49 protein-coding genes and 1 riboswitch (2 of these 50 running past the window's edge) are annotated in these 57,671 nt (G+C 50.2%); of the genes, 43 read left to right on the forward strand and 6 right to left on the reverse strand.

Annotation, left to right across the window (positions count from 1 at the left end; translation table 11 throughout):
- The 16 genes from ACTJJJ_RS21665 to ACTJJJ_RS21740 form a co-directional block, all read left to right on the forward strand.
- On the forward strand, positions 1-595 hold the 3' end of the coding sequence (locus ACTJJJ_RS21665; RefSeq protein ID WP_426295744.1) for a SusC/RagA family TonB-linked outer membrane protein. Its footprint begins 2,786 nt before the window's first position; the window shows 595 of its 3,381 coding nt (coding positions 2,787-3,381); its start codon lies beyond the left edge, outside the window; its stop codon occupies positions 593-595.
- Positions 596-621: 26 nt separating this feature from the next.
- Entirely contained in the window at positions 622-2,202 is a 1,581-nt protein-coding gene (locus ACTJJJ_RS21670) for a SusD/RagB family nutrient-binding outer membrane lipoprotein (RefSeq protein WP_426295745.1), read from the forward strand.
- Between the two features lie 243 nt (positions 2,203-2,445).
- Positions 2,446-3,666 (forward strand): aminotransferase class V-fold PLP-dependent enzyme, encoded by a 1,221-nt coding sequence (locus tag ACTJJJ_RS21675; RefSeq protein WP_440703006.1) that lies wholly within the window; start codon positions 2,446-2,448, stop codon positions 3,664-3,666.
- A gap of 51 nt (positions 3,667-3,717) precedes the next feature.
- The gene (locus ACTJJJ_RS21680) at positions 3,718-4,971 is read left to right on the forward strand and encodes an amidohydrolase/deacetylase family metallohydrolase (protein WP_188935549.1); all 1,254 of its coding nucleotides are present in this window, start codon (positions 3,718-3,720) and stop codon (positions 4,969-4,971) included.
- Positions 4,972-5,048: 77 nt separating this feature from the next.
- A complete protein-coding gene (locus tag ACTJJJ_RS21685; RefSeq protein WP_440703007.1) occupies positions 5,049-6,782 on the forward strand; it encodes a PQQ-dependent sugar dehydrogenase in 1,734 nt (577 codons plus the stop codon).
- Positions 6,783-6,909: 127 nt separating this feature from the next.
- Positions 6,910-7,341, forward strand: a complete 432-nt coding sequence (locus tag ACTJJJ_RS21690) for a c-type cytochrome (RefSeq protein ID WP_188935552.1) — start codon at positions 6,910-6,912, stop codon at positions 7,339-7,341.
- Positions 7,342-7,430: 89 nt separating this feature from the next.
- Positions 7,431-8,927 (forward strand): PQQ-dependent sugar dehydrogenase, encoded by a 1,497-nt coding sequence (locus ACTJJJ_RS21695; RefSeq protein ID WP_440703008.1) that lies wholly within the window; start codon positions 7,431-7,433, stop codon positions 8,925-8,927.
- Between the two features lie 38 nt (positions 8,928-8,965).
- Positions 8,966-9,433, forward strand: coding sequence for a RidA family protein (locus ACTJJJ_RS21700; protein ID WP_188935554.1), 468 nt, complete (start codon positions 8,966-8,968; stop codon positions 9,431-9,433).
- 330 nt (positions 9,434-9,763) lie between these two features.
- A complete protein-coding gene (locus ACTJJJ_RS21705) occupies positions 9,764-10,375 on the forward strand; it encodes an RNA polymerase sigma factor (protein ID WP_440703009.1) in 612 nt (203 codons plus the stop codon).
- 121 nt (positions 10,376-10,496) lie between these two features.
- A complete protein-coding gene (locus tag ACTJJJ_RS21710; RefSeq protein WP_440703010.1) occupies positions 10,497-11,690 on the forward strand; it encodes an acyltransferase family protein in 1,194 nt (397 codons plus the stop codon).
- A 571-nt stretch (positions 11,691-12,261) separates the two neighbouring features.
- Positions 12,262-13,359 carry a FecR family protein gene (locus tag ACTJJJ_RS21715; RefSeq protein ID WP_440703011.1) on the forward strand — a complete coding sequence of 366 codons (1,098 nt, stop codon included), beginning with the start codon at positions 12,262-12,264 and terminating at the stop codon, positions 13,357-13,359.
- A gap of 251 nt (positions 13,360-13,610) precedes the next feature.
- The gene (locus ACTJJJ_RS21720) at positions 13,611-17,009 is read left to right on the forward strand and encodes a SusC/RagA family TonB-linked outer membrane protein (RefSeq protein ID WP_440703012.1); all 3,399 of its coding nucleotides are present in this window, start codon (positions 13,611-13,613) and stop codon (positions 17,007-17,009) included.
- A gap of 21 nt (positions 17,010-17,030) precedes the next feature.
- Positions 17,031-18,608 (forward strand): SusD/RagB family nutrient-binding outer membrane lipoprotein, encoded by a 1,578-nt coding sequence (locus ACTJJJ_RS21725; protein WP_188935564.1) that lies wholly within the window; start codon positions 17,031-17,033, stop codon positions 18,606-18,608.
- Between the two features lie 166 nt (positions 18,609-18,774).
- Positions 18,775-20,046, forward strand: coding sequence for an amidohydrolase/deacetylase family metallohydrolase (locus tag ACTJJJ_RS21730; RefSeq protein WP_188935566.1), 1,272 nt, complete (start codon positions 18,775-18,777; stop codon positions 20,044-20,046).
- Between the two features lie 103 nt (positions 20,047-20,149).
- Positions 20,150-21,082, forward strand: coding sequence for an RraA family protein (locus tag ACTJJJ_RS21735; RefSeq protein ID WP_188935568.1), 933 nt, complete (start codon positions 20,150-20,152; stop codon positions 21,080-21,082).
- 96 nt (positions 21,083-21,178) lie between these two features.
- Positions 21,179-22,285, forward strand: coding sequence for a bile acid:sodium symporter family protein (locus tag ACTJJJ_RS21740; RefSeq protein WP_440703013.1), 1,107 nt, complete (start codon positions 21,179-21,181; stop codon positions 22,283-22,285).
- Positions 22,286-22,529: 244 nt separating this feature from the next.
- Here the strand turns inward: ACTJJJ_RS21740 and ACTJJJ_RS21745 are convergent, their stop codons facing one another.
- Positions 22,530-23,033, reverse strand: coding sequence for a GNAT family N-acetyltransferase (locus ACTJJJ_RS21745; protein ID WP_019940819.1), 504 nt, complete (start codon positions 23,031-23,033; stop codon positions 22,530-22,532).
- A 142-nt stretch (positions 23,034-23,175) separates the two neighbouring features.
- A riboswitch (TPP riboswitch) is annotated at positions 23,176-23,271 on the forward strand.
- A 74-nt stretch (positions 23,272-23,345) separates the two neighbouring features.
- On the opposite strand from ACTJJJ_RS21745, the gene thiS reads away from it, so the two are divergent.
- The 10 genes from thiS to ACTJJJ_RS21795 all read left to right on the forward strand — a co-directional run bounded on the left by thiS (position 23,346) and on the right by ACTJJJ_RS21795 (position 33,309).
- Complete coding sequence (thiS, locus tag ACTJJJ_RS21750) at positions 23,346-23,549, forward strand: sulfur carrier protein ThiS (protein ID WP_440703014.1); 204 nt, start codon at positions 23,346-23,348, stop codon at positions 23,547-23,549.
- Positions 23,550-23,598: 49 nt separating this feature from the next.
- Complete coding sequence (thiC, locus tag ACTJJJ_RS21755) at positions 23,599-25,491, forward strand: phosphomethylpyrimidine synthase ThiC (RefSeq protein WP_440703015.1); 1,893 nt, start codon at positions 23,599-23,601, stop codon at positions 25,489-25,491.
- Positions 25,491-26,897, forward strand: coding sequence for a thiamine phosphate synthase (locus ACTJJJ_RS21760; protein WP_440703016.1), 1,407 nt, complete (start codon positions 25,491-25,493; stop codon positions 26,895-26,897). The genes thiC and ACTJJJ_RS21760 overlap by 1 nt, the downstream gene beginning before the upstream one ends.
- Positions 26,891-27,658, forward strand: coding sequence for a thiazole synthase (locus ACTJJJ_RS21765; protein ID WP_440703017.1), 768 nt, complete (start codon positions 26,891-26,893; stop codon positions 27,656-27,658). Before ACTJJJ_RS21760 ends, ACTJJJ_RS21765 begins: the two co-directional genes overlap by 7 nt.
- A complete protein-coding gene (thiH, locus tag ACTJJJ_RS21770) occupies positions 27,648-28,766 on the forward strand; it encodes a 2-iminoacetate synthase ThiH (protein ID WP_440703018.1) in 1,119 nt (372 codons plus the stop codon). The genes ACTJJJ_RS21765 and thiH overlap by 11 nt, the downstream gene beginning before the upstream one ends.
- 78 nt (positions 28,767-28,844) lie before the next feature.
- Positions 28,845-29,891 (forward strand): molybdopterin-synthase adenylyltransferase MoeB, encoded by a 1,047-nt coding sequence (gene moeB, locus ACTJJJ_RS21775; protein ID WP_440703019.1) that lies wholly within the window; start codon positions 28,845-28,847, stop codon positions 29,889-29,891.
- An 8-nt stretch (positions 29,892-29,899) separates the two neighbouring features.
- Positions 29,900-30,706: an AraC family transcriptional regulator gene (locus ACTJJJ_RS21780; RefSeq protein ID WP_440703020.1), complete on the forward strand. Its 807-nt coding sequence runs from the start codon at positions 29,900-29,902 to the stop codon at positions 30,704-30,706.
- A gap of 73 nt (positions 30,707-30,779) precedes the next feature.
- Positions 30,780-31,721: a nitrilase family protein gene (locus ACTJJJ_RS21785; RefSeq protein ID WP_440703021.1), complete on the forward strand. Its 942-nt coding sequence runs from the start codon at positions 30,780-30,782 to the stop codon at positions 31,719-31,721.
- A gap of 175 nt (positions 31,722-31,896) precedes the next feature.
- A complete protein-coding gene (locus tag ACTJJJ_RS21790) occupies positions 31,897-32,778 on the forward strand; it encodes a sulfite exporter TauE/SafE family protein (RefSeq protein WP_440703022.1) in 882 nt (293 codons plus the stop codon).
- Positions 32,779-32,841: 63 nt separating this feature from the next.
- The gene (locus tag ACTJJJ_RS21795; RefSeq protein WP_426295763.1) at positions 32,842-33,309 is read left to right on the forward strand and encodes an NADH-quinone oxidoreductase subunit A; all 468 of its coding nucleotides are present in this window, start codon (positions 32,842-32,844) and stop codon (positions 33,307-33,309) included.
- 4 nt (positions 33,310-33,313) lie between these two features.
- On the opposite strand, the gene ACTJJJ_RS21800 is transcribed toward ACTJJJ_RS21795, so the two are convergent.
- Positions 33,314-33,721, reverse strand: coding sequence for a PIN domain-containing protein (locus ACTJJJ_RS21800; RefSeq protein ID WP_440703023.1), 408 nt, complete (start codon positions 33,719-33,721; stop codon positions 33,314-33,316).
- The gene (locus ACTJJJ_RS21805; RefSeq protein ID WP_188935595.1) at positions 33,718-33,960 is read right to left on the reverse strand and encodes a hypothetical protein; all 243 of its coding nucleotides are present in this window, start codon (positions 33,958-33,960) and stop codon (positions 33,718-33,720) included. Before ACTJJJ_RS21805 ends, ACTJJJ_RS21800 begins: the two co-directional genes overlap by 4 nt.
- Before the next feature lie 232 nt (positions 33,961-34,192).
- Here ACTJJJ_RS21805 and ACTJJJ_RS21810 point away from each other — a divergent pair, with 232 nt between their 5' ends.
- Complete coding sequence (locus tag ACTJJJ_RS21810) at positions 34,193-34,528, forward strand: helix-turn-helix domain-containing protein (protein ID WP_188935597.1); 336 nt, start codon at positions 34,193-34,195, stop codon at positions 34,526-34,528.
- 1 nt (position 34,529) lies between these two features.
- Here ACTJJJ_RS21810 and ACTJJJ_RS21815 read toward each other — a convergent pair whose 3' ends face one another.
- Positions 34,530-35,273: a hypothetical protein gene (locus ACTJJJ_RS21815; RefSeq protein ID WP_426295764.1), complete on the reverse strand. Its 744-nt coding sequence runs from the start codon at positions 35,271-35,273 to the stop codon at positions 34,530-34,532.
- Between the two features lie 131 nt (positions 35,274-35,404).
- On the opposite strand from ACTJJJ_RS21815, the gene nuoB reads away from it, so the two are divergent.
- The 7 genes from nuoB (at position 35,405) to ACTJJJ_RS21850 (ending at position 47,604) form a co-directional block, all read left to right on the forward strand.
- Positions 35,405-35,935: an NADH-quinone oxidoreductase subunit NuoB gene (gene nuoB, locus ACTJJJ_RS21820; RefSeq protein WP_188935601.1), complete on the forward strand. Its 531-nt coding sequence runs from the start codon at positions 35,405-35,407 to the stop codon at positions 35,933-35,935.
- A 9-nt stretch (positions 35,936-35,944) separates the two neighbouring features.
- The gene (locus ACTJJJ_RS21825; protein WP_440703477.1) at positions 35,945-36,487 is read left to right on the forward strand and encodes an NADH-quinone oxidoreductase subunit C; all 543 of its coding nucleotides are present in this window, start codon (positions 35,945-35,947) and stop codon (positions 36,485-36,487) included.
- A 98-nt stretch (positions 36,488-36,585) separates the two neighbouring features.
- Complete coding sequence (locus tag ACTJJJ_RS21830; RefSeq protein ID WP_440703024.1) at positions 36,586-38,265, forward strand: hypothetical protein; 1,680 nt, start codon at positions 36,586-36,588, stop codon at positions 38,263-38,265.
- 61 nt (positions 38,266-38,326) lie between these two features.
- Complete coding sequence (locus ACTJJJ_RS21835; RefSeq protein ID WP_188935604.1) at positions 38,327-40,147, forward strand: hypothetical protein; 1,821 nt, start codon at positions 38,327-38,329, stop codon at positions 40,145-40,147.
- 208 nt (positions 40,148-40,355) lie between these two features.
- Positions 40,356-43,199, forward strand: coding sequence for a carbamoyl-phosphate synthase large subunit (gene carB / locus ACTJJJ_RS21840; protein WP_188935605.1), 2,844 nt, complete (start codon positions 40,356-40,358; stop codon positions 43,197-43,199).
- Positions 43,200-43,566: 367 nt separating this feature from the next.
- Complete coding sequence (locus ACTJJJ_RS21845) at positions 43,567-45,171, forward strand: hypothetical protein (protein ID WP_440703025.1); 1,605 nt, start codon at positions 43,567-43,569, stop codon at positions 45,169-45,171.
- Positions 45,172-45,261: 90 nt separating this feature from the next.
- Positions 45,262-47,604, forward strand: coding sequence for a T9SS type A sorting domain-containing protein (locus ACTJJJ_RS21850; RefSeq protein ID WP_440703026.1), 2,343 nt, complete (start codon positions 45,262-45,264; stop codon positions 47,602-47,604).
- Between the two features lie 74 nt (positions 47,605-47,678).
- Here the strand turns inward: ACTJJJ_RS21850 and ACTJJJ_RS21855 are convergent, their stop codons facing one another.
- Together ACTJJJ_RS21855 and bshA are read right to left on the reverse strand one after the other, a co-directional pair.
- Complete coding sequence (locus ACTJJJ_RS21855) at positions 47,679-47,936, reverse strand: DUF4834 family protein (protein ID WP_440703027.1); 258 nt, start codon at positions 47,934-47,936, stop codon at positions 47,679-47,681.
- A gap of 124 nt (positions 47,937-48,060) precedes the next feature.
- Positions 48,061-49,203 carry an N-acetyl-alpha-D-glucosaminyl L-malate synthase BshA gene (bshA, locus tag ACTJJJ_RS21860; RefSeq protein ID WP_188935609.1) on the reverse strand — a complete coding sequence of 381 codons (1,143 nt, stop codon included), beginning with the start codon at positions 49,201-49,203 and terminating at the stop codon, positions 48,061-48,063.
- Between the two features lie 180 nt (positions 49,204-49,383).
- On the opposite strand from bshA, the gene ACTJJJ_RS21865 reads away from it, so the two are divergent.
- The 9 genes from ACTJJJ_RS21865 to ACTJJJ_RS21905 form a co-directional block, all read left to right on the forward strand.
- Entirely contained in the window at positions 49,384-50,265 is an 882-nt protein-coding gene (locus tag ACTJJJ_RS21865; RefSeq protein WP_440703028.1) for a geranylgeranylglycerol-phosphate geranylgeranyltransferase, read from the forward strand.
- Positions 50,266-50,355: 90 nt separating this feature from the next.
- Complete coding sequence (locus ACTJJJ_RS21870) at positions 50,356-51,051, forward strand: TapB family protein (RefSeq protein WP_188935613.1); 696 nt, start codon at positions 50,356-50,358, stop codon at positions 51,049-51,051.
- A 133-nt stretch (positions 51,052-51,184) separates the two neighbouring features.
- Positions 51,185-51,754, forward strand: coding sequence for a phosphoribosylglycinamide formyltransferase (gene purN, locus ACTJJJ_RS21875; RefSeq protein ID WP_426295769.1), 570 nt, complete (start codon positions 51,185-51,187; stop codon positions 51,752-51,754).
- Positions 51,755-51,765: 11 nt separating this feature from the next.
- Positions 51,766-52,689, forward strand: a complete 924-nt coding sequence (locus ACTJJJ_RS21880; RefSeq protein ID WP_440703029.1) for a hypothetical protein — start codon at positions 51,766-51,768, stop codon at positions 52,687-52,689.
- A gap of 24 nt (positions 52,690-52,713) precedes the next feature.
- Positions 52,714-53,769 carry a hypothetical protein gene (locus tag ACTJJJ_RS21885; RefSeq protein ID WP_426295771.1) on the forward strand — a complete coding sequence of 352 codons (1,056 nt, stop codon included), beginning with the start codon at positions 52,714-52,716 and terminating at the stop codon, positions 53,767-53,769.
- Positions 53,770-53,972: 203 nt separating this feature from the next.
- The gene (locus tag ACTJJJ_RS21890; protein WP_188935621.1) at positions 53,973-54,614 is read left to right on the forward strand and encodes a porin family protein; all 642 of its coding nucleotides are present in this window, start codon (positions 53,973-53,975) and stop codon (positions 54,612-54,614) included.
- An 86-nt stretch (positions 54,615-54,700) separates the two neighbouring features.
- A complete protein-coding gene (locus ACTJJJ_RS21895) occupies positions 54,701-56,098 on the forward strand; it encodes an ArnT family glycosyltransferase (protein ID WP_188935622.1) in 1,398 nt (465 codons plus the stop codon).
- 102 nt (positions 56,099-56,200) lie between these two features.
- Positions 56,201-56,743 (forward strand): hypothetical protein, encoded by a 543-nt coding sequence (locus ACTJJJ_RS21900; RefSeq protein ID WP_426295772.1) that lies wholly within the window; start codon positions 56,201-56,203, stop codon positions 56,741-56,743.
- Positions 56,744-56,812: 69 nt separating this feature from the next.
- Positions 56,813-57,671, forward strand: partial view of a DEAD/DEAH box helicase gene (locus ACTJJJ_RS21905; protein WP_440703030.1) — the 5' portion only. The gene runs 476 nt beyond the window's last position; 859 of the gene's 1,335 nt are visible here — the first part of the coding sequence; its start codon is at positions 56,813-56,815; the stop codon falls past the right edge of the window.

A 57,671-nucleotide genomic window follows, 5' to 3' on the forward strand; every position in this document is an offset into this window, starting at 1 on the left:
GGTAGCGACTGCGTTTGACAACATTGTCGGCAACTTCAACCCTAAATTCACTATCGGTCTGAACAACTCCTTCTCATACAAAAACTTCGTACTGAGCTTCCTGGTGGATGGCCGGGTGGGTGGTGTAATGACCTCTGGAACCGATGGTAACCTTGCTTACGACGGAACCGCGGATTACACCGAAGCGCACCGCCAGGGTGGCTGGGTTCTACCGGCCGTTACCGAAACCGGCGAGCAGAACAACGTGGCTATCGACGCGCAGACCTTCTGGCAAACCGTTTCACAGGGCCGCTATACCTGGGGTGAGTTCTTTACCTACTCTACCACAAACTTCCGTTTGCGGGAGGCTACATTGGGTTACAACATCCCTACCCCTCCGGGCATGTTCATCAAGTCGCTGCGCCTGTCGCTTACTGCCCGCAACCTGTTCTTTATCTACCGTGGTTATGCCAAGATGGATATTCCGGGCCTTGCAAAACGTAAACTTCCATTCGATCCGGACGTAAACCTGGGTGCAGGTAACTTCCAGGGATCTGAATATGGAGCACTCCCTTCAACACGTACTGTTGGTTTGAATTTGAAAGTTGGATTCTAATTAAACAGCTCCTAAAATACTGTAACATGAAATTAGCATTGAATAAATATATCAGAGCAACCACATTGAGCGTCCTCACCGGCTCGGCACTGGTTGTGGCAGGATGTACAGGTGATTTCGACGAACTGAACACCAGCCGCACCGCGCTTACTGCCATTACAGATGCGGAACTGCCTTACGTATTCTCGCGTGCACAGCAGCAGTCATCGTACTCGGCAGGCACCTACCAGACCGCCCAGAACCTGTTCGCGGATTTGTACGCGCAATATTTCGCTACTACTACCCCGAATTTTCAGTCGGACCGCTACTTCATGCACCCGACCTGGATCGACAACCACTGGAACCCGGTTTACACCCAGGTGGTGCCTCAGCTGCAAATACTGTTCGAAAAACTCGATAAATCCACATCGCAGTATGCATTGGCTAATATCTGGTGGGTGTTCGCCTTCCACAGGGTAACCGATTACTATGGCCCGATTCCCTATTCGGAAGCCGGCAAAGACGTGACGCCGATCAAATATGATTCGCAGGAAGAAATCTACAATGACTTCTTCAAACGCCTCACCGAGGCAACTGCATTACTGAAAGGCAAAACAACCGATAAACCTTTCGGCACCTACGACATCATTTATGGCGGTGATGTGAATAAATGGATCAAGTTTGCCAACACGCTGCGCCTGCGCCTGGCACTTCGCATCTCAAAGGTTAACCCTGGCAAAGCTAAAACGGAAGCCGAAGCCGCGATTGCCGGAGGCCTGCTGACCGACGTTGGCGACAATGCCTACATGGCGAAAAGCCTGCTCGGCGGCGACAACAACGGACTTGCAACCATCTCGGGATGGGGCGAGTTCCGGATGAGCGCAGCGATGGAATCCGTGCTAAAGGGCTATGAAGATCCTCGCATCGGCATTTACTTCCAGCCTGCTTTCCTTACCAAATCGTACGAAGGTATACGTAATGGCCTGGGCCCCACGGAACTGGCGGTGGCTGCGAATAGCAACGACAACAATTCCAATATCGGCGAGCGCTGGATACGTAATACCGGTGGTGGCTCAGCCTGGGACCGCCAATTGGCCGTCAAACAGGATATAATGCATACCGCAGAGGCCTATTTCCTACTCGCGGAAGCCGCATTGAATGGCTGGAATGCAGGCTCCGGAACCGCGCAGTCATTCTACGAAAAAGGCATTCAGGCTTCCATGGAAGGCTGGGGCATTACCGGCGCGGCGGTGACCACTTATATTAATAGTACTAAAACGCCTGTCGCTCCAGGGGACCAGCAGCAATCTGCCGCACTGTCCAATATTCCTGTAAAGTGGGGCGCGACAGAAGCTATCCAGAGAGAGCAGATCGCTACCCAGAAATGGCTCGCGCTCTATCCCGATGGCATCGAGGCATGGGCCGAATTCCGTCGCACGAAACTGCCGAAGCTTTATCCGGTAGTGAACTCGGTAAATACCGACGTTCCTACTACTGCGGTAGTGCGTCGTATCCCGTTCCTGTTGCAGGAGAAGCAAAACAATGGCGCGGCAGTTGAAGCGGCTGTTAAATTGTTAGGCGGTCCTGATAATGCGGCTACGCCGCTCTGGTGGGATAAGAATAAGTAATTTCTGGTGGACAAAGCAGTGCCTTCCGGCAAATAATTCCGGAGGGCACTTTCACGATCCGCTAATCGGAATAAAAAGGCATTGAAACGGGCATTGACCAAAGTATATTTTTTTAAATTCTGATTATTAAAAAAATTATCTTACCAAACGGAGTATTGAGGCCTATAAAATGCATCCTTGCTCTGCATACCGTCTAAACCATTCTGTAAAGCCTTTAACCAATCTATTCAGTCCTTAACCATTATGATAAACCGCAGAGATTTAATCAAGCATCTGTCCACAGTTCCCCTCCTGGGCGGATTTTTGGGCAATGGCACCGCAGAAGCTGCCGACCTGCTCGTCAAGGCGCCAGTCCGTAACCTCGCCAAAGAACTCGGCATCCGTACCTTTATTAATGCAGCGGGTACCTACACAATGATGACCGGGTCCCTCATGCAGGACGATGTGGTGGCTACGATCCAGGGGGCGGCCAAAGAATTTATGATGCTCGATGAAGTCCAGACGAAAGTAGGCGAGAAAATCGCCGCCATTACCCACGCCGAATCGGCGGTGGTGACTGCCGGGTGCTTCTCGGCACTTACGCTCGGGCTTGCGGGCGTGCTCACGGGTATGGACCCAAAAAAAGTGGAAGCATTACCGCATTTGGAAGGTACCGGTATGAAGTCGGAAGTGATCATTCAGAAAGGCCACAACATCGGCTATTCGCATGCATTGACGAACACCGGTTGCAAAATCGTCCAGGTTGAAACTGTGGAAGATTTGCAGAAGGCGATTAATGAGAAGACCGCATTGATGTGGTTCCTGCACATTCAGTCCGACAAAGGGCAGATCAATCACGAAAAATGGATTGAGATTGCAAAGAAAAATGGCATTCCTACTATGATCGATATGGCTGCCGATGTGCCGCCCGTTGAAAACCTATGGCGTTTCAACGACCTGGGCTTCGACCTCGTGTGCGTATCGGGCGGGAAAGCCATGCGCGGGCCACAAAGCGCAGGTATTTTGATGGGCAAAAAGCAATACATCGACGCTGCACGCCTAAGCATGCCTCCGCGCGGATCGACCATCGGGCGTGGTATGAAGGTGAATAAAGAAGAGATCCTCGGCATGTACGTCGCACTCGACAATTTCGTGAAGATGGATCACAAGAAAGAGTGGAAAATATGGGAAGACCGCGTGGCAACCATCGAGAATGCTGTAAAAAGCGTGAAAGGTGTCGTTACCGAAGTCACTCTCCCCGAACTGGGCAATCATACCCCTACATTGAAAGTATCGTGGGACGCGGCGAAGATCAGCCTGCCAGTGAAAACCTTGCAGGAAAGCCTTCGCAAAGGCAACCCGTCGATCGAGGTAATGCCCGGCGAAAACAATTCGCTCACCATTACCACCTGGATGCTTAAAGCGGGCGAGGAGAAAATCGTAGCATCCAGATTGAAAGAAGAGCTGTCGAAAGCAGTTGTTTAAATATGTACAGTACCATTAATATTCCTAAACCCAACCTTTTCAAGAAGTAAAATGCAACACAGGTCTATCCTTTTCACTCTTCTGGCATGTCTGCTTGGCGTAGTTTCCCATGCCCAGACGTACAGCGTTCTGATTAAAGGCGGCACGGTGATCGACCCGAAAAACAATATCAACCAGGTAATGGATGTCGGTATTTTCGAAGGAAAGATCAGGAAAGTGGCAAAGGATATCGATCCGAAGGAGGCCCGCCAGGTAGTGGATGCCAAAGGGATGTATGTAACACCCGGATTGATCGATATCCATGGACACGTGTTTTTCGGTACCGAGCCAAACCATTATCTCAGTAATGGTTTGGTGGCGTTACCACCCGACGGCTTCACCTTCCGCGTAGGCGTAACGACGATCGTCGACGCGGGCGGTGCCGGCTGGGATTCGTTTTCAGAGTTTAAAAACAACGTAATTTTCAATTCCAAAACCCGCGTACTCTCGTTCCTGAACATCGTAGGACAAGGCATGCGCGGCGGCAACTGGGAGCAGGATACGGCCGATATGGACCCAAACCTGGCCGCAGGCGTCGCTATCAAAAATCGCAACGACGTGGTGGGTTTCAAAGTGGCGCATTTCCAGGGTAAGGATTGGAAGCCGGTTGATAACGCAGTGAAAGCTGGAAAGCTGGCAAATATGCCGGTGATGGTCGATTTCGGCGGCAGCACACCGCCCCTCCCGCTCGAAGAACTGTTTATGAAACACCTTCGCCCGGGCGACATATATACACACGCATACACGCTGCTCGAAGGCAATATCAGAGAGACAATCGTGGATGAAGCCACGCAAAAAGTAAAACCGTTCGCACTCGAAGCCCGCAAGAGAGGCATTATTTTCGACGTAGGCTACGGCGGCGCAAGTTTCAACTACTCGCAGGCGATCCCGGCTATGAAAGCCGGTTTTTACCCCAACACCATTAGTACCGATCTCCACACAGGCAGCATGAACGGCTCGATGAAGGACATGCTGAGCATTATGTCGAAGTTCTATAATATGGGGATGGACCTGCCGTCGGTAATCAAAGCCAGCACCTGGGAACCAGCCAAAGTGATCCATCGGGAGCAGCTGGGCCACATTACCGAAGGCGCCATCGCCGACGTAGCCGTGTTCTCGATGCGAAAAGGCAATTTCGGTTTTTATGACAAAACCGGATACAAGGTAGAAGGCAAAGAAAAACTCGAATGCGAACTCACCGTCATGGGCGGAAAAATAGTTTATGACTTGAACGGCATTACGTCGCCGATATATTTGACTAAATAACATAGTCATGGTCTATGGTCGGTGGTCGACCATAGACCATGCATCATCGCATACCTAAACCCCTCTTTAATTGACCTATGTTAAAAAAACGCTTAAAATGGTCTGCCTCACTTCTTGTACTGCTCGGACTGGGGTTTACGCAGCACTCCGACCGGGAGTTGCCGGTTGTCAATACCAAAAATGGTGGTCTGTTCTTGCCGGACGGCTTTGAGGCTACTGTTGTCGTGGACAGCCTTCCGGGTCGTGCGCGCCATATTGCGGTGAATGACAATGGTGATATTTATGTGAAAGCGCGGTTTGCCGATAAGGGAGAGTCGGTAATCGCATTGCGCGACACCAATAAAGATGGGCGGGCCGATATCATCAAGCGTTTCGGCGGTGCCGCGAAAGAACGGGCTTACGGAACGGCCATGCGGATTTACAAGGGTTACCTGTATTTCAGCTCCGAGCTCGTGGTCTACCGCTACAAACTGACGCCCGGCCAACTGGTGCCCGACAGCCCGGAAGAAGTGATCCTCACCGACGACCACCCGCACGGTATGCACGAGCACATCGCCAAGCCGCTCACATTCGATGACAAGGGCTTTATGTATGTGCCTTTCGGTGCCAATTCCAATGCTTGCCAGGAACAAAACCGCACGCCCGGCTCCAAAGGGATGGACCCATGCCGAATCCTCGAGGATCACGGCGGTATCTGGAAATTCGACGCGAACAAGACCGGCCAGTTACAGAAGGACGGCACGAAGTTCGCGACGGGTTTGCGCAGTGTGGTCGCATTGGACTGGAATTTTCAGGACAACAACTTATATGCGGTGCAGCACGGCCGTGACGATCTCCTGCGCCTTTGGCCGCAACTTTACAACGGCTGGCAAAGCGCCATGCTTCCTTCGGAGGAATTTCTGAGGATTAAAGAAGGCACGCACGCCGGCTGGCCCTATTGCTATTGGGATCAGATGCAATCCAAAAAGGTATTGAACCCCGAATATGGCGGTGATGGTAAAATTGTAGGCCAGTGTGATCAATATGAAAAACCGCTGATCGGCTTTCCCGGCCATTGGGCGCCCAATGATATTCTTTTTTACCAGGGCAACCAGTTTCCCGAGCATTACAAAAACGGTTCGTTCATCGCATTCCACGGTTCCACCAACCGCGCACCCTACCCTCAGTCGAGCTATTTTATTGGTTTTGTTCCTTTTAAAAACGGCCAGGTTGCCGGTGAATACGAGATTTTCGCGGACGGTTTCGCGGGCCTCGACCCGATCGTGAACGTGAGCGACGCAGTGTACCGTCCGATGGGCATCGCCATGGGGCCCGACGGCGCTATTTATATCGCCGAAACCGAAAAAGGTAAGATCTGGAAAGTCACCTACAAGGGTAACAAGAAAAAGTTTGCCAAACCGGCGCTGGCGAAAATGGAGCAGCGTAAAACGATGTCACACATCCGCACGCCCGATTTTGTAAACGATAACCTGGATAAGGACAAACCCATTGCAGGCGGCAAGGTTTACAGCGTGTATTGCACGGCCTGCCACCAGCGTAACGGCATGGGCGACTCGCAACGCTTTCCACCACTGGGTGGGGCAGAATGGGTTACCGGCGACAAAGAGCGGCTGATCAAGGTGCTGTTGAATGGTCTGGAAGGCCCTATCGAAGTTAAAGGCCAAGCCTACAACAATGTCATGCCGCAGCACAGCTTTTTAAAAGATGAAGAAGTTTCGGAGGTGTTGACTCACATTCGGAGCAACTTCGGAAACAATGCAAGCCCTGTCACGACGGACGAAGTAGCCAAAGTGCGGGCCGCGATTAAATAGCAAGATATTACGCCATTCATCTTCCAACCCCGTTTAAGCGGATATTACTCTCCGGCAATTGAGTTTTCCTTTGAAGGGGTTGGAGGAAGAATGGCAAGTGTAACTAATTTACCATTTCTGTATATTCATGCCGAAAAATAAAATCATAATCGCAGGCTTCTTTATTCTTTCCGGAATCGGTCTGGCGGGTTTTTCTTCCGAGAAGAACGCTTCCACACACCACAATCAGGAGCCATGGAAGGCACCGGCCTGGGCTGATACCCTGAAAAGCCCTTTTCACGAGGAGCCACTTACGCTGGCCCAGGGCGAAGAACTGTTTACATTATATTGTTCCTCATGCCACGGCGAAGGCGGGTATGGCGATGGTGCCGCAGGCGGTGCATTAGGCCAGAAACCAGCCAATTTCCACGATACGCTGGTGAAGGCACAAAGCGACGGCTCGCTATTCTGGAAAATGTCGAACGGCCGCGGGAATATGCCGCCGTTCCAGGATGTGTTTACAGCCGAACAACGCTGGCAGCTCGTAGCGTACATCAGACATTTGGGCAAAAACGAATAAGATTTTTAAAAGAATACTTCGGCAATCGGCAGTCGGCTTTTCAGTTCAATAGCCGGAATCCGATTGCCACCTAAACCTCTTAAAACATTATGTTACAATACAGCCGCATCATCAAGTCCGGACTTACGTCGGCACTCGCACTGGGCCTGACGTTCCATGTTTTCGGACAGCAACGGGAAGTATCGACTTCCGTCCCCAAAGCACTTCGCGACGATATTACCATCGAAGAGTACATGAAAGTGGAACCGGAAGCGGTTCGCCTGATCCAGCACCCGGTTACCGGAGAAATGTACTATACTACGTTTTTTGGTGATGTGGTTAAAATCGTGGTCGAAAACGGCAAGCCGGTGAGTAAAAAGCTGCTATCCGTCGAAGATCACGGCATTCCCCGCTTGCAAGGCGCTGCTTTTCATGGCAATACCCTCTTTCTGGCAGGAAATGTGAGCGTCAACAACAATAAAGGCAACAAAGGCCGGATGGTCCGCTACGAAATGACGCCCGGCGTGGGAACGCCGGGCGTCGACAAGCCTGAAATGACAGTTGTTTTCAATACCGTTGAATACGGGGCGAACAAAACGACGTTCGATCACGGCTGGAACGCACTGGAAATCAGCCCGGACGGCAAATACATTTACGTAAACACGGGCGCACGCACCGACCACGGCGAGGTCCAGGACAATGGTGGCGAATATCCAAATGCGCGCGACAATGCACTCACAGCGAACATCTTCCGCTTCCCGATCAACTCCAAAGATCTCTTACTTTCAACGGATCTCGCCAAACTCAAAGCCGAGGGCTACATTTTTGCCGAAGGTATCCGTAACGCCTACGACATGGCCTTCGATGCCAAAGGCAATCTCTTCGCAGTTTCCAACTCCGGCGATTATGACCATCCCGAAGACATGTTCTGGGTACGCAAGGGACACCATTACGGCTTCCCCTGGGTAATGGGCGGAATCGACAACCCGCAGCAATTCCCCGACTTCCAGGCCGACCCTGAGAAAGATCCGTTCCTGAGCAAGTTTGCATTCGCATTCCTAATGAAGTATTTTCACAACGACCCGGACTTCCCGAAACGGCCGGCCGGTGTGAAATTCTCTCCTTCTGTTCAAAACCTTGGCCCTGATGCCAACGAGTATCGCGACCGCAAAACCGGCGCGGTAATGGATGGGGATACTACTGGCGTGACTGTGGGTACTTTCAATGCGCATTCGTCCCCATTAGGCATCTTCTTCGATACGCACAATGCATTAGGCAAGGAATTCACCGGCGACGGCTTCGTGATCCGCTACACCGGCGGCCCGCGTAACGGCGTCGTAAACCCGAACCCATTGCGCAGATACGGTAAGGACTTGCTTCACCTGGAAATGACCTACGACAAAAAGGCCGACAACTACAAAACCAAAACCACCAGCATCATCAACAACTTTACCGCCCCTACCGATGCGTTGCTTATCGGCAATACGCTGTACGTCATCGAGTACGGCGGCAAGCAAGGCGGAAACAAAGCAGGTGGCAGTCTCTGGAAGATCACCCTTCCAGCCAATGATAAACTGGCGAAAAAAGCCAAAAAGAAAACTTCGTAATACATCTCGTTCTACATATAACTTTAATCAATCCTGTTATGAAATCTGAAAGAAGGTCTCTTATTAAGAAACTCTTTGCTTCCGTTGCTGGCATCGCCGGCATTGGTGCTGTATCTAAAGTGCACGCGGAAGTAGCTGCACCTGCGCCCCAAAAAGAAGTGGGTGACGTGGAAATGTATCAGGACGTACCTCTTTTCTCGGGCCATACCAAGTTCAACAACCTTGTTTTCGTGGCTGGTAAAGGTGCCCACTTCGAGGGCGACATTACGGCTCACACCAAGCACGTACTCGACGAATTGGAAAAAGAGCTGATCAAAGCAGGTTCTTCGATGGAAAAAGTACTGAAATGCTCCGTTTTCCTCCACGACCTGAACGATTACAAAGCCATGAACGAAGCCTACAAAGGCCGCTTCGGCAGCAAGCCGCCATGCCGCACCACCGTAGCGGTGTATGGCGGTGTACCAGGCGACTCGCTCGTTGAAATCGACTGTATTGCTTACGTTTAGAATTTAGGAGGGAGGAAAGGGAGGAAGGAGGAAAGGGAAAATGGAATTGCATTCAAATTCTCTCTTCTTCCTTCTTCCATTTCAGTACTACCTCTCGAACCTTTTTCAGTGTCTTTTCTCCCCTTCCTCCATCCTCCCCTTCCTCCTTTCCTCCTAATCCAAAGAGTAACCAATCCGGCAAAACGAACCACTTACCTCACTTTTCACAAACTTTAATTCTGGAATAATACAATTATCCAAGATTAAATTCGCTCACTAAAAATAAAGTCGGACTTATATTTTAGATTATCCCGATTAAACAGTTAATTTGTTTAACCTACCCGACAAGATTTGAACAAGAAACAACGCATCGCTGAGGAGAATGAAGTTCTTTTGAATCTCTGGCACCAAAGCCAGGCCGGGGACAGTCTGGCATTTTGCCAATTGGCCGATAAGCAATACCGCACTCTTTTCAACTACGCCTGCAATTTCACCTCCGACCGGGAGTTCATCAAGGACGCCATTCAAGACTTGATGATCCACATTTGGGAAAGGCGTCAGAATATTCAAATCCAGTTCGTTACCATTTATTTCCTGCGTGCGCTGCGCAACCAGTTGATGCAGGAATTCCGGCGCAGCAACGGTTCCCACCCGTTTCTTGACATCGATGAAGCCCACCAACTTTCAGACTACCAAACAGTTGAAACTGAAATTGAACGGAAAGAGCTGCTGAATGAGAATCAGGTCAAAGTGCGGTGTGCTATCGAAGAATTGCCCCGTCGCCAGAAAGAGGCTGTTTTCCTCAAATTCTTTGAAGGAATGGACAACGAGCAGATCGCCGACCTCATGCAGGTAAACCGGCAGTCGGTCGCCAACTTGCTTTTCAAAGCCATCACCTCGCTCAAACGGCACATTCACCCGATCAGCAACCTGCTGCTCCTTTGCTTCGCGATGCAGTTCTAGACTCGCCGCCCCTGAATTCCAGCATATAGATCCGGATAGCTCACTTATCTTTTCATAAAACCGCGGCTGTAAGCAATCGGAAGCTATCTTTATGCATCCTTTCGTCAACAAAAGATAACCGATGCTACAAACTGCCAGTCGAACTCTCTGGATAGATTACCTCCGTTCATTTCTGACAGTTCTGGTGGTTGCTCATCATTCGTCGCTCGCTTATACCACTTTCGCGAGCTTTGATAAGGTTGCCTATATCAATTCCACCCATCCGGTTGTCGATACCCGCCGCTGGGTAGGACTGGATATTTTCGAAAACTTCAACGACGTATTCTTCATGTCGCTGATGTTCCTGATCGCCGGATTGTTCGTTGTCAAAAGTATTGAACGCAAGGGTGTCACCGCATTCCTTCGTGACCGGTTTTACCGCCTTTTCATTCCTTTTCTGGTTGGAGGCACCTTGCTCAACCTGCTCGCGCATTACCCTGCGTACCTGGTCGCACACGGAAGCGGGAGCCTGCCTGCCTACGTGACAGATTTCTTCGTTGTTGAGCAATGGCCGGTTGGCCCGCCCTGGTTCATCTGGGTACTGTTTGTGTTCAATGTGGTGTTCGCATTCATCTATTTAACCAACAAATCACTCCTGGGGAGCAAACCACTCGCTGCTCAATCCGATGGCTCGATCACAAAAACTCATAAACCCGTAAAAACCCTGCTATACTGGTTCCTGTTCACCTTCGCATTGTACGTTCCATTCGCATTCTGGCTCGGGCCGGGAACATGGACTGGCTTCGGGCCATTCGATTTTCAGATCAGCCGGGCAGCATTATATTTTGGCTATTTCATACTTGGTACCTGGCTAGGTAAAGTACGCTTCAACGAATCTCTTTTCGGTACCTCTTCCCTACTCGTACGTCGCTGGCAGCTATGGCTGTCCCTGTGCGCAGGTATATATACGTTGCTTACAATTGTGCCGCCATTCCTGACCAATCTCGTCAAGCAGGGCACATTTTCCGAGATTTCAGGCTACCTGATTTACTTCTCTATTTACATGCTATCCTGCACATTCAGCTGCATTGCTTTCCTTACAACGTTCCGTGCATTAGTTAAAAAGCCGAATGCCGCGTGGGATTCCCTTTCCGATCATGCTTACCTGATCTATTTGCTGCATTATCCGTTTGTGATCTGGGCCCAGTACTTACTACTAGAGCTACCCTTCACAGCATTTTTCAAGTTTCTCATAACATTATCAGTTGCACTTCTCGGAAGCTGGGGGTTGGCTATTCAACTGCGAAAGGCAAAATTTGTTAAACAGTATCTTTAAGTCTGAGCGCGTCCTGAATGTTATCCATGCTCCACATTCGCTCCCTGAGTTACGACGCCCGGAATCTCCTGAACCTGTCCGATCAGCATCTCCTCTCCCTGCGTAATCACTACTGTTAATTTCATATCATCTTTCTTTAATGTCTAATTCGACGCTAAACAAATTTACAAAAATCCCGCACCACATCCGGCCAAAGCTCCCCGGCACTTTCCAACCGAATCCTGCTAGGCTCTATATTTCAAAAGAAATCCGATTTTAATTATAGGAACAGATGCCACGTAGCGCTGCGAAAGCTGGGTAGTGAGCAGCCATTTATCTTCCAAATCGCCTGATTTCTTTTTAAAAATATAAAATGATATTTAAGACATCAGATTTTTGATCGCGTAAAAACCAAGCAATGAATTTCCGGCTGGTACAGATATACCAACGGTCAAAAGGCACGCGGTTTACGCACTTCACCACATTTTATTTGCCCTTTCAAAACTTTTCAAAAATTAATTTCCGAAAGGAGAGTATTGACCCAATGTTCTCGCATCCTTATTAAAATTAGCCATATTATTATTTGCCCGATATGCTCGATTACCGCAATTTTCTTCCGGAGGAACTAGCCGCCGATCCATCTTTCAGACGCTGGGTGTTGTTCGACAGCCCCGCCGATGAAGCCATATGGGCCGAATGGCTGGAACATAATCCGGACAAACAGGATCTCGTTGATCGCGCCAGAAATTTTCTGATGGCGACGGAAGCGGCGTTCGATCAGATTTCGGATGAGGAAGTGGCTAATGAAATCTACCGGCTCTCGCACGCAATCGGCGAAAATAATGCGAAAAAATCTTCGTCATGGCTGCGTTTCAGGCCTAACTGGTACCATATGGCAGCCTCCGTGCTGATCCTGCTGTTTGCCGGGTGGTGGTATAACAAGCAAACGCTTTCACAGAAGCAGTCGGACCAGTATAAGGTGATCCTGAGCCAGATCAGGGAGCCGCTGATCGAAGCGATAAACACGGGGAACGAAGCGAAACTCGTGATTCTGGAAGACGGCAGTTCGGTGCTGTTGCAGCCCGACAGTCGCATTACCTATCCGCGCCGGTTCGAGGGCCGCAAGCGCGAAGTGTTTCTGAAAGGAGAGGCGTTCTTCGAAGTGGCCAAAAATCCCGGCAAACCTTTTTACGTGTATGCACATACGCTGGCTACAAAAGTGTTGGGTACGAGCTTCAAAGTGAGCGCATTCGACGGCCAGGAGGTGAAAGTGGTGGTCAAAACCGGTAAGGTATCTGTTTTCCCGATGACGAAAGAAGCGATCGCCAGCCAGCATGCGGATGATAAACTGGGAGGAATGGTATTGACCCCCAACCAACAGATCACATTCGCACCCAATGAGTTACGTCTTACCAGGAGCCTTGTTCCGGACCCGAAACTGCTGGAATTACCCATTCAGAGACAGTCATTCGAATTTAAGGGGACGCCGATTACGGAAGTGTTTGCGGCATTGGAAAAATCATATGGCGTGAAGATCGTATTCGATGCCGAGGTAATGCAAAACTGCTATCTGACCGCGTCGCTCTCCGATGAGCCGCTATTCGAGAAGATCAACCTGATTTGCAAGACGATCGGCGCGCAGTACGAACAGCTGGATGCCAGCATCATCATCAACAGCAAAGGATGTTAATGAAAATACCTTTCTCTCAATACTTTATGACAAATTCACCCTTGCCTATGAACATAAACCACTACTAATTTCCAGTCCCAAAAAGGTCGATGATGCTGCAACACCACCGACCCGATCAAATCCCCATGCTTGTGTACGCTTAACAGCATCTGAACGAGGCTGCTGTGGGAACCATTATGCCGAATTTTAACCCGACAAAAATCAAAATTATGTCAAAAAGAGTACAATTTCACCATGCTTTACAGAAAATCATGCGCATTACTCTGTATCAAGCCCTGCTCTCCATCGCGTTCAGCACTTTCGTTCATGCGAACGATGTGCGCGGACAACGTGTGTTAGAACAAAAAGTGACTTTGCGTTTAGCCAATTCCGAGATAGACAAGGCATTGGAGAAGATTGAGAATGTAACGAAGGTTAAGTTCATGTACAACCCTCAGATCTTTACTAATCAGAAAGCATCCTATAAATTTCAGGACGAATCATTATCCGAAGTTCTCAGTAAAATTCTGACCCCGCATAAAGTTACTTACGAAGTGGTGCAGGACCGCATCATCCTGCGCCGTGAACAGGCACCCGTTGAAGAAAATGCAATAAAAACGTCGCCCAAACGCAACGTTACGGGAAGCGTTAAGGACGAAACCGGCGCTGGCCTGCCAGGCGTGAGCGTACTCGTAAAAGGCACGCAAAGAGGAACTTCCAGTGACGCAGAAGGCAAATTTTTTCTGGATATTCCGGATGGCGAACTTGCGACTGCCGTTCTGGTTTTCAGTTTCGTAGGTTACACGACACAGGAAGTTGCAGTAGGTAGCCAAACGAGCGTGGATGTGCAGCTGGCGCCTGAGGCAAAGGCTTTGAACGAGGTGGTTGTTACGGCTTTGGGTATTTCCAAAGAGAAAAAGGCGCTGGCCTATGCAGTAACCGAGGTAAAGGGCAGCGAGTTTACACAGGCCCGGGAAAACAACGTGGCGAATGCATTGACAGGTAAAATTGCAGGCGTTAACGCAACCGGTATGTCGACGGGCCCTGGTGGTTCCAGCCGCATTATCATCCGCGGTAACGGATCTTTGAGCGGTAACAACCAGCCTTTGTACGTAATTAACGGTATGCCGATGGACAACAGCGTACCAGGCGGCGGCAATGCTTCGGACGGTAATGGTAACAATACCGACCGAGGTGACGGTATCGGTGGTATCAACCCCGACGACATCGAGTCGATCAGCGTTTTGAAAGGCGGCCCGGCAGCGGCTCTTTATGGTGCACGTGCTTCCAATGGTGTTATTTTGATTACTACCAAAAAAGGACGTGCACAAAAAGGTATCGGCGTGGAGTACAATGGCAACTTCTCGGTGGACAACCTTTCGATCATCCCTGATTGGCAATACGAATACGGGCAGGGTGTGGACGGTGTAAAACCTACTACACAAACGCAGGCAAAAAGCTCGGGACGTTTATCATATGGTGCCAAAATGGACGGCACGCCGGTTGTTCAGTTCGACGGTGTGGAACGCCCTTACTCGCCGCAGAAAAACAACCTGAAAAATTTCTACCGCACCGGAACAAACTACATCAACTCCATCTCGTTCACTGGTGGTAATGAAGTGGTCAACTTCCGTTTCGGCTTGAACAATACGAGTTCAAAAAGCATTGTACCTAATTCTTCTTTCAACAGAAGAATCGCCAACCTGAACCTGAATGCACAGCTAGGCAAAAAACTGAGCATTGAAACTGTTGTTCAATACAATATCGAAAACGGCCACAACCGTCCGAAAGTAGGCTATGCGGACTATAACCCGCACTGGGCAACTTACCTGGTAGCCAATACTGTGGACATCAGAAGTCTTTCTCCTGGTTATGACGCGACTACCGGCAAAGAGATCGAATGGAACCCCGTTCCTGCTGCCCCGAACCCTTATTTCGTGATCAACAAGTTCAAGAATGAGGATACCAAAAACCGTTTCCTCGGACAAGCGAACATCAAGTACGACATTCTCGACAACCTGTTCATTAAAGGTAGCGTGAGCCAGGATTACTACAATTTCAATTACGAATTCGTAGTACCGACTGCCAACGCGTACCAGCCACTGGGAACCTATGAAGCGAAGAAGGTAACATCTTCCGAAACCAACGGAATGCTCACTTTGAACTACTCTAAGGATTTCTCGGAGAATTTCAATTTCTCGGCACTCGTGGGTGGCAATATCCAGAGAAGCATCTACGACCAAACCGCATTCAACGGTGCCGAATTCACAATCCCCGGCTTTTACAGTTTTACCAACCTGGCTACTTCGACGGTTATTCCTACTTATAACAAAAGCGGTATCAACTCACTGTTCGGTTCGGCGGATATTGGTTACAAAGGGTTTGCCTATCTGACCGTTTCAGGTCGTCAGGACTGGTTTTCGGTGTTGAACAGCAAGAGCAACAGCATTTTCTACCCTGCGGTAGGTGGCTCGTTGATTTTGTCGGAGGCATTCAAACTGCCCGATGTGGTCAGCTTCGCTAAACTGCGCGGTTCGTGGGCCCAGGTGGGTGGTGCAACCGTACTTCCTTACCAGATCTACCAGAGCTATGCGATGGCAGTGGGTGGCCACAACGGCCGTCCGGTGCAGCAGCTCTCTTCTTCCGTCGTGCCTAACCCCGATTTGAAACCACTGACTTCGACTACCTACGAAGCAGGTTTGGAAGCGAAATTCATGCATAACCGTCTGGGCATCGACATTACACTGTATAACCGCAAGACTACCAACGACATCGTTCAAAGCAATATCGCGTCGTCGGCAGGGTACACAGCCGCATTGTTGAACGTTGGTGAGCTGAGCAACAAGGGTATCGAGCTTTTGCTGACAGGAACGGCGATCAAGCAAAACAATTTCCTGTGGGACATCAGCTATAACATGGCCTACAACAAGAGTGAGATCGTGCAACTGGCTCCTAACCTGAACCAGCTGAGCATCGGAACCGGTGTGGGTGGTGGTTTGATCAACAACGTGGTTGGCGGTACTTATGGCGAAGTTTGGGGTTACAACAAACTCAAAGATGCGAACGGCAACACGGTGTTCAATACGGCAAGCAACTATGCAGTACGCGGAAACCTCGAGAAGCTGGGTAACGGTACGCCTCCTTGGACAATGGGTATTACCAACAATTTCAAGTACAAAAACTTCTCGCTCAACATCCTGATCGACGGCAAGTTCGGAAGTGTGGTTTACTCCAACCTGTACCAGTATGCATACCGCTTCGGTTTGCCGAAAGAAACACTTCCCGGCCGTGAAACGGGTCTGACTGTAACAGGTGTAACGCCGGAAGGTGCTCCATTCAGCAAAACATGGGAGAAGAAAGACATTGATACTTACTATGACAATGACAAGAACTACACAGGTATGTTCGTGTTCAACAACGATTTCGTGAAACTTCGCCAGGTGATCATTAGCTACAATCTGCCGGTGAACAATTTTTCGCTCCTGGGTACAAAGCTGCAAAGTGCCTCGCTGTCGATCGTTGGACGTAACCTTTTGCTGCTTTACAAAGACAAACGTAACAACTACTTCGATCCGGAGTCGAGCTACACCAATGGCAACGCGCAAGGTCTGGAAGCATTCGGTGTGCCGAGAACGAGAAACATCGGTGTGAACCTGACAGTGAAGTTTTAATCATTCAAAATCTTTGTCACGATGAACAAATTTCTGAAATTAACATATATGGCCGCGATGGCCGCCTTCATCTCTTCCTGCGACAATGGGTTTGAAGAAATGAATGTAAATCCCAATGCGTCCAGGGACGTCGTACCCGGTTTCCTCTTCACCAGGACGCAGCTCACGACGGTAAGCAACAACTTCACGGGAGCGGCTTACCTGACGATCGGTGGTTCTATGCAGCATTTTGCTACCTACAAAGAGGTACCTGCCGCGGGTGACAAGTATTTCAATTTCTCCTATTCGCAGGGAAGCTGGGCATTGTTTGGCGGTGATCCTGCATCCGCCGGGGCTGTGATCGACATTTTGCAGGTAATCGATGCTGTTAAAACTTCTCCCGAGGATATTAATAAGCTTTCGGTAGCACGTATCTGGAAAGCCTACCTTTTCCACCGCCTGACAGATCTGTACGGAGACATTCCATATTCCGAAGCTGGAAAAGCCCTGACTGAGAAAAACTTCACTCCGAAATACGACACCCAGGCATTCATCTATGCCGATCTGTTGAAAGAGCTGGACGAATCCATCGCGGCATTTGATAACAGCAAAGCGACGTTTGCGAATTCAGACCTGATTTACGGATCGCAAGGAACAGCCAATCAAATTGCGAACTGGAAGAAATTCGGATATTCGTTGATGCTCCGCCTTGGAATGCGGCTTACCGAGATTGATCCGGCGATGGCCGAAACCTGGGTAAAAAAGGCCATCGCGGGTGGCGTGATCACTGCTGATGCCGATATCGCAAAAATCGATTACGTGGATGGTTCCATTACTGCCAGCCGCAACTTCATTTCAGCTGGGTTGATGAGTACCGACTACGTTTCCGCGGGCGATGATAACGTCGAAGGTGGAAAATTTGCAAAGACATTTATCGACCATTTGAAAACGACCAGCGATCCCCGTTTGAATGTCATCTCCATCGTATGGACGAAGGCCTCTCCCACGGCGGCGTATGTCGCGGACACGGCAACTGCGCTCCAATCGGGAATGCCCAATGCGGCATTCAACGGAAAACCTGCCAACTTCGACCAATATTCCGAGCCTAATCCGGCAACGATCCTGAAATACAATGCTCCATTGCTGGTACTCACCCCCGCCGAAATGCACCTGCTGCTGGCAGAAGCAAATCTTCGCGGCTGGTATAGCGGCGCAACAGCCGAAGCATCGTACAATGCTGCTGTTACTTCCGGTTTGAAACAATGGTCACTGTTCGGAACGGCGGGTATCATTTCCGATGCCAAAATCGCGGCTTACCTGAAAGCGAACCCATTTAATGCGGCTGGCACAACCGCCCAGAAAATGGAGCAGATCGGCACGCAGAAATGGGTAACCCTATTCCTGGAAGACGAATACGAGATCTTCTCGAACTGGCGCCGGACCGGCTATCCCAAGCTGACTCCGACGAACTACCCGGGTAACCTTACCGGCGGCCAAATCCCGACCCGTTTCGTGATCCCTGATTCGGAAGAGCTATACAACAAAGTGAATTTTTACGAAGCGCGTACACGCCAGGGCGGTACCAACACGCTTTCGAGTAAAGTTTGGTGGGATAAATAAGCGGCCCATGCGCTGTTTGTTTATCAAATAAATGGCCGATACGGATTGCTGACCCAAATCGGCAATCCGTATCGCTGTTTACGACTCAAAAATTTCCGAGCTATGAGTGAGGAGTTTCAAGTGATTTTTTGTCTTAACTATAACAGCTTTTCCTAAACCAAAAACCATGATCAAAAAAGTATTCATTGCCGCCGCACTAATCTGTTGTGCAGGCATGGCAAACGCTCAGAAATATTCAATCGTGATAAAGGGCGGTCACGTCATTGACCCCAAAAACAATATCAACAGCATCATGGACGTCGCGCTGAAAGGCGATACGGTGATGCTCGTCGCCAAAAACATCGACGCCAAGGAAGGCGTGCAGGTGGTGAATGCCAAAGGGCTTTTCGTAACGCCCGGCCTGATCGACATGCACTCGCACAACTTCTTCGGCACGAAAATGGACCAAACTTACAGCAATGGCCCTAATGCCCTCCCACCCGACGGTTTCACGTTCCGTACCGGTGTTACCACGGTGGTCGACGCGGGCTGCGCCGGCTGGAAGTCGTTCCCTGATTTCAAGAAACAAACCATCGACGCCTCCCGCACCCGCGTACTCTCGTTCCTGAACATCGTAGGCGAAGGGATGCGCGGTGGCACATACGAGCAGAACGTAGAGGATATGGACGCCGCGGCTACCGCCAAAGTGGCAAAAGAATATCCGGAATACATTGTGGGCATCAAACTTGCCCACTTCAACGGCTACAACTGGACGCCTACCGACCGTGCCGTGGAGGCCGGCAAGCTTGCCAACATCCCGGTCATGATCGATTTCGGTGGCAGCCAGCCGGTTTTGCCCATTGAAGAGCTTTTCATGAAGCACCTCCGCCCCGGCGACATTTTCACCCACTGCTTCGGGCAACTCGCCAGCCGCGAACCGATCGTGGACGTGAAAGCGGGCAAAGTGAAGCCATTCGTGTATGAAGCACGTAAAAAAGGGATCATTTTCGACGTAGGCTACGGCGGTATCAGCTTTGCATTCTCGCAGGCGATCCCGGCCATCAAAACCGGTTTTTACCCCAACACCATCAGTACCGACATCCACACCGGCAGCATGAACAACGCGATGAAGGATATGCTCAATGTCATGTCCAAATTCCTCGCTATGGGTATGGACCTGCCGGCGGTGATCAAAGCCAGCACCTGGGCGCCTGCGCAAGCCATTCACCGCGAAGAGCTGGGTAACCTTTCGGCAGGCTCTCGTGCGGACGTGTCCGTGTTGCGTGTGCTCGACGGCAAGTTCCAGATGAACGACACCGGCACATTCGGTTTCTTCGATTATACCGGCGCCAAGGTACAGGGCAAGCAGAAACTCGAAGCCGAAGTAACCATCCGCGCAGGACGTGTCGTGTACGACCTGAACGGCCTGACCAACCCGATCGTCGTTTCGAGAAGATAACCTGACAATGGGAGCCCTAGCGATGTCACCGGGCGGGGCTTCCATTGATATTTTGCCTAATTTCACCTACTCAATATATCCCTGCCGTACTTTTTCTTGTCTTATGAAACTACCGATTCTCTCTTTAACGACGATCCTGACCTTAACCTTCGGAGGTCTGCAAACCGCGAAGGCACAGACTATGCCGAAAGAAGAACTGATTTTCCTGACCTCCGAATGGAAAGGCGAACGCTTCCCCGATGGCCGCCCGAAAATCTCCGACGACCTCGTCCGCCGCGCGAAGGAAATCAATATCGAAGAAGCCTGGGTAGTACTCAAAAACGAAGGCTATAACTGCCAGTTCGAAGGCAATTGGAAAATCGTGCACGACGACGTGGTGATCGCCGGCCGCGCATTAACCGCCCAGTTCATGCCATCACGCCCGGATATTGAAAAGAATATCAAAGACCGCGGTGGCAAACAGGGCCGCATCGGCAATACCAATTCCTGGCCGATCGACATGCTCAGCAAAGGCGACGTATATGTAGCCGACGGCATGGGCAAAATCGTGGAAGGAACACTGATCGGCGATAACCTTGCCAACTCCATTTTCGCGAAAACAGGCAATGGCGTAGTATTCGACGCCTCCGTACGCGACCTCGACGGCCTCTCAAAAATCCCGGGTTTCAACGCATTCGTCCGTGATTTCGATCCATCCTACCTCAAAGATGCTGTGGTGACCGGCATCAATACCCCTATCCGCATCGGCCGCGCGGTGGTGCTTCCAGGCGATTTGGTTTTGGCTAAAAAAGAAGGGGTGATCTTCGTGCCTGCGCACATGGTCGAGAAAGTGGTGCAAACTGCCGAGTTCATCGCATTGCGTGACAAATTCGGTATTCAAATGCTGAAAGAAGGCAAATACACCCCCGGCCAGATCGACAGCCAATGGACTGACACGCTGAAAAACGACTTCCTCAAATGGCTTGATAAAAACCCGAACGAAATCCCCATGAAGCGTTCGGAGCTCGACGAATACATGAAAAAAAGAACCTGGTAAACGAGTAATCCGGACTGGTTTTCAGCATTTCCTGTTTGGTAAAACTGACAGGATTTTTCTTTCGCATTTTTAAAATTGCATTTTAAATACATTTATATGAATATTTACAAGCTTCTATCCGGCGTCGCCGCGGTTTGCCTGCTGATAGCGCTCTACCTCGCTTTCACCGGAAGCCTCCCCTCCGCCGGCCCCTTCTTTATTGCATTCTTCCTGTCGCTTGCCATCAGTTTCAGAGGTTATGAAAAATTGAAAGGTTTTACCTATACCACCGTCATTTTCGCGGCGGTAACCACGGCATTGTACTACCCGCAGCACTTCCTCACCGTCGGTGAATTCAAACTTTCGACCCTCATTACCCCATTGATCCAGATCATCATGTTCGGGATGGGGACTTCCATGAGCTTCGGCGATTTTGTAGGGGTAGTTAAAATGCCAAAAGGTGTGCTTATCGGCGTCGTGAGCCACTTTATCATTATGCCGACCATCGGCTATACATTGGCGAACATCAGCGGCTTCCCACCTGAAATCGCGGCGGGTATCATCCTCATCGGCTGCTCACCCAACGGAATGGCTTCCAATGTGATCTCTTACCTCGCGAAAGCGAACCTGGCATTGTCTATTACCATTACTGCCATTTCAACCATGCTCGCGCCGTTGGTAACACCGGTACTCATGAGCTTGCTTGCAGGCGCTTTCGTGCAGATCGACACTTTGCATATGATGTGGGATATTATTAAAATGGTGATCATTCCGATCGGCGCGGGATTGGTCTTCAACAAGCTGTTCAGCGGAAAAGTGAAATGGCTGGACGCTGCTATGCCGCTGGTTTCGATGGGTGGGATCGCGTTCATCATCGTGATCATCACCGCTGCCGGCCGCGACAGCCTTTTGTCGATCGGTCCCGCATTGCTGTTGCTCGTATTGATCCACAACCTCTCGGGTTACACGCTCGGCTACTGGTCGGGCCGCCTGTTCCGCATGAGCGAGCGCGATTGCCGTACGATAGCCATTGAAGTAGGCATGCAAAATGGCGGATTAGCTTCCGGTATCGCGAAGGAAATGGGTAAAATGGCCACCGTGGGCCTCGCCCCGGCCATTTTCGGGCCGTTGATGAACATTACCGGCTCCATACTCGCCTCCTGGTGGCAAGGCAAGCCCACCGGCGATGAAGAAACTTACGTAGAAACGGGCAGAGCCCATTAAAAGAAAACGAGGCGCAGTCTTAAGCTGCGCCTCGTTTCGTATTGTCAGGTGTTGTTCAGTGTGGTCAATAATAGTCAAGTGTTGTCAAGTTTTGTCATGCTGAGCGAACCGGGCCGCCGGGGCGGTCGAAGCACTAGTACAACGTTGCAATTTCACCGTACGGACTGTCTTCGACCGCCCGGTTCGCTAAGACTGACATTTTTCGATTCTCCATTCTCCATTCTCCATTCTCCCTTTCCTCCTTTCAATCCTCTTCCAACAAAAGCTGCATATAAACCAAATCCAGCCACTGGTCAAATTTATAGGCTACCTCTTTGAGATATCCCTTCTCCACAAACCCATATTTCTTGTGAAATTCAATACTAGCACGGTTTGAAGCATCGATACATCCGATCATCGTATGCAGGCCCGATTCCTTCGCACGCTGGATAAGGCTACCGAGCAACTTCCCGCCCACGCCCATTCCGCGCGACTTCTCGTCGAGGTAAATCGAATGCTCTACACTGAATTTGTACCCGATTTTCGGGCGGAAAATATTATAGGACCCATAACCGATTACTTCGCCTTCCAATTCCGCTACGATCACCGGCATTCCGTCATAGAACATCTGTTCAAACCAGGCCTTTTGTTGTTCCAAGGTCCGGGGTTCGTAGTCATAAATAGCCGTGGTGTTCAGAATAGCGTGGTTGATTATTTCCAACAGCGAAGGCAGATCCTTAGGAGCAGCACTTCTGATGATCAAATCCATCAAAATAAAGCAGGTCGTTATACAGGTTTTTATATTAGGGTCAAAAATACCTTAATATTTTAAAAAATTTCACGTCTTATCCACGTTCCGTCTTACGTTTTTTTCTAATTCTTTTGAAAATCATGAATTTCGAATAGCTTTGCTTCAACTTTAGGGGTGTCCCGACATGCGGACTGAGATCATACCCTTTGAACCTGATGCAGCTAGTACTGCCGAAGGGAAAAGCAGCAGTTACCGTGCACGTAGCTCCGTCTATTCTTTCGTCACCGGTCCATTCCTAAGGTTTTTTGTATTTAAAAAACTGAACCAGGAATGGAAATCATCCTAAACGGCCAGGCAAAGCAAATCGCCGACCCTTACACGGTAGGGCAGCTCGTATCCGAACTATTTTCGGCTAACGGCAAGGGCATCGCCGTGGCCATCAACCAATCGGTAGTCCCGAAATCCGACTGGCCCATCCGCCAGCTTTCCCCCAACGACCAGATCACGCTCATTACCGCTACGCAAGGCGGCTAGCATTGCATTGTCCTGTATCCCACCATTTTTAAAACCTGAAAACATGATCATGAAGACAGAAAAAACGCCGGAAACCATCACGCGTGCCCCGTTTCCAAATTCGCAGAAAATATATGTTAAAGGGCAGATCCATGACATTTCAGTAGCAATGCGCGAGATTTCGCTGACTAATACGCGCATTCACGGCGGCGCGCGTCCGGGAAAACCAGGCGCGAGCGAGCCTAATGAACCGGTTACCGTTTACGACACCAGCGGCCCCTATACCGACCCGAATATTGAAATAGACGTCAAGAAAGGCCTTCCCGCATTACGTGCGGAGTGGGTACGCGGTCGCGGGGACGTGGAGGAGCTGGAAACGATTTCTTCTGAATACGGCCGGATGCGCCTCGCCGATGCAAAACTGGATCACTTGCGGTTCGCACATAATGCGAAGCCATTGCGCGCCAAAGCCGGAATGAACGTTTCCCAGCTGCATTATGCCAAAAAAGGCATTATCACACCTGAAATGGAATACATTGCCATCCGCGAAAACCAGCGAATCGACTTGCACTTGGCGTCTTTGAATGGCAAGGCAGGCGCTTTGGCACACCAGCACGCGGGCCACAGCTTCGGGGCAAATACGCCTAAAAGCCACATTACCGCTGAGTTTGTGAGAGAGGAGGTAGCCGCGGGAAGAGCGGTAATCCCCTCGAACATCAACCACCCTGAAAGCGAACCGATGATCATCGGACGAAACTTCCTGGTGAAGATCAATGCCAATATCGGGAACTCGGCCGTATCGTCGAGCATTGAAGAAGAGGTGGAAAAAGCCGTGTGGGCTTGCCGCTGGGGTGCGGATACCATCATGGATCTGTCGACCGGCAAGAACATCCACGAAACGCGCGAGTGGATCATCCGCAACACGCCCGTACCGATCGGTACCGTGCCCATTTACCAGGCTTTGGAAAAAGTAAACGGTAAAGCCGAAGATCTGACCTGGGAGCTTTTCCGCGATACATTAATCGAACAGGCCGAACAGGGTGTGGATTACTTCACAATCCATGCGGGCGTACTGCTGCGCTACATTCCGCTGACCGCCAAACGCATTACCGGAATTGTTTCGCGCGGCGGGTCAATTATGGCAAAATGGTGCCTTGCGCATCATAAAGAGAACTTCCTGTACACGCATTTCGAGGAAATATGCGAGATCATGAAGGCTTACGACGTGGCATTCTCACTCGGCGACGGCCTGCGTCCCGGCAGCATTGCCGACGCCAACGACGCAGCGCAATTCTCGGAACTCGAAACACTGGGCGAACTGACCAAAATCGCCTGGAAACATGACGTGCAAACCATCATCGAAGGCCCCGGACACGTGCCGATGCATTTAATCAAGGAGAATATGGAGAAGCAGTTGCAGCACTGCCACGAAGCGCCATTCTACACGCTTGGACCACTGACGACCGATATTGCACCGGGTTATGACCACATTACCTCGGCGATTGGCGCGGCCATGATTGGCTGGTTCGGTACCGCCATGCTTTGCTACGTAACACCGAAGGAGCATTTGGGATTACCCAATAAAAAAGATGTAAAAGACGGCGTGATCACCTACAAGATTGCCGCCCACGCCGCCGACCTCGCCAAAGGCCACCCCGGCGCGCAGTACCGCGACAATGCATTGAGCAAAGCCCGCTTCGAATTCCGATGGGAAGACCAGTTCAACCTCTCCCTCGACCCGGATACCGCTCGTGAATTCCACGACGAAACGCTTCCTGCCGAAGGAGCCAAAATCGCGCATTTCTGCTCAATGTGCGGCCCTAACTTCTGCTCGATGAAGATCACCCAGGATGTGCGCGACTATGCGGAGGAAAACGGGCTGGGGACGGAAGAAGCGGTCAGCGAAGGAATGCAACAGAAAGCCAGGGAGTTTGCGGAGAGGGGCAGTGAAATTTATTTGTAATGGAAGAATTGATTGTCATAACACATCCGGAAATGCTACCCGGGGAGGCTGGGATGATCAACCAGCTTCTCGCACACGGGCTCACGCGCCTGCATGTGCGTAAACCTGAGTCGACGGCGCCGGAGCTGCGTGCACTGCTCAAACAGATCGATCCGCAGTTCTGCGAACGCATTGCTTTGCATCAGCATCATGCACTGGCAGGCGAGTTTGGAATTACCGGCCTGCATTTTACGGAAACCAACAGGCTGTCGCAGAGCCTGGAAACGCTGGAAGCACTGAAAAGCAGTGGAAACATGCTCAGCACTTCGCTACACGATCCTGCTGATCTGGAACAGCTTTCCCACTGCTTTGACTATGCATTCCTGGGGCCGGTTTTTGATAGTATTTCAAAGAAAAATTATAAGACTGTGTTAACGAATGGTTTCCGATTGGAACGGTTCAATTTCCCCGGGAAGCTGATCGCATTGGGAGGAATAGACGGTACCAAACTTGATCTTGTCGCTTCTCTTGGGTTCGACGGTGTGGCGGTACTGGGTGCAATATGGACGAATACGGCAAATGCACTTGCGGAGTTCCGGGTACTTGCCTCAGCCCTGGCCACAAGGCCCGGGTTAAAACCCGGCGACAGGGGGATCGGTACCGGCCCCGGGTTAAAACCTGGGGTTGGGGGTGAAGACAGTCAGTTGCGCTATGCGGCCGCTGAAGCGGAGTACCCCCAGGCAAAAGCACTCGATTGCCCGCAGTTTCAACCGGCGGATCAGGAGCAAAAGTATAAATCTGGTTTTGTAGATAAATTGCATTTCATTTCCAATGAAACCAGCAACATGTCGCACATCGACAGCATCCGCCTTGCCCTGGAAGCGGGTTGCCGGTGGATTCAGCTGCGGGTGAAGAACCGCCCAGAAGATGAGGTGCTTCCTATCGCCCGGGAAGCTAAGCAGCTATGCGATAGTTATGGCGCCAGACTCATTATTAACGATTTCCCCCGCGTTGCCCTGGCCGTCGAAGCCCATGGCCTGCACCTTGGCCTCACGGACATGCCCGTACCCGAGGCGCGCGCGCTTGCGGGGGAGAAAATAGTGATCGGCGGTACGGCCAATACCTGGGAAGACATCGTGCGGCGGGTGCATGAAGGGGCTGATTACATCGGGCTCGGGCCGTTCCGGTTTACGAATACCAAGCAAAATCTCAGTCCAATTCTCGGCATCGGGGGATATCAAACATTCATACACCGAATGCGGCAGGCCGGTCATTCTACGCCCATTATCGCCATCGGCGGTATTACGCCTGACGACATCGGCAACCTTCGCGAAGCTGGCATTCATGGCGTGGCCATGTCCGCGGCATTGATCGGCGCGGCTGATCCCCAAAACACATATCATCAAATCCAACAAGCGTTATGCTAACCATTGCAGATAAAACATTTCGATCCAGGCTCTTTACCGGCACTGGCAAATTCAGCTCGGCTCAGTTGATGGAAGAGGCATTGCTCGCCTCCGCCTCCGAGCTGGTAACAGTTGCATTACGCCGCGTAGATGTTCACGACGCGGGCGATGATATTCTCAGCCATTTAGCCCACAACCACATCCATTTGCTGCCCAACACATCCGGCGTGCGCACGGCGAAAGAAGCGGTTTTCGCGGCCCAGCTCGCGCGGGAGGCATTGGAAACCAACTGGCTGAAACTGGAAATCCATCCCGACCCGAAGTACCTCCTGCCCGATCCTATCGAGACATTGAAGGCTACCGAGGAACTTGCCAAACTCGGCTTTGTAATATTGCCTTACATACACGCCGATCCGGTTCTTTGCAAACGGCTGGAAGAAGCCGGCGCATCGGCGGTAATGCCGCTGGGCTCACCGATTGGCAGCAATAAGGGATTGAAAACCATCGATTTCCTTGAAATTATCATCGAACAGAGCAAAGTCCCGGTGGTAGTGGATGCTGGTATAGGTGCGCCTTCGGATGCGGCGAAAGCGATGGAAATAGGGGCCGACGCCGTGCTGGTGAATACCGCAATTGCCGTGGCCGGTGATCCGGTGGCGATGGCCGAGGCATTTAAATTGGCCGTGCTGTCGGGAAGGATAGCTTACGAAGCGAGATTAGGTTCTAAAAGTAACCTGGCTGAGGCTAGCAGCCCTTTAACCGCATTTCTGGATGAGCTTTAAAGAAGAATTTGCGCGGCACTCGTGGAATACCGTCAAGGAAGAGATTTATTCCAAAACGGCCGCAGATGTGGAAAGGGCATTAACCGCGCCGAAAAGAACATTAGAAGACTTCAAAGCGCTGATTTCCCCTGCCGCCGCCGCATACCTGGAACCGATGGCGAGGCTGAGCCGCGAATTGACGCGCAAGCGCTTTGGCAATACCATTCAAATGTATGTGCCGCTGTATTTGTCCAATGAATGTACCAATATATGTACCTACTGCGGGTTCAGCCTGGACAACAAGGTACGCCGCCGCACGCTGACCGACCGTGAGATCCTTCGAGAAGTGGAAGTGATTAAAGGCATGGGTTACGAGCATGTACTGCTGGTTACGGGCGAGGCGAATCAAACCGTTCATGTCGAATACTTCAAAAAAGTCCTGCAATCGATCCGCCCGCATTTCGCACAGGTATCGATGGAAGTGCAGCCACTCGACCGTGATGAATATGAAGAACTGATCCCGCTCGGACTGCATTCGGTGCTGGTTTATCAGGAAACCTATCACCAGGAAGATTATCGTAAACATCATCCGAAGGGTAAAAAAGCAAACTTCAACTATCGCCTCGAAACGCCCGACCGGCTCGGACAAGCGGGCATTCACAAGATGGGTTTAGGGGTATTAATAGGTCTGGAAGACTGGCGCACCGACAGTTTTTTCACCGCATTACATTTAAACTACCTTGAGAAAACTTACTGGCAAACCCGTTACAGTCTTTCCTTCCCGAGGCTCAGGCCTTTTTCCGGCGGCCTCGAACCAAAAGTAGAAATGAGCGATCGGGAGCTGGTGCAACTCATTTGTGCTTACCGGATCTTCAACGAGGAAGTCGAACTATCGCTTTCCACGCGCGAATCCGAGAAGTTCAGGAACCATTGCATCCAACTCGGTGTAACATCCATCAGCGCTGGTTCCAAAACTAATCCGGGCGGCTATGCGGTCGAACCCGAATCCCTCGAACAATTCGAGATATCGGACGAAAGAACGCCCGCCGAAATCGCCCGAATGATCCGCAACGCGGGTTATGAGCCGGTTTGGAAGGATTGGGACGCTGGTTTAATTTTGAATGACTGAATGATTGAATAAAGTCTATTCGGTCATCGCGCGGCGACCCGGTCATTCATTCACTCATTGACTCATCCACTTATTAACATGACCCCAATCGAACGCAAACGATACGCCAGGCAGATCATCATGCCGGAAATGGGCCTAACCGGACAGGAAAAGCTCCGTGCCGGTAAAGTGGCCGTCGTGGGTGCAGGCGGGCTGGGCTGTCCGGTCCTGCAATACCTGGTTGCGGCGGGTGTCGGTGAAATTGCCATTATTGATGATGATACCGTGGAACTCACCAACCTGCACCGGCAAATACTGTACTCTGCTGATGATATTGGTAAAAACAAAGCCATTACCGCAGTCGAGAAACTCTCGGTGCTCAATCCATTCGTTCGTCTCACCGCCTACCCCGACCGGCTGACTGCCGAAAACGCTGCAGACCTGCTTAATGGTTACGACCTGATCATAGATGGTTCCGACAATTTCGAAACACGCTATCTCGTTAATGATTTTTGTGTGGAATTGAATAAGCCGTTCGTGTTCGGCTCTATCCTGCGTTTTGAAGGCCAGGTTTCGGTATTCAACTATCAGGGTGGCCCCACCTACCGCTGCCTTTTCCCAGACGCCGAAGAGGGTGACAATTGTGCAGAAGCGGGAGTAATGGGTGTATTGCCGGGCATTATCGGTACTTACATGGCGAATGAGGCGATCAAGATTATTGTCGGGATCGGGGAGCCGTTATCTGGCAAACTACTGGTCATCAATACCCTTTCAAACAATCACACGATTTTCCAGTTTTCGAGGTCGGAAACCGCAATTCCTTCAAAGTCTCCGGGTGCTCGGGCACCACAGCCATCTGTCGGAGACGATACGCGTGAGATTTCTTATGATGAGTTCGAAGCCTTGCAAATAGCTGATCCCGACCAGGTATTACTTGTGGATGTCCGTGAATATTACGAATTTGAAGCGGACAATTTCGGGGGCGAAAATATCCCGCTATCCGAAATCCCCGAAAGTATCGGCCATTTCCCTGCTGGAAAAAAAATCGTTTTCTACTGTAACAGCGGCAAGCGGAGTTTGCAGGCAGCCAAACTGCTTGCACAAAGCGGTTACGAAGGTCAGGGCTTCTGGGCGCAACACTGGTAGTCAATGCAATGCAGATCAAACCGACACCCCTCCTTTCCGGCATTGTGCGGCATTTTCTGGTCATAGAAAGTGACGCGAAATCGGCTATGCGGATATTTTCGGATGGAAACACGGGAGTGGTGTTCAATTATGGCGACGCGCTTTTTTATCAAAATGAAATGCATTCAGCGTCTGCAAGCCTGCCTGCCTGCTTTTTATACGGTCAGCTCGATAGATACCGCAACGTTTGGGCACAGGGAAGCATCCGGTTGCTCATTGCCGTACTTCATCCTTTCGGGGCAGCGGCATTGCTTAAAATGCCAGCATCGGAGTTGCGAAACCAGATAGTCGGATGCGAAGATTGTTTCAAAACCGATGTGGCCTTAGTAAATGATGAAATCGCCACTTCATTTGTCATTCATGATAAAATCCGGGCGGCGGAGCGATTTTTATTGTCCCAATTGGCGGATTTCAATAGCAGTAATGCCCTGGTAACCCATGTCGTTAACATTATCCATACTCAAAATGGCCTGGTTCCGGTCGCACGGCTAGCCGCGTTAACCGGCACGACAGAACGCCAGCTTCAACGCAAATTTGAAGAACATATCGGTATCTCGCCGAAACGGTACGCGGGCATCACGCGCATGCAATATGCGCTGCGAATGCTGCGAAAAAGATCCGGCTATTTGTCCTTAGCCGGGATAGCCTGTGAGTCCGGCTTCTTCGACCAGGCACATCTTATCCGCGAGATGAAGGGGCTGTCGGGGCTCACGCCCGGCCAGTACCTCAGCCCTCCGAATGTCCTCGCCGCCAATTTGATCCGCCTCGCTCATTAGTTTTCGCCGCTTGTCGGGTTTGTACAATACATGTACGATCCGTGCATTTACTTTTGAGTAAAAAAGCGAAGCTATGAAACCGATCAGAATTGCAACAGCCCAGTTTGAAAACAAAAGCGGTGACAAAGCGTACAACCTTAGCGTAATCCGCCAGCTCGCAGGAGATGCGTCCAAAGCAGGTGCAGACGTCATTGCATTCCATGAATGCTCGATCACCGGCTACACATTTGCGCGGCAACTATCACGCGAGCAGCTGCTCGAAGTTGCCGAACCTATTCCCGACGGTCCCAGCATTCGCGCCTTGCAGGACATTGCGGCGGAGCATCATATTGTGGTCCTTGCGGGTTTGTTCGAGAAAGATGCCAACGATAATATGTACAAGGGCTACGTTTGTGTCGACCAAAACGGCCTTGTTGCGAAGTATCGGAAACTGCACCCATTCATTAATCCGCACCTCACCCCTGGCAATGAATATGTAATTTTTGACCTTTTTGGCTGGAAATGCAGCATGCTCATTTGCTACGACAACAACATTATCGAGAACGTCCGAGCTACGAAATTGCTGGGTGCCGACGTCATTTTCATGCCTCATGTGACCATGTGCACCCCCTCCACGCGCCCGGGAGCCGGATTTGTCGACCCTGCCCTTTGGCACAATCGCGAAGCCGATCCGACCTCGCTTCGCCAGGAGTTCGACGGCCTTAAAGGCAGGGCCTGGCTCATGAAATGGCTCCCCGCCCGTGCTTACGACAATGCCATTTACGCCATTTTCTCAAATCCGATAGGAATGGACGACGACCAGCTTAAAAACGGCTGTTCCATGATCCTGGACCCATTCGGAGACATCATCGCCGAATGCCGGAAACTCGACAACGATTTCACCGTCGCCACACTGATACCCGAGAAACTGCAGCAAGCGGGCGGCCATCGTTACATTCAGGCCCGCAGGCCGGAGCTTTACCGGGATATTCTCGGACAGGGGCATGTTTCTGAGCAAAGGGTGGTTTGGCTGTAAAAACTAAATTGGTTGAATCGACCCAGTAAATAATCTTCATCAGAGTGTAAACGAGCCAATTGGCAAGCAACGATTCAGGGTTTTAAGTAAAATTTAATAATCTATCAATTACGTAGATTAAATAGTTTTGCTATTTTTGTAAACTCTATATTCCAAAATTCTAAAATTCACGGTAATGCTTGCCAAAGTGCTCTCGCTTAAACTGCCCTCGTCGCCGACCTGGTATATCGTTCCGGCTGCGGCCATTCTGCTGCTGCTGGGGCTGCTCCTGACCAATGGCGTCATCAGCATCAACACCGAAGAGGTTACCGGCTTCCTGACAGGCGAATTTGCGTTGTACGTGCTGGTGGGCCTGGCGGCGCAGCTCGTGGACGGGGCATTGGGAATGGCTTATGGCGTAACTTCCAACTCGTTTTTGCTGAGCCTCGGCGTCACGCCCGCGGTAAGCAGCGCAAGCGTGCATTTCGCAGAAATGTTCACAACCGGCGCCTCCGCAATCTCGCATTTCCGTTTTAAGAATATCAACAAAAAACTGTTTAAAAGCCTGCTTATACCCGGCGTATTAGGCTCAATTACAGGCGCCTACCTACTGTCTGATGTCATCGACGGCAACGTCATCAAGCCATTTATTGCTTTTTACATGCTCGTACTCGGCGTGATCATCATCCGCAAGGCATTGCAGAAGAATTTTGTTAAAAACAAAACCAAACGTATCAGTATCCTGGCTGCAACAGGCGGTTTCCTCGATTCGATTGGCGGCGGTGGCTGGGGACCGATCGTTACTTCTACCCTGCTCGGCCAAGGCCGCGATCCGCGTTACACGATCGGGTCGGTGAATGCTGCCGAATTCGCCGTGGCTTTCGCCAGCGGTATCACTTTTATGCTTTTTACGGGTGTCGACAGCTGGAAAGTTGTTTTGGGACTGATTGTCGGTGGCGTAATGGCCGCTCCGTTCGGCGCCATGCTCGTGGGCAAGATCAACCGCAAGCCGCTCATGCTGCTCGTGGGTGTACTGGTGATCGGCCTTAGCATCCGCACCATCCTGCTGAGCATTTAATAGCTGCCTTTTCGCGATATCCGGTGCAATTTGCCTAGTTTTGCACAAAACAGGCACATTATTATGCTCACCGATTTTGGTTATATCCTGCTCTTCATCATCGCCGCGCTGATATTGCTCGGCGTTATGCTAACCATCGCGAAGTTTCTTCGCCCGCATAATCCCAATGAAGAAAAATTAGCCACGTACGAATCCGGTGAAGATCCGCTTGGCAACGCGAACATCCAGTTCAACGTGCGGTTTTACGTCGTAGCCCTGATTTTTGTTTTGTTTGAAGTCGAGTTACTGTTCCTTTTCCCCTGGGCGGTCGTTTTCGGAAATAAAGAACTAATCGAACAAACCGACGGTCAATGGGGCTGGTTTGCAATGGCCGAGATGACCGTTTTCATCGGCATCCTCATCCTCGGCCTCGCCTACGCCTGGGCAAAAGGCTATCTCGACTGGGTCCTCCCCAAACCACAAATTCCAGAAGTTAAGTCCCCCGTTCCCGCGGATTTGTATGCGAAAGTGAATGAACGGTATAAGAAGTAGGTAACTAGTCAATCCAGTTTTCCAACCTCAGCTGGACCAGATTCTTAAAATCCCGCGTATTACGGGTGACCAGCGTTAGATTGTGGGCGATTGCTGTAGATCCTATCAGCAAATCAAATTCCCCCGTCGGAAGCCCGGCCTGCCTGAGAGTGACTTTCTGCCGTGCATATTCGTTAGAGCATTGTCCTATCAGCAATATTCGGCCTGCAAATGCAGCCCTTAGCCAATTGAGGTTTTCGCGGTTAGCCTCACGTCGGTTTGACGCACTGTTTTCCACACCGTACATCAACTCCAAAATCGTGATTTCTGATAAAAAACAAGAACTGATCCCGACTGCTTCTATTTTACGTTCGAGATCTTCATGCCCCTTGAACAGGTGAATACAAATATTTGTATCCAGAAGATAGCTCATAATTCTATGTCGCGTTGCTGATCGTGGCGGGCATTATAAATGATGGCTTCCAGTTCCTCAGCTGTTTCTTCCCCTCGCCAGCTACCTGCAAATCTCTTCAACGCGGCATACTGGTCTGTACTTCCTGCCACTTCAGATCCATGACTTTCCTTCACCGGCAGGCCCAGCCTTTCTGCAAGGCCTTTGAGCAAGGCAAAATCATTATCGCTTTGAGTTTCAATGGTGATCGAATGTGCCATAATTTACATTTTCAAGAAAAACTCTAATCAATTGGCCCGGGTTCCAATTTACAGGAAAACCACGAATTGCACAACTTCGTATTTTCCAAACCCCTTAGATATATAACTTTCTGATAAACAACCTCATAAATTATCGAATGGCTTGGTTGTTTTGTTGAATTATATTGACAGTTACTTAAAAAATGCCGACTTTTCGGGTTTGTTACCATTCCGTCATCATCAACAAAACAATATGGAAGCTTTTGCAAAAAACCTGCGTACAAAGCGGGAAAGAAAAGGATTTTCTACGGCCAACATGGCATCGTCGCTCGAAATCAGTGAAGAACAATACGACGAGCTGGAAAACGGACACGCCACTCCCACTGTCAATACCCTCAAACGGCTCTCCGAAATCCTTAGCACTACGGTGCCGGAGCTAATCACCGACCGTCCTGTGCAACAAATCGTTCGCGACATTCCAGTGGCGCATTTTTCGCCTGAATCGCTGAGCGAAATGGATAAGGACACTTACATTAAAATACTCGAAAACCAGTTACGTACGCTGCTGGCCGAAAAGAAAGGCGCGTGACCTAGTGCATTCCGCTCCATTTCTTCATGTGTGGGCGCGGGAAGAACACGAGTCCAAGTTGTACATAAAGCTGGTTTACTTTCAACCGTGACAGATCGTCGACCGTAACGTTGTCGCCTTTCCATTTGCGCCTTCCGAGAATGGGCTGATGATAGGTCAGTTTGCCACTCAGATACACTTTTTCGTGGATTTTAGGCAAGAAATCCATTTTATAATCAACCCCGATACCGCCATGCAGATTAATATTGGCGGTATAGAGTTTCACGGCCTGATAGGCCGATGGGTTGTTAAACAGCTGTTGCGCGGACACGGAAGCATTGCTCTTGATGTTCAGCCTGTACACCATAAAATCGGCGCCGATCGGTATGGTAACGTTCCAGCGCGCGTTGTTCACGAGCTTCGGGCCACCGTCGGTACCGATGCCCAAGCCGTTCAGGTATGCCTTTCGCGTGTCACGGTCTGAGGTGTAATTGGTGCTATTCATGACGATGATCCTGGTTTCCGAGAACCATTTTTCTGATTCTGTGCGACGTGCGAGCACGAGATTGCCCATGAACGAAGTAAACGGCTTTACCTGAAGGCGCGAAAGCTGATCTCGCAAGGTTTTGTTGTTGGGAATCACGCCCAATTCTACGTAAACCGCCATGCCGGTTTTGAAGATCCTGACGGTGGAATCGGACTGGGCCGACGCCGTTCCGATGCAAAAGGCCGAAAACAGGAAACTGATGAGTAGTTTATGTTTCATATAGTTGAAGTGTTGTGTTTGTTTTGTAACGCCGCCTGAAACCGATTCTTGCCAAATATGGTTAGTTTTGCAGGTGGATATAGCATTTTCAAGCAATATCCGTACCAAAATCCGGCATCTTTAAAATATTCATGAGCGAGCGAATAAAAACCGGCGACGGAGGCATTATCCTGACCAATGCGGAGGACCTGATGAATTGGGCCCGTCTGTCGTCTTTATGGCCAATGGGCTTTGGTTTGGCGTGCTGTGCGATTGAGATGATGGCTACCTACGCGGCCAATTACGACCTAGAACGTTTCGGGATTATGCCACGGCCTTCGCCGCGGCAGTCGGACGTGATGATTGTGGCCGGAACCGTTACTTTCAAAATGGCCGACCGCATCCGCCGGCTATACGAGCAAATGCCAGAGCCGCGTTATGTGATCTCGATGGGAAGCTGCTCCAACTGCGGCGGTCCGTACTGGGAACATGGTTACCACGTGGTGAAGGGCGTCGACCGCATTATTCCTGTGGATGTATATGTGCCCGGGTGTCCACCCCGCCCCGAAGCGCTTATCGGCGGCTTTATGAAGTTGCAGGAGAAAATCCGCGGCAAGCAGGAAGCCGCTCCCCAACTGTTTCTTGAAATGGAAGCCGCAGGCCAGCAAGCCGTTTTATCCTAATCCCTTATGATCACTTTTCAGGAAATCACCGATATCGTTACCAGTCAGTTCCCGGAATACGCTATTTCGCCGGACACTAAAAACCTGCAACCCGCATTAATAGTACCTGCGCAGGGTATTGCGGCTGTCTGCCGGTTTTTGCATGAAGACGAAAGATGCTATTTCGATTACCTGGCCTGCATTACGGCAATCGATCATGGCGTCGCTGCCGACACGATGGAGCTGATTTATAACCTCACCTCGATCCCCTACGGATCGGACCTGGCCTTGAAAACGGTCTTTGCAAGAAATACGGCCGAAGGCACTTTACCTTCCGTACCGACAGTGAGTCACATCTGGCGCACAGCCGACTGGCATGAGCGCGAGGCATTCGACCTGATGGGCATCACCTTCGATGGGCATCCCGACCTGCGACGGATCTTACTTCCGGAGGACTGGGAAGGGCATCCGCTTCGAAAGGATTACAATGCACAGGAAAGATACCACGGCATTTACGTCCGCTATGAAGACGGTAAGGTCCTGGAACCATCCTCCGACCCCGACAGAGTGTAACAATATAGTGTCAGTGCATTCGGGCAAATAATGGCACATATTTGGTAGCATGAAAAAGCCTCATTATTTTTCGTTACCAAATTTTAATGATCACCCGCATGCGCTTCATCCTACTGACGGCCCTCTTCCTCGGCTTTTTGCAATCAGCATTCGCACTCACCGATTCCCTCATTATAAAGGGTCGGATCAATAATCTCAACGGCAGGCTTTATCGCCAGGCTCCTTTCATTACTTTTTCACGTAATAACATCCTGCAACCGCAGTCGGAGTTGAGCAAACAGGCCGATTTGCAGGCCGACGGCAGTTTTCGCGTATCGCTTCCGATGCTATTCCCGCAGGAAGAAATCTATGTGGACTACGCCGGAAAGGCATTCACGACCTTTCTCGGGTCACCGGGAACTGTTGAGATAACCTTCAACGGGGATTCAATCGGCAAGGCCAAAAAGCTGTTTTACTTCGCCGGTGCCAATGCCGATGCCAATAATCAATATCCTTTATACCTGGCTGCCGAAAACCAGCGGTTGAATAGCAGCAGGACTTTGGGTACGGAATTTTTCAAGTCATTCTGGGAGAAAAGCCCTTCCGATGCCCGCTTTATCGCGGAAAGCCGCGGTGAATTTCGGCTTGGATCGGTGAAAGCGGCTACACAGAACACGGTGGCATCGCCCGTGTTGTATAACTGGGTCAGGTCAGTGACGGACGAGGAGCAATTACAGATTTTATACGAACACGCAATGGGAAATCAATATCAGATCAGCAAGGTATTGCTCGACAGCCTGAAACGGCTTGACCGGGCTCCGCTGACCGGGCAACGGGTGATATGGGCGAACCGGTTTGGCAACTACGCGGATCAGCTGGTGGAGGGTAAAAAATTCGATAATCCGAGCCGGACGAACTCTCTGCCAGTGAAACTCATGGCGGCGCTGATCCGTGATAATTCGAAAAACCTTTCGGCAGACGATCGCCAGCATTTAAACCAAATCACAGCAAATGGCCTTGCCGAAAAGGGAGAACTCGATTTTATGAACAAACTTTTCGCACGTAACGAATTGGTTTTAAACCTGTTGTTTAACTATGAACGAGAGAGCCGCATTTACGGAGATTTGTTCGACAGTACGGCTACCGAATTCCTCAAAGTCCGTTACCTCGCCAAAAATCTTTATAAATACACCTACCCGCAACAGTTGCTGCTCAATAACCATATTAAATCCCGGACAGGTATTTCGCAGTTCAAACAATCGCTCGACGAAATTGTGCAGCTGGAAGTTAAAGACAGCGCGAATATCAGGAAACTGGTGGATTTCAAAAATGTGCGGACCGCGCCGGCAGAAGCATTGCCCGGCTACTACCTTACCGCTTCAAACGACCGGGGAACTTCCTGGTTCAACGGCATTATGGATGGCCTGAAAGGGAAAACCGTATACATCGTCAAATGGAATATCGAGGATGCCAAAAGCCGTGAAGAACTGGATTTCATACCTGCCTTGCAAGCCAGGGTGCCCGAAGATATTGTGTTTTTGTTCGTGCATTTTTCTACCGACGATTATACCGTTTCCGACGCAATTCTCAGGCAATACATCGTCAGACACAGGTTAAAAGGCATTCATATGTCGATAAACGACAGTCAGGCGATGGACTTGCTGTTCAGGCTCAATCCGCTTGATTTCGCGACATTCTCCATTGTGAGGCCGAACGGCAAGTTTGCCACTAAAAATGCTCCGGCACCAAGCGAAACGGAAAAGACAGCCAAGGCACTGATTGAGGTCAGCCAGCAGTAAGTTATACCTCGCATTGGTGCGTTTGCGTTAAGAAACAGTTGATTTGGAATCCGGATAGTCCATGTGTAGATATTTGCTGTTGTTTCTGATGCTTTCCTTCGCCGCGTCGGCCCAAAACCCCGACAGCTTGGAAATGCACAGCCGCGACAGTATCCGCTACACCAATCTCAAAGCACGGATGTCAAAAACCAAGTTTTCGCGCGCGGTTTACCGGCTCTTGTTCAGGGATGTATACAACCAGGGAAAGGTGACCGAGGTGAAGGAAATCGAGACGAACCCGTTTACGCCTTACGAGGGAATGGTCATCCGGAAGATTTACGTCAGGCAGCTCAATATCCTCGGCGAATCGGTTTACGATACCACCCGGAAAGGAAACCAGCTCGAAAGGTTTTTAAGTAAAAGTGTCCATACCAACACCCGGGAAGGGATTATCCGAAAGTCATTCCTGCTATTTTCGGAGGGCGACGACATCCAGGCGCATGTATTAAAGGATACGGAACGTTTGTTGCGTGCCAACAGAATGTTTGTCGATGCGCGTATCATTGTTATACCGCGAAAGGACGTAACCTGGATGGCCGACATCATGGTGCTGATACAGGACTCCTGGTCGCTCAATTTTTCAGGCAGTTTCAGTTCGTTCAAAAAATTCAGGCTCGGGCTGGAAAACATCAACGTCCGCGGGACTACGCACTCACAGCGAACGGCCATCAAATGGGATTCGACTTTCCAGTTCAGGGCCATTTACACGGTGCCCTACATTGGCAAAACCTTCATTACGGCCCAGGCCAGCTTCATTTTCGAGCGTGATTTGAAAGAACAATCGGTGCGGATGTACCGTCGCTTCATTACCACGGAGACCAAATACGCAGGTGCCCTGGAACTCGGGCATTATAATACGCGGCAGTACAAACGGGAGGTCGAAACCACCGATTCATTGCGACTTTTGCGCACCGACTACAAATACTACGATGTCTGGATCGGGCGGTCGTTCAAGTTCCCCTTTCCCGACAGCAAACTCGCCCAGAATTCGCGGATTGTGACTGCATTCAGGCATAATAAATACAATTACGATGAGCGCCCGGAGGTAGCGCCCAACCTCAACAAGAATTACTGGAATCGCACGGCGACGCTCATCAGCCTCGGGTTTTCAAACAGGAACTATAAGCGGGACGTTTTAATCTACGGCTTCGGGCGGACGGAAGACGTGCCGGTGGGCAGCCTTTTTGCATTAACGATCGGGCGCGAAAGTACCGAGTTCGGAGCGCGCGGCTATGGCGGCATTCAGTTCGCTACGGGCAAGTACCTGCCGCATAATCTGGGATATATGTACACACTGGCCAATTTGGGCACGTATTCCAAAAACGGGACGGCACAACAGGGGGTGATCAGCGCAGAGATCAACTATATCAGCAACCTGATCCCGTTCCGGTACAGCTTCTTCCGGCAGTTTGTCAATATAAGGTTCGCAAAAGGGATCAACCGGGACCCCCTCGATTACCTCAATATCAGTGGCGACCAGGGAATACGGGGCATCAATAACGACCGGCTCATCGGAACAAAAAAGCTGACCATCGGCACCGAAACCGTGTTTTTCTCCGACAAAAGCTTGTTAGGTTTCCGGATTGCCTATTTCGTATTCGCAGACATCGGGTTGGTGAATGGCGTGCCGCACCTTTGGAAGAGCCCGCTTTACCAGGGGTACGGGCTCGGATTACGCCTCCGGAATGAAAACCTGGCTTTCAATACCCTGCAGTTGCGCTTCGGATATTACCTCAATATCCCCGAGCTCTCCTCGCCTACCCGTTTCGCTACTTCGGGCAACGTTCCGCTGCGCCTGCGCGACTTCGACATCTCCGCTCCGGCCATTGCCCCCTTTCAGTAGCGCACAAATTCGTTTTATAAATACCTGATTAATAATTAGATACACACAAATTTCAAAAATTTACACTTATTTCAAGCCACATCCTGTCCTTTTTCGGATATGAGAATTAACTTTGTGGAATTTTTGGACGTACCCCTGCTCGGAATCGTCAGGCAACTGCCAAAAGTTGTTCAAGTATTTCCTTCATTTCTACAAATTACCATTTACTGTGCCCAAAAATACGAGTATCAAATCCGTTCTGATTATCGGTTCAGGCCCCATCGTTATCGGTCAGGCGTGCGAGTTTGACTATTCCGGCTCTCAGGCAGCCCGTTCGCTGCGAGAAGAAGGGATTGAGGTAGTTCTGATCAACTCCAATCCTGCAACAATCATGACTGACCCTATCAGTGCAGATCATGTGTACCTGCTGCCGCTGGAAAAGAAGTACATCGTTGAAATTCTGGAAAAACACAAGGCGTTGGGCAGGCCCATCGACGCGGTGCTTCCCACAATGGGTGGCCAAACGGCGCTGAACCTGGCTATTGACTGTGACAAAGCAGGTATCTGGAAAAAGTATGATATTGACATTATCGGTGTGGACATCAAAGCGATCGAAACGACCGAGGACCGGGAGAAATTCCGCTTGAAAATGCTCGAACTGGGCGTGAATGTATGTAAGGGCCGCACAGCCCGCTCTTTCCTTGAAGGAAAAGAGATCGCTCAGGAAATCGGCTTCCCGCTGGTAATCCGTCCTTCATTTACCCTTGGTGGTACGGGAGGTGGATTTGTGGAAAAAGAAGAAGATTTCGACAAAGCGCTGAACTACGGCTTGCACGCGTCACCTGTACACGAGGTACTGGTGGAGCAAAGTGTAATGGGCTGGAAGGAATACGAGCTCGAACTCCTCCGCGACAGCAAAGGGAACTTCATCATCATCTGCTCGATCGAGAACTTCGACCCGATGGGTGTACATACCGGCGACAGTATCACGGTTGCACCGGCGATGACGCTTCCCGACACATTGTACCAGCAAATGCGCGACCTTTCGATCAAGATGATGAACGGTATCGGCAAGTTTGCGGGTGGCTGTAATGTACAATTCTCGGTAAACCCGGCTGACGACAAGATCATCGCGATCGAGATCAACCCGCGTGTATCGCGTTCTTCGGCATTGGCTTCGAAAGCGACTGGTTACCCTATCGCGAAAATCGCTGCGAAAATGGCGATCGGTTACGACCTCGACGAGCTCATCAACCCGATCACCGGCAGTACTTCCGCATTCTTCGAACCTTCGATCGACTACGTGATCGTGAAAGTTCCGCGCTGGAACTTCGATAAATTCAAAGGTGCCGACCGCTCACTGGGTCTTCAAATGAAATCCGTTGGTGAAGCAATGGGTATCGGACGTAACTTCCAGGAGGCATTGCAAAAGGCTTGTCAGTCACTGGAAATCCGCCGGAACGGACTTGGCGCCGACGGCCGCGAGTTGCGCGACCAGGAGGCTATCAAGCACAGCCTTGCACACCCGAGCTGGGACCGCCTGTTCCATATTTACGATGCATTCAAAATAGGTCTGTCGTTCAAAACGATCCAGAACCTCACCAAAATAGACGCGTGGTTCCTCCGCCAGATAGAAGAGCTGATCGAGCTGGAACACGAAATCGAGAAATTCGACCTCGAAGACCTGCCGAAGGATTTGCTTTTGACAGCGAAACAAAAAGGCTACGCCGACCGCCAGATCGCCCATTTGATCGGCACGAAGGAAAGCAAGGTTTACGACCGCCGGAAAGCACTGGGCATCAAGCGTGTATACAAATGCGTTGATACCTGTGCAGCTGAATTCGAAGCAAAAACACCTTACTACTACTCCACTTTCAATACCTCGCAGGAGTTCCCCGACAACGAGTCGATCGTAAGCGACCGCAAAAAGGTTGTCGTGCTCGGCTCGGGACCAAACCGGATCGGCCAGGGTATCGAATTCGACTACTCTTGCGTACACGGTGTCTTGGCAGCGAAGGAAGCCGGTTACGAAACGATCATGATCAATTGTAACCCTGAAACCGTTTCGACCGACCCGGATATTTCCGACAAACTGTATTTCGAACCGGTTTTCTGGGAGCACGTTTTCGACATAATCGAGCACGAAAAGCCTGAGGGCGTAATCGTTCAGCTTGGTGGTCAGACAGCCTTGAAAATGGCTGAGAAACTGGAAAAATATGGTGTGAAAATCATCGGTACCAGCTACCACTCGCTCGACTGGGCTGAGGACCGCGGGCGGTTCTCGTCATTGCTCGAAGAATTGGGCATCCCATTCCCGAAATTCGGTACTGTAAGAAGCTCCGACGCCGCGGTTGAACTTTCCCGCACGCTCGGCTTCCCGCTGCTGGTTCGTCCAAGCTACGTTTTGGGTGGGCAGAGCATGAAGATCGTGATCAACGAGAAGGAGCTGGAACAACACGTGGTGAAAATCCTTCACGACATTCCAGACAACAATATCCTCCTCGACCACTTCCTCGAAGGTGCATTGGAAGCGGAAGCTGATGCGATCTGCGACGGTGAAGACGCTTACATTATCGGTGTCATGGAGCATATCGAACCAGCGGGTATCCACTCCGGTGACTCGCACGCCGCATTGCCTCCTTTTGACCTCACGGCCGACGAAATTCGCCAGATCGAGGAGCATACCCGCAAAATCGCATTGGCGATGAACGTGAAGGGATTGATCAACGTACAATTCGCGGTGAAAGAGGGCGTCGTGTATGTGATCGAGGCCAACCCGCGTGCATCGCGTACCGTTCCGTTCATTTGCAAGGCCTACCAGGAACCTTATGTGAACTACGCAACCAAGCTGATGCTTGGCGACAAAAAGGTGAAGGATTTCGACTTCAAACCAGTAAAAGAAGGCTGGGCGATCAAGATCCCTGTGTTCTCGTTCAACAAATTCCCGAATGTAAACAAGGAACTCGGCCCTGAAATGAAATCGACCGGTGAAGCGATCTATTTCATCAAGGATCTGGAAGACGAGTTTTTTCAGAAAATTTACGGCGAAAGGAATCTTTACCTGAGCCGGTAAATATAGCTCTTGAAGCAAAGTGCAAAGCCCCGGAATAATCCGGGGCTTTTTGCATTAATCAGGTTTTGTAAACAGGAATAAAATAGTGGTCACATGCCCTCAGATATTCTGCATAATGTACTATTTTCGGGAATTAATTGTAACCACTCCCCTACATGTCTAAGTTTTACGCTTGCATTCTTGCAATGTGGCTTTGTGTTCATTTTACTGCATTTGCACAAACAGCTACCATTAGTCTCAGTTACGATAAAATTCTTCGAACATCTGTATAAACTCCACTTACCGGCTCGGTATCACAACGACCGGGACATTCGGCGCAGACAACAAGTTTTCTGTCCAGATCAGGAAAAGCGAGTATTCGTCGACCGTGACCGACGTCCCGGCAGTGCTGGTCAATGGCAGGCTAGAATTTACCTTGAAAGATTCGGCGAACTTTGCAGGAAGCTATGTGCAGTTCAGGGCCATTGCATCATCTCCGAAAACAGAAAGCGTATGGTCTGGCAGCATACAGATGTACACTAAGGGACGCATTATTCTCAATCCGGAAAATAAAACGGATACCTTAAATGCTTTCGATAACGCATCAATCCTTTTTGGATGGAACAGCGTCGGAGATGCCCGCGTGACATTGAACGACAGCACCAGACTCAACTTATCAAGCTACTCAATACCGTCTTCCGCCCAGCATACGGTTACCATTCCCGACAATTTCCCCGGCTACACCATTGCACATGCTGAAAACAACTGTGGCGCGATGCAGGTGAGCGGAACTTACCGGCCGGTTATCAATGCTACGTCCATCAAGATAGCCGGCGTGACACCAAGTGCGATCTGTGAGGGAAGCGACGTGCGTGTGTCGTTCTCAACGGCAGGGACGCCCTTTACGGCGCAAACCCGCTACCGGCTCCGGTTCACCGAAGTATACTATTCCAGCAATGCCCCGATCACGGTGGAAACGCCCGCAACATTGACCAACGGCGTGCTGGTAGCGACATTTCCGACGCAACTTCAAATTAAAACGAATAAGGAATTCACGGTCCGGATCATTACCGACAACCCTGCCACTCTATCGTCCGGGCCGGCAGTTCAGGTGTCGCTATGGCCCAAAACCGGTGCGACCTTCAATACCTCGAGCCAGACTTTGACCCAGTTCGGGCCTGCCAGTCTGGGCATTAATACCACGGGCCTTCCGCCCATGACCGTCGAGCTTACGGACGGCACAAAAAGTACAAGCGGCTATGGCACTATCGATATCCCGATTTTCCCGATCACTGATCAGGAGTACCGGATTAAATCAGTCACTTCCGGCTGCGGCACCGTGGAAATAACTAACCCTGAAACAGTCCGCATTAAAGTGAAGCCAGGCATCCGTATCTATGAGGGCAATACCGCTCAGACGTTGTGCTCGGGTTCCAACGCCCGTCTGCGTTTCGTTACGAGCGCTGCAATCACCGATGCCACGAAATTTACGGTCCAGGTCTATAATGGTTATACCAGTCAATACGAGACCTACAATGCTACACGCTCGGGCGAATACCTGGAATTTGCCTTGCCAAACCGTACAGGAGGAACATCCTATACTTTCCAGATCTATACTACGAACCCTGCAATGTCGTCGCAAATCGCTTCTGTGAATGTGCAAACGATGCCCAACCTGACCTACGCCTCCCGTCAGAACACGTTCGTATTCAAGCTACCGACGAAAGTTCAAATCGGTTATGAGTTTGAGGGCGGAGGGCCGTTCACGGTGGAAGCTCAGGACGGAACCGTCAAAACGTATGATAGCAATGTGTATGACGTGGAACAACTGTTTGTCCGCGAAAGCATGGATTATAAGATCAAGTCCATTGCAAATGGTTGTTTTAAAAACACCAATCCCCGAAATGTTCGCCTCACTGTCTCACCTTCTTCCGAACCGGGCATTTATCTGGAGCCTTTGAAAACGGCGATTTGCAGTGACGATAGCCTGTAAATTACTTTCGGCACGGTAGGGCAGTTTACCGCGGGAAACAGGTTTTCCATTCAAACTAACGCTCCTTGCTGTAACTTTCAGGCATTGCGTGTGGTAGAAAAAGAGGGTAAATACAAGATCAAACTTTCTATTCAGGCGCTCAGCGCCATCGAAACCGATATTCGTATCGCATCTACAAACCCCGCTCTTTTCAGTAATGAGGAACATATTCGTCTGCAATCTCCCCTTACCCAGTTTTACCTTTATCCACAGGCCAAGGCCGAAGAACCCTGGCGGTATGTTGCCAGCCCGAGCCCAGGGTGGGGACAAATTCTTTCACTTTCGGCCAACTCGCAGTTTCAAAGCATTGTCTACACAGAAAACGGGGTAGAACGGACTGCCACTTTCAACCAGTACAATTCTTCGATACCAACAAACCCAAAAACCGGTGAACTCTCGACTTACATCGTTAAGTCAGCCACCAATGCCTGTGGAACTTATCCTGTTGATCTCGCGACCTACATTCAGGCAATGCCCTACCGCATTCAGTTTTCTCAATACAATACGCCGAATTACTGCGCCGATGCCCCTTTGAGTATCCCTTTTGGAATTGTGGAAGGGAAATCCGACAATGCTACATTTACGCTGCAAATAGCACGTAGCGGCAGTTCTGAATACCAAACTATTATTACCGGCGAAAAGGGCAGTATTATCAAAACCACCGTCCCCAAAGGTATGGAGCCCGGCTACTATAATATCCGCCTGCTGTCTTCCGAAGGTTCTATTTCGGATCCGCTCGGGGTACAGATCTCCACGCCCCCGACCGCCATATTAACCCCTGGAAATTCCCAACCGAATCCTATCCGTATCGATGCAGGATCAGGTATTTCATTGCAAGTCAAAACCACCGGCACCGCACCTATTTCGACGGTTTTCAGCGATAATACCCGGCAAGAATTTTACACCGGGGACCAGAGCTGGTATACTTATCCGCTAAAAAGCCAGGAATACGCTATACGCTCCGTAAGCAATGTGTGTGGCTATGGTACCGGTTCGGGGGCCGTCAATGTCATCGTCAACCCGAAACTGTCGTTGTACTCTCCATCGGGCAGCGTGTGCGAAGGCGGCACAGTTACCGTCAGCTACGAGCTGAACGGAGATGTGGATCTTTCTAATGAATACATCCGGTTTGGCATCTCGGATCAAACCAGCTCAAACGTGATCATGCTCGATTCCACGAGATCGCTCAAAGGAATAAAAAACTTAACCATGCCGAATTCGCTACCCGGCAGCTATTACAGGATCATCTGTACCGTTGAAAAATACAAAATCCAGTCGACGCTTTCCGTTTACGTGACCACCAAACCTAGCGTCACACTCTTAGGTAACACGGTCATCAACGCCGGCGAAAGTACAACGCTGGTAATCAGATCGAACAAGTCAACCCCCGATGTGAACAAATTTGTATTGTCCGACGGAAGCAAAGGTGAAGTTTACTCGTCGGGTACCGCACAGGTAACTGTGTCTCCGCAAAAAACCACGACTTATACCATTTCTTCCGTCACGAACGGTTGCGGGAATGGTACAGCCACTGGCTCGGCGACGGTGGAAGTCAATCCTCCTTCCGAACGCAGCATAACGGTCACAACGATAACTTCCAGCAGCGGTTACGGCCTTTGTACCGGCGATACCATTGCCATAGGCTACAAAACCGCAGGGTCGTTTTCGGTGGGCAACCAATTTACCGTTCAGCTTTCCGACACTACCGGACGGAACTTCCTGGCCATCACCACCATTCCGGGCAGTAATCCTATTAAGGCAGTAATGCCTACCGACCTTGTGGCGGGTATCCTGTACCGAATCCGTGTTGTGGCCTCCGATGCGAATACCGCCGGCAGCGCCTATGCATCGCCCATGAATGTAAGCCAGAAGGCCAGAGCGAAATTTGCCTCCGAGACCGTGATTTTCGATGGGGTTAAAAATCCGAAGGTAACCGTTTTGCTCTCAGGTGGCGGTCCGTGGTATTACCAGTTCGGTACGGATGCCAGCGTCATAAACCGGCAGTCGAGTGTACCGACCGATGTCGTGGAGCTCTTCCAGGCATCCCCAAGCCAATACTACCGCCTGTTCCGTGTCTCCAACAGCTGCGGCAATGGAATTATTGATTCGCCCTCCATCGTGAAGGTAGAGATTGTCACCGCCACCGAACCGCATGTCTCCGTCTATCAGGCGACAGTAGCTCCTAACCCGGCACAGGATGTTCTGGCTATAAGATCGGAGGACGGCACTGAAAAAAGCATCCGCCTCATGAGCCAAAACGGGAATGTGGTGCGCACCATCAAAACCCGCAAGCGCGAGGAGACACTTGATATCCGCGACCTTTCACCCGGCATTTACCTGCTTCATATAGACGCCAAAGGCAAGAAAGCGACATTCAAGGTGATCAAGCAATAAAACGCATTCATACCAAAACAGGAAAGCCCGGATCGCTCCGGGCTTTTTGCATTATATCAATTTCAAAAAATTTTCTACTTCACTTCCTCATAATCGACGTACTCGCCGCCCCGGAACCGCGAAGAGTCATTGGCATTTGATGGCGTACTATCGACCCGAACGCCTCCTGGCTTGGTACGGGCCTTTTCCTGTTGCCGTTGTGCCCGGAATGCCCTTTCCTGTTGCTTGACCAGTTGCCTACCTACTAGCAAGTGAAAAAGGAACCGTCTGAAAAACGGCACAAATGCGATCAGGAGCAGGAATATGAATAATATATTAAATACCAGTTTCATTTTTCAAGAATTTTTTACCTCAATCAATAACGTAAACCTAGCATAAATAGCACACGAATATAAGTAAAACCTCATGAAAGACGAAACTGGGCATTGAGCGGCGCTCTCGCGTTACCGGCGGCTTTTATGCCAGATCGACCGCCTTACTATTCTCTACCACGCGCTCGTAATACGCTTCGTAATGCGGCAGGATCTTCGCTACATCGAATTCGCGGGCCCTAGCCAGCGCGTTCGCTTTGAAAGTCGGCAGGTTAGCATCGTCGAGAATGTAGGCGGCGTGCTTCACCATATCTTCGACATCACCTACATCACTCAGGAAACCGGTTACCCCGTGCACATTCAATTCCGGCAGACCGCCCGCATTAGACGTAATAATAGGTACTTCGCAGGCCAGGGCTTCGAGGGCGGCCAGTCCGAAACTCTCGGATTCGGAAGGCATCAGGAACAGGTCCGCTACGGAAAGCACCTCTTCGATCGCATCGAGTTTACCCAGGAAACGGACGTCCGAAAGCATATCCAGGTCCTTGCAAAGGCGCTCGATCCGCATACGGTCGGGGCCGTCGCCTACGAGGAGCAACTTGCTCGGCAATAGTTTACGGAGCCGTTCGAAGATCATGATCACGTCGTCGATCCTCTTTACTTTCCTGAAATTGGAGGTATGCACGATCAGCTTCTCGTTATTGGGGCAAATGGCGAGTTTGAAATGATCCTTTTTCTGGCGGTTAAAACGGTCGAGATCGATAAAGTTGGGGATCACTTCAATATCTTTGGTGATCTTGAAATGATCGTATGTGTCCTTTTTAAGCGAATCAGAAACCGCAGTAATACCATCCGATTGATTAATGCTGAAAGTCACCACCGGCTCGTAGGAAGGGTCTTTTCCAACCAGGGTAATGTCCGTGCCATGCAATGTCGTAATTACCGGAATGTGAATGCCTTGCGCAGCCAGAATCTGTTTGGCGAGGTATGCAGACGACGCGTGCGGGATCGCATAATGTACGTGAAGTAAATCGAGCCCCGCATTGGCTACTACATGCACCATTTCGCTAGACAGCGCCGACTCATAAGGCGGGTATTGGAACAACGGGTAGGCGGGTATATTTACTTCGTGATAATAGAGGTTCTCATTAAAAAAATCCAGCCGTTGGGGCTGGGAATAGGTAATGAAATGAACCTGGTGGCCGGCTTTCGCAAGCGCTTTTCCAAGCTCGGTAGCTACCACACCGCTTCCTCCGAAGGTAGGATAGCATACGATACCAATTTTCATAATAGGTCAGCAAATGGTTGAATGTCCGGATGAACAACCGTCCGGATAACGGTTTAAAATAGCTAACAACAAATGCAGGTTTTTTATCCCACAAATGGATAAAGAAGTGAAGAATTGTCGTTAATGGGATAAAATGAATAATTTTATTGCCTAAACCTTCTTTTTCCAGCGTCAAACTTCATGAATGTGTCGGCCAGACCCAAGATTACAACGTGGGATTATGTCACCGGGAGTGCACGGCTTGTGCGCATGACCAATCTGGTCATTGTGGCTCTGACGCAATACCTCACGCGCATCCTGCTCATTGGCCCACGGCATGAATGGAAGTCGATTGTCACCGATATCGACATGTTCGTCCTGGCACTCTCGACGGTTTGCATTGCCGCTGCCGGTTACATTATAAACGATTATTTCGATGTCAAGATCGACATCGTCAATAAGCCCGAAAGAGTGGTGGTGGGCCGCTACCTGAAACGCCGCTGGGCCATGGGTGCGCACCAGGTTTTGAACGTGGTCGGAGCCGTGCTCGGGTTAGTCGTCAGTCCGTACATCTTCATTATCAATGTTTTTTCGATCACGCTGCTCTGGTTTTACTCCGAGCGGTACAAGCGGCTGCCGTTCATCGGAAACTTTATTGTTTCGCTGCTGACCGGCCTTACCCTGCTCATACTCACCGTACATTACCCGGCCAACCGGCACCTGGTATTTATTTACGCGGTTTTCTCTTTCTTCATTTCGCTTATCCGCGAAGTAGTGAAGGATATGGAGGACATTCGAGGCGACGAGGCGCACGGCTGCCGCACATTACCAATTATCTGGGGGATCCGGCGCACGAAAACATTCCTATACTCGGTCATCGTCGTTTTTGTACTTACGCTGTTTTTGATGGCCCGGGCATTGCAGAACAACCTGCTTACACTTCTCTTCCTACTGCTCCTGATCCCGATCGCGTTGCTGGTAATGCGTCTCTATCAGGCCGATACCCGCCGCGATTTCAGGGAAATCAGCAGCCTTTGCAAGATCATTATGCTACTTGGCCTGATCACCATGATCTGGGCATGAAGCACCGATTAATTTAACACTTCACGCCGCTTAATTAACCGGTTGAAAAGTTATATTTGGTCACCCCAAAACTAAATCGCTGTTACGAATATGAAAAAGTTTATCCTATGGAGCATCGCTTGTCTGCTGATGCTTAGCCTGGGCGCCAATGCCCAGGAATGTGCCGGCTTTACATTCAAAGAAGGAGGCGGATTTGAAATGAACAACTATGACGGAAAGGGCAAGGCGCTTGGAAAGCTTACCTATAAAATCGCCAAAGTAGCCAGGGAAGGCAGCAACACAGTGGTAACTATCGACATGGAATCCTTTAATACCAAGGGTAAATCCGAGCTCAAAAACACTTACCAGATGAAATGCGACGGAAACGTGCTGACGCTCGACGCCGCTTCGCTCGTCAGCCAGGAGCAACTGAAATCGTTTCAGAATATGGAGATGAAATTTACCTATGACAATATCGAAATCCCGTCCAAACTATCGGTAGGCGATAAGTTGAAGGATGCAGCTGTGAAAGGCGAAGGGAAGTCGGGCCCGATGACGGTGGTTTTCAATATGTTTATCAAAAACCGTACGGTGGCCGGCCAGGAAAAGCTCACTATCCCGGCGGGAAGCTATGATGTTTACAAAATTAATTCGGACATGAATATGGAAATGGTGATGGGGTTTCCTGTAAAAATGGAGATGCAAAGCGTTTCCTACCGCGCACCCGGCATTATCTGGGACCTGAAAACCGAGACTTATCGCAAAGGAAAACTGATGGGGTATAGCGAGCTGGCCAAAATTTATTGATTTCAGACAAGTCTATATTAACATTCCCCTAAATAACGGCTTGCAGTTCGTCGGCAAGCCGTCTTTTTATAGCTTTGTCCGGGTATTTTGCTGACAATACTCCTTATCTATCACATAACAACTACGCTTAATAATGAAGAGAATTGCCATTTTTGCCTCCGGTTCAGGGTCCAATGCTGAAAAGATCTGCGAACATTTCGCTGATCGCGACGACGTGGATGTATCGCTGATTTTCACCAACAATCCCATGGCCGGAGTGATCAAGAGGGCGCTCAAATTGCAAATACCGGTTGTATTTTTTGACAAGAAAACTTTTTACCACACGGGGAAAATTCAGCAGATCCTGCAAAACGAAGGCATCGATCTCGTGGTACTGGCCGGCTTTATGATGCTCGTGCCACCGGTACTCGTCAATTCATTTCCGAATAAAATGATCAATATCCACCCTGCATTGCTACCCAAATACGGCGGCAAAGGCATGTACGGGCATTTTGTGCATGAAGCTGTGGTGAATGCCGGAGAGACCGAATCGGGCATCACGATCCATTACGTAAACGAGCATTACGACGAGGGCGACATCGTTTTTCAGGCTAAATGCGATGTGACACCCGGAGATACAGCGGAAGACGTCGCACGCAAGGTACACGCACTCGAATACGCGCATTACCCGCGTGTAATCGAGGAAATCCTTACCGGACAGTAAGTCATCACACCATGCTGTTCTTCCTGCTAGCGGTTGCTTTCACGGTCATGCTCTACCTGATCATGCGCGCTTACCCGCGTTACCGGGTGGATTCGTTCCACGCGGTGGTTTTCAACTATTACGCCTGCGTGCTCACCGGCCTTGTGCTCACGCCCGACCTCCGTGTATTTACAGAGGTACAATGGACGTCGGAAGGGACGGTCCTTACGATGGCGCTCGGAGCGATGTTCGTCACGGCTTTTATGCTCATCGGGCTTACTGCGCAAAAAGTGAGTGTGACCGCTACGTCGCTGGCAGGCAATATGTCGCTGGTGATTCCGGTTCTTTTCGGACTTTTCGTTTTCAGGAACAACAATAAAGATTTTACCGCGCTCAATTACCTGGGGCTTGTGCTTGCACTCGTGGCGCTGGCATTGGGTGCCATCCAACGTTCACCGAAAGGATCCGACACGGCAAATACCGCCGGTGCCGGGCAGGCGGCGAAGCAGGCATTGTGGGTTTTTCCCGTTCTGACATTCTTTGCCAGCGGCACGAACAATACCCTGATCAATTTTTTATCCTCCAAATACTACCCGTCCGGCCAGATCACCGTGTTTATGATCGTCGCCTGCTTTGGCGCTATGGTGATCGGCACGTCGATTCTCGTCTACCGGATCATTGCGCATGGCCACAGGTTGCATCTTCGGAGCGTCCTTGGCGGATTGCTGCTTGGAGTACCCAATTTTTTGTCGCTCTATTTCCTCCTGCTGGCATTGGCTGCATTCGGAAACAGTGCGGCCTATGTATTCCCGATCTATAATATCCTCACCATGCTCGTTTCGGCCCTTGCGGCCTGGGCATTGTATAAGGAACGCCTTAATACATTGAATAAATGGGGACTTGTACTCGCCGTAGTCGCCATTGTACTGATTTCCTACCAGGAACTGAACCTGTGATCCTGCGAGCACTGTTTACCTACCATGACCGACACCGCCATCCTGCATATTCCTGAGCAAGACAAGCCGCTCAACAAGAAACAAAAAGAATTTAATGTGCTTTCGGAGACGATAGAAGCACTCGACCGTCAGTTGGCCGACCTTCAACAAGCGTACGACGAAATGTTGCGGCGGATACCGTCCGACCTCGACCCGCTGGTACGGGAATACCAGGGGTACCGGGCCGATATCGTCAACCTTTGGGACCGTACCTACGAAGCGGAGCACTTTCGGAAGGCCTATCAAACCAAACTCGCCTATCTGATCATTGAAAATGCATATGATCTGATTAAGAATCACGACCGTTCCGAGCTGAAACCCGTTTTCAATAAATATAGCGCGACAGACATCGATGTGCTGCTCGAAGAAGAGCGCCTTCGGGAAAGCGCACGGATTGAAGACCCGGCATTTTTGTTGGAAAGTGTCTATGAACCCGAGCCAGAGGTGTCTTTCCATGAACTTTCGGAAGAAGAGCAGCAGCGGATCAAGGCGGAAAGAAGAGAACAGCGCATGGACCAGCGGACGCGCGAAGCACAGCAGGCGAAGACAACCAAATCGGTGCGGAGCGTGTATATGGAGCTCGTAAAGACTTTCCACCCGGACCGGGAAACGGACGAAGGGGAAAAACAACGTAAAACCGAGACAATGCAGCGCATTACGAAAGCCTATCAGGAGAATAACCTGCTTTCGTTGCTGAAACTGCAAATGGAGCTCGAACAGATTGACCGCTCAGGCCTTGAAAACCTCAATAAAAACCAGCTCAGCTATTACAACAAGATTCTCCGCCAGCAAATCGAGGAATTGGGCCAGCAGAAGGTTTTGATACAACAGAAAATATCGGCGGTTTGCAGCCTCCCCTACCAACACGCTAATTCCCAGGTAACGGTGATTGCAAAATTCAATGCTGTCATCAACGAGTTGAAGGTGGAGATCAAAAACATTAAGAAAACCTACAAACACTGGCTCGTGCCATCGCAGCTCAAAGCCTATCTGAAACCCTTCCAGATCCCGGATCAGCCAGAAGGTGAGTTTGAAGAATAGCCTCATAACGGCCGTTTTTGCGGGAAACGGATACAATACGTAGAGGTTTTTCCACGATATTCAGCACGAATTTAAATATGATTATACAAATATAGCTCCACACGGCCCTAGGGATAAGCTGGTTAAATGGAATCGTGCACAACAAGCATGATTGGCATATAATTTATGTCTAATAGCCTTGACGCACCCAAACTCATATTTAAATGAAAAATTGTATTTTTTTGCTGCTCGCAGTCGTATTTTGTAGCTCGCGGGCACAAGCTCAGGAAAACGTTTCCATAGGTCCGCTTGTAGGATTGTCGATTGCCAATTTCCGCGGCGATGTTTCGAACACGGACTGGAAACCAGGATTGACAATAGGTGGCTTCTACAATTACAGCTCCGAATCGGGCTTCGGTTTTAGCGGGCAGTTGCTTTTCACCCAGCTTGGCGCACAGATCAACAACAAAACCAATGAAATCAACCTAAACTACATTCAGGCTCCACTGCTGGCCACTTTCTTCTTCGGACGCTACGGTGACCGCGTTCGCCCCAAAATTTTCCTTGGCCCCAACCTCAATTTCCTGGTTGGCGCGCGGGACAAAAACGGCAACAATATCAACGGAGACTCCAACAACCGTATTTACGCCCCATTTGACCTCGGCCTTACCTTCGGTGCCGGATTGAATTACCGCTTGCAGGAAAAAATATGGCTGAATTTCGATGCACGGTACGGTCTGGGATTGATCGACGTCACCAGGCTCGACAATGCAAAGGTCAAAAACAACAACTGGGGTATCAACGTGGGGCTGAGTTTCCCGCTGGGCACCTACAACAAAAATACGGGAAGACTACGTACGCGCTAACACACTATGATTCGTGAACAGAAGGGCATCCAAATTTGAGTGCCCTTCTTTATTTTTGTTCCAATGGAATAAAACGCACGCTGCCTATGCTTCAAAAGGATTTGTCGAAAATTGCCAAATGGGGCCTGGGAACAGCCGTGCTGATCTGGATGATCGGCTGGTTGATGCTGATTCCGGAAGATTTATCCGCTCAGATAGCAGCTATTTCAGCCGAAACCGTTAAAAATGGTCGTCTGATCGAGCAAACCGGCATATCCGCCCCCATTATTTCGTTTTCGGTCGGCGCTATGCGGCTTTTCGGGATCAACCAGCTCTCCCTGCACATTCCTGGTTTTCTGGCTATTCTGTTCAGTCTTTTTTGTGTTTATCAGTTCACCCGATCCGTTGCCGGTGCGGAGTCAGCCGTCCTTTCCGTACTGATTTTAGCGACGTCACAGGCCACTTTTCTGGTCAACAATGAGCTGGGAGATGCGAGTTACCTTGCAGCCTGTCTCATTTTTACAATATGGCAGATCAGCAGCTATGTCGAAACCAAAAAGATAACCAGCCTGCTGTTGTCCTTCCTGGGCACGGCCGGGCTCATACTTGTTAAGAACACATTCCCCGACAGCGCAGGCCAATGGCCTACCGACCCTCTGCTAACCCTTTTTATTACATTCTCTCCATGGACGATCTTTCTGATCCTCGCGCTTATCGACCTCGTTCAGCGAGTCATCTTCCCCGATTACAACCGAAACCAGAAGTATGAACTGATCGCCCTGATCGCGATCATTGCACCGTTTGTATTCAGCTACTTCAACCCATTCCCGGCAACTTTTGATGTGTACATGGCCTATCCGGTGGCCTCGGTGATTACGGCGGTGTACATCATCCGCCGCCTTGAAAGCGACCCGGCAACATTCTCAGGGCTGCTCGCTTACGTGCACGCCGTAGCAGCATACGCGGCCCTCGCATTACTGTTCTGCCTCGTCTGGTTCACTTTTCCCGCCGATAATTATTATGGATTGATTCATTTCATGGCGCTTCTCAGCGTCCTTACCTGGCTCATTTTCTTTTCACCTGTCCGCAACAAGCTCATAGTCGGCTGTGTCGTATTTGCAATAGGGGCCAATCTGGTACTCACCACCTATTTTTATCCTAACATTTACGAATACCAGGCGGCTGCTAAGCTCGGCATTATCGCGAGGGCGAATGGTGCCGGGCGCGACAGTCTTTACAGTTACCAGGCAGGCACGCCATATAGTCTGCGTTTCTACTCGGGTGTCCAGGTTACCGAAGTCGACGACTTTGGCAAGCTCGTGGGTACGAAGAACTGCCTGGTTTATACCCACCAAAATCTCCTGGGAGAATTCAAAGCCATCCGCCCCGACCTGAAGATTCTCGGAAGCTGTGAAGAATACCCGCGAAGGATTCTCGACTTTCGCTTTCTAGATCCCAACACCCGGGCTTCTTATGTGCAATCCAAAGTATTAATCAGACTGTAAATCAGCTGTTAGAAAGATTTGTAGATTTTCATTTTATTTTACTTTGAAATACAAAGTACTTTTATAAATTTGAATCTTCAAACTTAAACGATCACCTGCCTTATGCAAACCATTAACACCAGATTGTCGCCCTGGCATATCGTTGCCGTCATTGTGCTTGTTCCCTTGCTGCTAACTGCTCTTGCCCTTTGGCACTGGAAACCGGGCGCTTTTGTACTCGCATCTGTGCTTGCACTTGGGGGCGCGCGCGTCGTGTACGAGCTCCTTACCATGAAGAAGATGGGAAATCGCGCTTATCAGCTAGCTTTCGGACTGGCCGTGGCTGCGGTGTTGCTACTCGTTTGGATGAATGTGGCCGTGGGCGGCATTCTCGGGGATAATCCCGCTAACATGATGTATTTTGGCGTATTACTGGTGGGTTTGATGGGGGCAATAATCTCGCGTCTGCAACCGAAAGGCATGTCGAACGCCTTATTTGCCACAGCATTTGCAATGATGTTGGTGCCGCTGGTGGCCTGGGCGATCGGTACGCCGGCTTTCGCTAATGGCCTGGCGGCCGTTTTTGCCTTGCATTCTTGCTTTGCATGGCTGTTTACTGGGTCGGCTTTATTATTCAGGCGCGCCGCTCATACCCGGCAAGAATAGATAAAACCGGCGGTCATAATGCGTTCAGAGGGATTAGCCGTACCTTTGTAGTCTATTACGAACTGCATTATGACCTTTGAAGATTTAAATCTCACCAAACCGCTTCTAAAAGCACTTTCCGAAGCGGGATATATAAAACCGACCACCATCCAGCACAAGGTTTTTTCGGTAATGATGTCCGGCAAAGACGTCTGCGGCATCGCACAAACCGGCACCGGAAAGACATTCGCTTATTTATTACCGACACTCCGGCAGATCGAATATGCGAAAGACCGGCTACCGCAACTCCTCGTCCTTGTACCTACGCGCGAGCTCGTCGTGCAGGTGGTCGAGGAAGTGCGGAAGCTGGCCGCCTATACCCCGCTGCAAGCGGTCGGCGTGTACGGCGGAGGCAATATCAAAGTACAAATGGCCGAACTCCACGAAGGTGCCGACGTTGTGGTAGCTACACCCGGCCGCCTGTACGACCTTGCGATGAACGGCTCATTGAAAACCAAATCTGTGAAAAAGCTGGTCATCGATGAAGTGGACGAAATGCTGAATCTCGGTTTTCGCCCGCAACTGAAAAACATCCTGGATTTGCTTCCCCAGCGACGCCAGAACCTGCTTTTTTCGGCCACTATTACCCAGGAAGTAGAAGCGTTGATGAAGACGTATTTCAATGACCCTGTACGTATTGAAGCGGCACCCGTCGGAACGCCTCTCGACAATATCGAGCAGCAGGCCTATTATGTTCCCAATTTTTATACAAAAGTCAACCTGCTCGACCTACTGCTGGACCGCCACGAGGAAATGAACAAGGTCTTGATTTTCGTGGCTACCAAAAAGCTGGCAGATCAGCTTTTTGGGCAACTCGAACTGGGCTACATGAACAAAATCGGTGTGATCCATTCCAACAAAGACCAGAACCACCGTTTCAACACCATCC

Origin of the sequence: Dyadobacter sp. 22481, from assembly GCF_052044875.1 — a bacterium.
GTDB lineage: Bacteria > Bacteroidota > Bacteroidia > Cytophagales > Spirosomataceae > Dyadobacter > Dyadobacter endophyticus.

Coding starts and splice junctions, on each gene's coding strand:
- ACTJJJ_RS21670 (WP_426295745.1), top strand. CDS start 622: ATGAAATTAGCATTGAATAAATATATCAGAGCAACCACATTGAGCGTC.
- ACTJJJ_RS21675 (WP_440703006.1), top strand. CDS start 2,446: ATGATAAACCGCAGAGATTTAATCAAGCATCTGTCCACAGTTCCCCTC.
- ACTJJJ_RS21680 (WP_188935549.1), top strand. CDS start 3,718: ATGCAACACAGGTCTATCCTTTTCACTCTTCTGGCATGTCTGCTTGGC.
- ACTJJJ_RS21685 (WP_440703007.1), top strand. CDS start 5,049: ATGTTAAAAAAACGCTTAAAATGGTCTGCCTCACTTCTTGTACTGCTC.
- ACTJJJ_RS21690 (WP_188935552.1), top strand. CDS start 6,910: ATGCCGAAAAATAAAATCATAATCGCAGGCTTCTTTATTCTTTCCGGA.
- ACTJJJ_RS21695 (WP_440703008.1), top strand. CDS start 7,431: ATGTTACAATACAGCCGCATCATCAAGTCCGGACTTACGTCGGCACTC.
- ACTJJJ_RS21700 (WP_188935554.1), top strand. CDS start 8,966: ATGAAATCTGAAAGAAGGTCTCTTATTAAGAAACTCTTTGCTTCCGTT.
- ACTJJJ_RS21710 (WP_440703010.1), top strand. CDS start 10,497: ATGCTACAAACTGCCAGTCGAACTCTCTGGATAGATTACCTCCGTTCA.
- ACTJJJ_RS21715 (WP_440703011.1), top strand. CDS start 12,262: ATGCTCGATTACCGCAATTTTCTTCCGGAGGAACTAGCCGCCGATCCA.
- ACTJJJ_RS21720 (WP_440703012.1), top strand. CDS start 13,611: ATGCGCATTACTCTGTATCAAGCCCTGCTCTCCATCGCGTTCAGCACT.
- ACTJJJ_RS21725 (WP_188935564.1), top strand. CDS start 17,031: ATGAACAAATTTCTGAAATTAACATATATGGCCGCGATGGCCGCCTTC.
- ACTJJJ_RS21730 (WP_188935566.1), top strand. CDS start 18,775: ATGATCAAAAAAGTATTCATTGCCGCCGCACTAATCTGTTGTGCAGGC.
- ACTJJJ_RS21735 (WP_188935568.1), top strand. CDS start 20,150: ATGAAACTACCGATTCTCTCTTTAACGACGATCCTGACCTTAACCTTC.
- ACTJJJ_RS21740 (WP_440703013.1), top strand. CDS start 21,179: ATGAATATTTACAAGCTTCTATCCGGCGTCGCCGCGGTTTGCCTGCTG.
- ACTJJJ_RS21745 (WP_019940819.1), bottom strand. CDS start 23,033: ATGGATTTGATCATCAGAAGTGCTGCTCCTAAGGATCTGCCTTCGCTG.
- thiS (WP_440703014.1), top strand. CDS start 23,346: ATGGAAATCATCCTAAACGGCCAGGCAAAGCAAATCGCCGACCCTTAC.
- thiC (WP_440703015.1), top strand. CDS start 23,599: ATGAAGACAGAAAAAACGCCGGAAACCATCACGCGTGCCCCGTTTCCA.
- ACTJJJ_RS21760 (WP_440703016.1), top strand. CDS start 25,491: ATGGAAGAATTGATTGTCATAACACATCCGGAAATGCTACCCGGGGAG.
- ACTJJJ_RS21765 (WP_440703017.1), top strand. CDS start 26,891: ATGCTAACCATTGCAGATAAAACATTTCGATCCAGGCTCTTTACCGGC.
- thiH (WP_440703018.1), top strand. CDS start 27,648: ATGAGCTTTAAAGAAGAATTTGCGCGGCACTCGTGGAATACCGTCAAG.
- moeB (WP_440703019.1), top strand. CDS start 28,845: ATGACCCCAATCGAACGCAAACGATACGCCAGGCAGATCATCATGCCG.
- ACTJJJ_RS21780 (WP_440703020.1), top strand. CDS start 29,900: ATGCAGATCAAACCGACACCCCTCCTTTCCGGCATTGTGCGGCATTTT.
- ACTJJJ_RS21785 (WP_440703021.1), top strand. CDS start 30,780: ATGAAACCGATCAGAATTGCAACAGCCCAGTTTGAAAACAAAAGCGGT.
- ACTJJJ_RS21790 (WP_440703022.1), top strand. CDS start 31,897: ATGCTTGCCAAAGTGCTCTCGCTTAAACTGCCCTCGTCGCCGACCTGG.
- ACTJJJ_RS21795 (WP_426295763.1), top strand. CDS start 32,842: ATGCTCACCGATTTTGGTTATATCCTGCTCTTCATCATCGCCGCGCTG.
- ACTJJJ_RS21800 (WP_440703023.1), bottom strand. CDS start 33,721: ATGAGCTATCTTCTGGATACAAATATTTGTATTCACCTGTTCAAGGGG.
- ACTJJJ_RS21805 (WP_188935595.1), bottom strand. CDS start 33,960: ATGGCACATTCGATCACCATTGAAACTCAAAGCGATAATGATTTTGCC.
- ACTJJJ_RS21810 (WP_188935597.1), top strand. CDS start 34,193: ATGGAAGCTTTTGCAAAAAACCTGCGTACAAAGCGGGAAAGAAAAGGA.
- ACTJJJ_RS21815 (WP_426295764.1), bottom strand. CDS start 35,273: ATGAAACATAAACTACTCATCAGTTTCCTGTTTTCGGCCTTTTGCATC.
- nuoB (WP_188935601.1), top strand. CDS start 35,405: ATGAGCGAGCGAATAAAAACCGGCGACGGAGGCATTATCCTGACCAAT.
- ACTJJJ_RS21830 (WP_440703024.1), top strand. CDS start 36,586: ATGCGCTTCATCCTACTGACGGCCCTCTTCCTCGGCTTTTTGCAATCA.
- ACTJJJ_RS21835 (WP_188935604.1), top strand. CDS start 38,327: ATGTGTAGATATTTGCTGTTGTTTCTGATGCTTTCCTTCGCCGCGTCG.
- ACTJJJ_RS21855 (WP_440703027.1), bottom strand. CDS start 47,936: ATGAAACTGGTATTTAATATATTATTCATATTCCTGCTCCTGATCGCA.
- bshA (WP_188935609.1), bottom strand. CDS start 49,203: ATGAAAATTGGTATCGTATGCTATCCTACCTTCGGAGGAAGCGGTGTG.
- ACTJJJ_RS21865 (WP_440703028.1), top strand. CDS start 49,384: ATGAATGTGTCGGCCAGACCCAAGATTACAACGTGGGATTATGTCACC.
- ACTJJJ_RS21870 (WP_188935613.1), top strand. CDS start 50,356: ATGAAAAAGTTTATCCTATGGAGCATCGCTTGTCTGCTGATGCTTAGC.
- purN (WP_426295769.1), top strand. CDS start 51,185: ATGAAGAGAATTGCCATTTTTGCCTCCGGTTCAGGGTCCAATGCTGAA.
- ACTJJJ_RS21880 (WP_440703029.1), top strand. CDS start 51,766: ATGCTGTTCTTCCTGCTAGCGGTTGCTTTCACGGTCATGCTCTACCTG.
- ACTJJJ_RS21885 (WP_426295771.1), top strand. CDS start 52,714: ATGACCGACACCGCCATCCTGCATATTCCTGAGCAAGACAAGCCGCTC.
- ACTJJJ_RS21890 (WP_188935621.1), top strand. CDS start 53,973: ATGAAAAATTGTATTTTTTTGCTGCTCGCAGTCGTATTTTGTAGCTCG.
- ACTJJJ_RS21895 (WP_188935622.1), top strand. CDS start 54,701: ATGCTTCAAAAGGATTTGTCGAAAATTGCCAAATGGGGCCTGGGAACA.
- ACTJJJ_RS21900 (WP_426295772.1), top strand. CDS start 56,201: ATGCAAACCATTAACACCAGATTGTCGCCCTGGCATATCGTTGCCGTC.